Source organism: Stenotrophomonas sp. Bg11-02, from assembly GCF_002836635.1.
Classification (GTDB): domain Bacteria; phylum Pseudomonadota; class Gammaproteobacteria; order Xanthomonadales; family Xanthomonadaceae; genus Stenotrophomonas; species Stenotrophomonas lacuserhaii.
The window spans coordinates 1-56566 of record NZ_PJAY01000058.1; the positions used below are offsets into that span (position 1 = coordinate 1).

The following is a 56566-nucleotide window of genomic DNA, read 5'->3' on the forward strand; positions in this document are numbered from 1 at the left end:
TCGTGGGCTCGGAAATGTGTATAGGAGACAGCGATATATCGGTATCGGGTTGCGAAACGATATATCGATAGGGGGTTGGGTGCAAGGGGTGGGGCTGTGACGACCAACGGTCGTCACCCACCGGAGTGGGGGGTCGTCACCCACCGGAGTGGGGGGTCGTCATCCACCGGAGTGGGGGGTCGTCATCCACCGGAGTGTGGGGTCGTCACCCACCGGGGGCGGTCGTCACTATCGGGTGTGCCGGCTTACAGTTCGCCGTTGGCTACTTTGTGCTGGATCACGGACAGGTAGTTGTCCAGTTCCTCCTGGGAGGCGAAGACTTCTTCCACCGGGACGGCTTTGACCAGCTCGAAGACCTTGCGCACGCCCGGGCGGGGCTGCATCACCAGTACGCGGCCGGCGTGCGGGTGCAGGGCCTTGCGGGCGCGGAAGATGGATCGCAGCCCGGCGCTGGATATGTACTCCAGCCCGGCCAGGTTGAGTTCCAGGATGTGGGTGCCATCGTGCAGCAGCGGCGCCAGTGCGGCGTCCAGTTCGGCATGGGTGCTGCCATCGAGCCAGCCGGCCACGAACACGCGCTGGTACGGGCTGTCACCGGGATCGATTCGCAGGGTCAGGCGGGACATGGGCAACTACTCCGTACGCGCTGCCGGTGGCAGCAGCAGAAGATGGACGTGATTGCTGCCATCGCGACGGCAGTACTCGATGTGGTCGCTCAGCGAGCGCACCAGGTGCAGGCCCCAGCCCCCGATGGCGCGGCGTTCCATCGCCTCGTCCAGGTCTGGCACGGGCGCAACGGTGGGGTCGAATGCCTGCCCGTCATCGCGCACGTCCAGTGCGAGGCCATCCTCATCCAGGGTCGCGAGGACGTCGAGAGTCACATCCGACACAACGCGCTGATACGCCATGGCATTGGTACCCAGCTCTTCCACGATCAGCCGCGCCACGCTGATGCGCGTGCTGTCCAGGTGCATCCCGTGCAATCCCGCCACCAGCCGCTGCAGCAGGTAGGCCAGCCCATCGGGGGTAGCCGCCGCGCGCAGCCGCAGCGGTGCCGCCAGCGCCTGCCGCCCCACGCTGACCAGCGCCAGGTCGTCCGGGTTGCCGGCGCCTTCGCAGAACTCGTGCAGGGCATCCACCACGCGGGCGCAGACGCGGCGGTCGTCGGGTTCGGCCGCCAGTACCTCGCGCAGCCGCTCCAGCCCGAACCAGCGCTCGCGCGGACACTGCGCCTCGCTGATGCCATCGGTGTAGGCCAGCAGGTAATCGCCCGGTGCCAGCAGCCCGCGCGCACACGGGTAGGAGGCATCAGCGCTGATGCCCAGCGCCGGGCCGCTGTGCATCGCCTGCACCCGCACGCGGCCATCGGCCTGGCGCAGCAGCGGCGATTCATGCCCGGCACTGGCCAGTTCGAAGCGGCCACTGGCTACATCCACCACCCCGCACAACACCGTGGCGAACATGCAGGCCTGGTTGCGCTCGGCGATATGGCGCCCGGCTTCGGCCAGGATGGTCGGCGGATGGCGATGGCGCAGCATCGAAGCTTCCAGCACGGTCAGTACGCGGGTCATGAACAACGCCGCCGGCACGCCGTTGCCGGACACATCGCCGATGACGAAGCACAGCGTGGTGCGGTCCAGCTGGGCGATGTGCTGGAAATCCCCGCCGACCTCACGCGCGGGCACCAGCAGCGCCGCACTGCGCAGCTGGAAGCCATCGGCCTGCAGGCGCGGCGGTGGCGCCAGCATGCCCTGCTGGATGCCATGGGCGATGCGCATTTCGCTTTCGGTGCGTTCGCGCGCGCTGGCCATCCGCGCGATGGTGTCCATCTGCTGCAGGATGGAACGGCGCGCGCTTTCGAACGAACGGGCCATCTCGCCAACCTCATCATCGTGGCGTGGTACCGGCAGCGGTTCGTGGAACTGGCCGGCACTGAAACGGCGCGCGGCGGCGGTGAGCGCTTCCATCGGCTGCAGCAGCCGCAGCGCATGGCGGCGCACCAGCAGCAGCCACACCACCACGCCCAGCAAGCCCAGCCCGATTGCCCAATGCGCCACGCGGCGCAGGTCGGCCAGCAACAGCGCACGGTCCGCCGACAGCACCACCTGCCAGCCGGGCTGCTGCAACGGGGCGACCCGGCTGAGGAAGCGCGTGCCGTCGCTGCCGCGGTGTTCCAGCCCGCGCTCCGGCTGGAGCAGGGGGCGGCGCAGGTCGAACAGCGGCGCCAGGTCCGGACGCAGCTGCAGGTACTGCTGCAAGGACATGCCCGGCTCGATTTCCGGCACCGAACTGAGCACCACGCGGTGGTCCGGGCCGAGCAGGGTGGCGCGCAGGCCGACGCTGCGCGGCAGCTCGCCCAGATCCTGCTGCAGCCGTGCCAGTGGCACGTCCACGCTGACCAGCCCGGCCGGCAGCAGCTCGCCAGCCAGCCGCAGCGGATTGCTGTAAGTGATGAACAGGCGCCCCTCGGCCTGCGGGTTGGTGTACGGCGCCGACCACCACGGGCCACTGGCGCGCAGCGCATCGCGGTACCAACTGCGCTGGTGCGTATCAAAGCCCAGCTGGCCGCTGCAGGACTGGTGCACGCTGCCATCGTGCAGCATGTCATTGCACGCGTAACCATCGGGCAGGCCGGCCACGCGGTCCGGTTCGATGATCACCGTGGCCCCGTCCACGTTGGGGTCGGCCACCACCGCCGCGCGCAGCAGGCCATCCAGCTGGATGGCATCGAAGGCTTGGCGGCCCAGCGGGGACAGCAGCATATCGCCGGTGATTTCCGCTGAACGCAGCGAATTGCCCAGGCTGCGGGCGGTCTGGTCGGCCAGCGAACGCAGCTGTTCGGTGGCCTGCTGGTGCACCAGCGTTCGCGCACCCAGATAGAACAGTGTCACCAGCAGCAGCAACAATGCGGCCTGCACGAGGCTTGACCACAGCATCAGCCGCGTGCGCAGGCTGCGGCCAGCGGGTCGGGTGGGGGCAAGCGGCGTAGGGCGACCAACCATGGCGTGATCCTTGGTTTTCCTTCCCGGATCAATGGCATGGCCGGGGCCGGCCGGGCAAGGAACAGGTTCCGCCGCGCGCGTAACACCTTGGAAACATTGGCCGGGACAACTTCGGACAGTCCGCAGGGACACAGGCCATTTACGACCATACGCAGGCGTAGCCAAGTGATGGAAGCCACTGGTGCGCTACACTTTGCGGTCTAGAAATCAATAACAGTCGCGCGCGTGCGTGCGGTAATGGGAGCGCTAATGAACTGGTTGAACGAGCTGCTGAACAACGACCCGAACCCGGTGGAAAGCCAGGAGTGGATCGAGTCGTTGAAGGCCGTGATTGATGTCGAGGGCCCCGAGCGCGCGCATCAACTGTTGGAAGGCATGGTGGAGCTGACCCGTCGTTCGGGTGCGTACCTGCCGTTCTCTCCCACCACCGAATATGTGAACACCATCGCGCCGAACCTGGAGGCCAAGAGCCCGGGCGACGCCGACCTGGAATGGCGCATCCGTTCGATCATCCGCTGGAATGCGATGGCCACCGTGGTGCGCGCCAACCGCAAGCCGGGCGACCTGGGCGGCCACATCGCCAGCTTCGCATCGGGCGCCACGCTGTATGACGTCGGCTTCAACCACTTCTGGCGCGCGCCGAGCGACAACCATCCCGGGGACCTGCTGTTCATCCAGGGCCACAGCGCCCCGGGCATCTATGCGCGTTCCTACCTGGAAGGCCGCATCGACGAAGCGCAGCTGGACAAGTTCCGCATGGAAGTCGACGGCGGTGGCCTTTCCAGCTACCCGCACCCCTGGCTGATGCCGGATTACTGGCAGACCCCGACCGTTTCCATGGGCCTGGGCCCGCTCGCCGCGATCTACCAGGCGCAGTTCCTGCGTTACCTGGAAAACCGTGGCCTGATCGAAAAGTCCGACCGCAAGGTGTGGTGCTTCATCGGCGATGGCGAAAGCGACGAGCCGGAAACCCTGGGCGCCATCGCGCTGGCCGGCCGCGAAGGCCTGGACAACCTGATCTTCGTGGTGAACTGCAACCTGCAGCGCCTTGATGGCCCGGTGCGCGGCAACGGCAAGATCATCCAGGAACTGGAAGGCGTGTTCCGTGGCGGCGGCTGGAACGTGATCAAGCTGCTGTGGGGCGGTTACTGGGATGCCCTGCTGGCCAAGGACACCGATGGCGTCCTGAAGAAGCTGATGATGGAAACCGTCGACGGCGAATACCAGAACTGCAAGGCCTTCGGCGGCGCGTATACCCGCGAGCATTTCTTCGGCAAGTACCCGGAGACCGCTGCGATGGTTTCGGGTCTTTCCGACGACGACATCTGGCGCCTGAACCGTGGTGGCCATGACCCGCACAAGGTGTTCGCCGCCTACCACCAGGCCGTGAACACCAAGGGCATGCCGACCGTGATCCTGGCCAAGACGGTCAAGGGCTACGGCATGGGCAGCGCCGGCGAGGCACTGAACCCGACCCACCAGACCAAGAAGCTGGACGACGAAGCGGTGCGCCACTTCCGCGACCGTTTCAACATCCCGGTGACCGACGAGCAGCTGAAGGACGGCCAGGTGCCGTTCTACCACCCCGGCCCGGATTCGCCGGAAGTGAAGTACCTGCAGGAGCGTCGCGCCGCGCTGGGTGGCTACCTGCCGCAGCGTCGCCGCAAGGCCAGCAAGAGCTTCAACGCACCGAAGCTGGAAACCTACGAGCGCCTGCTGAAGAGCAGCGGCGAACGTTCGTACTCCACCACGATGGCCTTCGTGCAGAGCCTGAACATCACCCTGCGTGACAAGGAACTGGGCCCGCACATCGTGCCGATCGTGGCCGACGAGGCGCGTACCTTCGGCATGGAAGGCCTGTTCCGGCAGATCGGCATCTACGCCCCGTTCGGCCAGAAGTACAAGCCGGTGGATGCGGACCAGCTGATGTTCTACCGCGAAGACCAGAGCGGCCAGGTGCTGCAGCAGGGCATCAGCGAGCCGGGTGCGATTGCATCGTGGATGGCCGCCGGTACCAGCTACTCGGTTTCCAACGTGCCGATGCTGCCGTTCTACATCTATTACTCGATGTTCGGCTTCCAGCGCGTGGGCGACATCGCCTGGCAGGCCGCCGACATGCGTACCCGCGGCTTCCTGCTGGGTGGCACCGCCGGCCGCACCACGCTGAACGGTGAAGGCCTGCAGCACGAAGATGGCCACAGCCATCTGGCCGCCGGTGGCATCCCGAACGTGCGCAGCTATGACCCGACCTTCGGCTTCGAAGTGACGGTGATCCTGCAGCACGGCACCAAGGCGATGATGGAAGACCAGGTGGATGAGTACTACTACATCACCCTGATGAACGAAAACTACACCCACCCGGAAATGCCGGAAGGTGCGGCCGAAGGCATCGTCAAGGGCATGTACCTGCTGACCGACGCCGGCAAGCCGAAGAAGAACGAGCTGCGCGTGCAGCTGCTGGGTTCGGGCACGATCCTGCGCGAAGCGATTGCCGCGGCCGAGCTGCTGGACAAGGACTTCGGCGTGACCGCCGATATCTGGAGCTGCCCGAGCTTCAACGAACTGCGTCGCGATGGTTTCGATGCCGAGCGTTACAACCGCATGCACCCGGAAGGCGAACAGCGCAAGGCGTACGTGTCCGAGCTGCTGGAAGGCCGCCAGGGTCCTGTGATTGCAGCGACCGACTATGTGCGGGCGTATGCGGACCAGATCCGTGCGTTCATCCCGGGGCACTACACGGTGCTGGGTACGGATGGTTTTGGCCGTTCGGATACGCGTGCGAACCTGCGTCGTTTCTTCGAGGTTGATCGGTACTACATCGCGCATGCCGCGATTGCGGCGCTGGCGAAGGAAGGGAAGATGACGGGCAAGGATGTGGCCCGGGCGATCAAGCAGTACAAGATTGATGTGGAGAAGTCGAACCCTGTTGGGGTTTGATTGATTGATCCGATGGAGGCGCGGAGTGAGCTCCGCGTCTCCGTTGGTGAGACCTGGGAAGGCTAGACTCGCCCTTATGACAGGAACACTCACCATGTCCGACCCGAACCATGACGCTGCGTTTTACGCCGTTCTGGAAGAGTTCGAGCAACTGGTTGCGCATGAGCTGCGGGGGCGACAGGCCACCCAGCGCCCGGATGGATCCCTGAAGGTTGACCCGACGAAGGTGTATATCGATGCGGGAGAGGCGACACGGTCTCTGGAAAACCTCCGCCGATTCTCTGCCGTAAGGAAGTAAGCCGCGATGGGACCCGGTGGCTCGGCGATCGTACTGATGTCGTTGCTCACCAGTGGTTATCTCTTCAATTTCATCTTCCACCCGTTCCGGTTCTTTACCCGGCGCGCTGAAGGGCAGCGATTGTTCTTCATGTCGGCCGGTTCCGGGATAGCGTTGGCAGCACTGGTATTTCCGGCCGCGGCATTTCTGAAACATCTCCTGCCAGCCGACAGCTGGCCGATGCTGCTCGCACACGCCTTCGCTTCTGCAGTGCCAGTCCCGCATGCCAACAAGCTTTTCCTGACGCTTGCCGTAGCCGCGCTGCTGGCCTACGTGCTGAACCTTGCTTAGGTCCGCATGGTTCGCGGCAAGCATGCCAGCCACCTGCTCAGTTCAGGGGGCAAGGCAAAGTCATCCGCCCAGTGCGTGTACGACACGTTGACCGAGCGGCACGGAACGCCAATGGCGCAGCTGCTTCGCAGAGCGGCAGACCAGCAGAAGCTGGTCATGCTGACGCTGAAGTCGCGCAAGATCTACTGCGGCCGGATCTTTGAAGTGTCGCCGGATATCGACTCGGCTGAGGCGTGCCTGGAGATCCTGCCATCCTTCTCCGCCTATCGGGACAAGGACACCCTGAAGATGGGGGACGAGCGCACCGAGTACCCGATCATCGATCTTTGGGTGGCCACGCAGCGCGTGTACTCCTTGAAGGAAAAACTGGGGCTGTTCCGCGGAACGTTTGCGCAATTTGTGTTACGCAAGGCAGGTTCGATGATTGAGGAGCATATGGCGGCTGTCCGCAAGTACGAGAGCGGCCTGAAGGACGAGATCAACGAGCTCGAAGCCCAGATCGAGGGCATGCTCAACGGACGCGACTTCGACGTCCAGGACTGGGTGAAGGTCATCCCGCTGAAAGAGGTTGAGTCGGCCTCGTTCCATGATGCTGGCGCTTACAGTGCTTGGTTTGCCGCGGCAGAGAACGGGGCGCTTCGGGTCCAGTGATCGGCTTGGATGTTACTTCTCCTTCTGTCTACGCCCCCCAGATTGAGTAGCGCACCTGCAGGCCGACGCCGGCAAGCCGGAGAAGAACGAGCCGCACGTGCAGCTGCTGGGTTCGGACGGGCTCTGCGCGAAGCGATTGCCGCGGCCGAGGTGCTGGACAAGGACTTCGGCGTGACCGGCGATATCTGGAGATGCCCAAGCTTCACGAACTGCGTCGCGATGGTTTCGATGCGGAGCGTTACAACTGCAAGCCCCGTAAGGCCAACAGCGCAAGGCTTACGTGACCGCGCTGCTGAAAGGACGCCAGTACCCCTTGTTTGCGGCGACAGACTATGTGCGTGCGTATGCGGACCAGATCCGTGCGTTCATCTCGGCGCACTACACGGTGCTGCGTACGGATAGCTTCGGTCGTTCGGATACGCGTGAGAACCTGCGTCGGTTCTTCGTAGCTGACCAGCGCTACATCGCGCATGTCGATGCAGGTGATTTGGCTCTGGAGCGTCTCTTAGACCCGTACGTTAGGCTTTATGCCTCGGGCCAGTCTGACGTTAGGCGCTCAGACTCAACCCCGCGCCGAAAGAAGAGGCGTTAGTAGCTGCTTAAGTTTTAATCGACGACGCTAAAGTCGAGTGTTTCGGAGCTCTTGTGATAGTGCCTGTCTTTGCCTTTTGCTACCCCGTAACGTTGTAGCTAAGTCGTTAACGGTTCCTAGACATGATCGGCCCGGGGAACGGCTTTCACGCGATTTCGGTAAAGGAACGGCGCGAACCACAAGAAGCTAATGCAGGCACCGGCAATGCTTGCTGAGGGTCCACTGACGGAAGGGCATGGCACAGCTTCAGCTAACTCTATGGTACGCCCGGTTGCATCCCACGCGCAGCACTCGCAGGACAAAAGCGTCTCGCATTAGCGCAATCGACCATTGCTGCAATAGACTTCCTCAATCGGAAGCTAGGGATGGCAATGGCAATGGCAAAGCTCGACGCAGAAATCGAACTCAGTGGCTTTGAGGTTGGAGCCGAGTACACGCGCCAAGAGATAGCAAAGTTGGGCGGGTTACCGGTACCGGAGAGCATCCGGACCAGCCAGTGGGGGACGGGGGTGCTCGAACTGCAGAACGCTGTCCTGTTGTTCGTCACCCTGCAGAAGAGTAGTGAAGATGACTACCTCGATGAATTCGACGGTGACATCTTCTACTGGGAAAGCCAGCGCAGTCAGCGTCAACAGAGTCCGGTGATCCAAAAGATGGGCGCCGGAGAGCTTGTTCCGCATCTATTCGCCCGCGTCCGTGACCGACAGCCCTTTGTGTACTGCGGACGGCTTGGCGTTCCCCTGATGGAGGGGGAGAAGCCCGTAACGTGTCTGTTTGAGCAATTGGACTTCCAAGAGTCGCCCACGGGTCAGCTTGCGGAACTCTACGAATGGAGACCTTCGCATGAGCCGCAGGCTTTTGTGGCAAGACGAGGGCGACTGAGTGCTGCTAAGAGCAGCGGCACCTCTGTCAATCGGAGGAGTGCAAAGTATTGGCACGTGGCCGATGCAGTTGATGAGCTCGGCACGCCCACCATTGCCGAAATAGGGGGCTGGCTGTCTTCGCGTTATCCAGAAGACATGCAAACTGATTTGAGGGAGAACCTCGCGCATCTGACAGTCAATTCTCCCAGCCGAGTCCACTATGACCGAGTTCGGCGAGACTGGCGGAGCGATGCCGTACCCAGGCATCCACGGGACCGCATAGTCAGATTGGAAGGAAGTCCTATTCGATACCAGAGCTTCGATCCAGCTCTACACGGCCATTACGATCTGAGGCAGGGCGAGGATAAGAGCTGGTACGCAGTGGCTTTGAGCAAGGACGTACTTGGTGCGGCCGAGGCACAGGGAGCCTCGGAGATCGAGCGGCATCCATCGCCGCTCACCGATGAGGATGATGCGCGTCTCTGGATCATGAAGGCTGTGGCCATGCGAAAGGGGCAGGGTGCCTTTCGGAAGGAACTGCTTACTGCGTATAAAGGAAGGTGCGCAATTTCAGATTGTGCCACCGAGTCAGTCCTCGAGGCTGCTCACATTTCGCCCTACAAAGGCGAGCATACCAACCGTGCTGACAATGGCCTACTTCTCCGTTCGGACCTTCATACATTATTCGACCTTGGCTACCTGTGGATAGACGCGGACTTCCACGTGAGGTTCGCTTTGCCCCTCCAGGGCGGAGATTACTGCGCTTTTGAAGGGAAGGAACTACGCCTTCCTGAAAGTGCCGAACAGCGGCCGGGGGCGGCTGGACTAGCGAGGCATGCTGCTTACGCATTAGCGCGCATTGGTGGCCTCGGCAACCCCTAGCTCGCCTGAGATAGCGCTGCGCAGCGCTTTCGCGTTCTGGTCCTGATCAATCAGAAAATTGGACGCTGGGGAGGGCGTTGAGAAAGATCAGGCCGATTGATCCCTAGCGTCGCGCCGCGACAGTGGGCGCAGCATTAACTTTGTTCCAGGCAGGTCTCTGAATCTTGGCTGCCATGCTCGGCGTGTTCAACGCGACAGTATAGGCTAAAGTCGTCTCCGTAAGCTAAACTAAATTTGGTCAGGTTGTATGGCCGGAGGATGGCTTGGGAAAACTGGCGTGCCAGGAGATAGATTAACTTCCACTCTTCCGCGTCGATGTGCATGGAGTGAGTGCTAAAACCTGAAGTTCTGGAATTAGATAGACGCTTCCTTCGGCCGCGCCATATTTTCTCACCAAGTAAATTCCATCTACCTTCGCTAGCACCCTTAAGTCGCTCGTGTGGCGTTCAGAGGTTGGGGCCTCCAGCAGTAGTTGAGCGAAGCTCGTGTCAGGTGACAGAAAAAGTCGCGCGCAGGAGTTTCCTCGGTGGCGCTCGAGCCGAGGACCGCGCCGGCCAGCCAAGCTCCTGTCGGCGGAAAAATGCACACAAACGTCACAATCCCCATGGCTGCCAAGAATGCTTGACGCGCAGGCCCCGCGTATCTGCTCGTCAACTGTATAGCCATCACGCACCCTACCTGCAGAAGGGCGAGTAGGATCATAGCGCAGATGACTATCAATAAAATTCTTGAGGGGCTGTCGTCACGCAACGCGCTCAGAATTGACTGCATTACGAAAACGCTGATAAGCATCTGCGCGACACCAGCGAACGTTGTTCTAAGTGTCGACTCTGAAAATACAACCCCTCGATCAGCACTACGTATGAACGCGCCGCAGATTCCGTAGAGTAGAGCTGTGAGACAAATAATTGGAAGGTACATCCAATCGCTTACGGCATCACTCAGGGCCGAAACTATTATAGTGCCTGCGATGACTGCGGCTGGCATCAGGAGCAGAGCGATCCACTGCAAAGCCGATCTTTTGCGCGCATTCCTTTCCAGTGGGAAAATTACGAGCTCGCCCTTCTCATCACGTGGCGCGCCCTCAATTAGGACGAGGACGGGCGCTACCATCAGAACGCTGCAGCATACTGACAACAGCGCGATAGCTGCCAACAATGTTGGTAACGAGGAAATTACATCAGTTGAGGCCAGGTTCAGCGGTGCTTGTCCGAAGATCGAATAATGGAACAAAGCGGCACTCGGAAGAAATATTCCCAGCGTAGCCAAGAGCACCGGGTGTGCCTGTATCCATGCTTGTATAGATCGCAGCTCGTTAGTCCAGTCATGACTGTGAGCTTCGGACACGGAGCCCGGATCCTTCATCTTCAATTCCTTGTGAAAATACTTGAGTTAAGGACACTCATCGTCGGGATTGAGTGCGGAGGGGCTGCCATCTGATGGTGATGCCTAATCGAGCTTTTCTCAATGGCTGCGAGATCAACCCTTAGGAACGCTCATAACATATCTAAGCGAAAATTTAGGGTGGTGCCGGCCGCTAATCGGCAAGCTTGACGTCCGTCAGATCAAGTTGAAGGACCTCCATCCAGCTGACATTCGATGATGCGGAAGGCTTGGGCCAGCGAACGAGAACGCGCCGCGAGCTGTTCCTCAACGAGATGGATCAGGTGGTGCCATGGCAGCGACTGTTGGCGCTGATCGAGCCGCACTACCTGATTGCAGGCCGGTCGAGGCCGTCATGGTCATCTCCCAGCGGAAGGAGTGAAGATGGTCGCGGCAGGTCTCAGAAGATGTTGCCGGGCAGGGGGTCGACTCTGGCGCACGGCACCGCTCTCTCGTTAAGCTCCCCCCGCAGATATCAGGAGTCACCGTCATGGACGACCTGCTCAATCGATCCGCGCTGCTCAGCCAGGCGCTCCTCTCCACGGTGGATCATCCTCCTGCGGATGACTCCCCTAGGCTACTGGCCTCTGCGGATGCAGCGTTGCTCAGCCTCGAACACGCAGACGCCCTTCGCACGCTGATGGCGGGAGGCATGGCGTCCTCCTCTGTGGCATTGATGCGCTGCCAGTACGAGGCCTTCGCGCGGTCCATCTGGATTCTGCACTGTGCAACCGAGGAGCAGGTCGAGTTGCTGTCCTGTCCGCCGGAAGTCGGAACGAGCGAGAAAAGACTGCCGATGCTGTCGAAGATGCTGGAGGCACTCGCGCAGGCCCCTTTTCTGGCCAACCTGCTGCCACACCTCATCGAACTGAAGGCGCATGCTTGGTCATCACTGAACTCCTTCGTGCACGCGGGTGTACACGCATTGAGCCGGAGCCGAGATGGTTTCCCGACGCCCTTGGCGATCAATGTCGTCCGCATGAGCAACAATATGTCGATGATGGCGGGGCAGCACCTCGCCATCCTCACCGGCATCCCGGATCTGCAGAAGGAGGTGCTGCGGCTCAACGAGACGTATGCCGGGTGTCTTTTGTTGGACGAAGAAAAACGTCGCGCCATCGAGGTGGCTTCATTGTCAGGGCAGTCGATCTAGTGGTGGCAACTATTTAGATCGACGGCTAAGAAGCACGCTGCTGTTGGTCCTGCGTGCGCTGCACTTCTGCCGCCTGCTCGTGCGCTTGGCGCTGCCCAATTGCCTCCACCTGGCTCAGACTCTCCTGTACCGGGCGCTGGGCTGCGTCCGCCGCTGCCATATGCGTACGCAGTGCGGCGGGGTCGGACATGTCACCCTGAACCACGAAGATGTTCTGCGCTGCAGGCGAATTTGCAGTTTGCTTGCTCAGCACCACATGGTCTGCGCGGGTGATGCCCGCATCCTTGGCACTGGCCAGCAGGCTGGCCGACATACGCTCGCTGGTTTCGTCGAAGGTGCGGCCGTTGGCCTTGTCAAGAATTTCGACCTTGCTGCGGATCTCGTCAAGTAATGTTTGATCGCTTGGGCTCAGTCCTGATGCCGTGGGGGGCGCGTCGCCCACGGCACGGTCTGACTTGTCCCGCGGCTTCTGCGTGAGATCGGCAGTGTTGTTCAGCTCGATTCGACCGTACCCTTCCTTGCCGAGATCGATGATGGGAAACACCCTGGCGTTGCCGAGGTCCAATCCATTGCGTTCAAGCTGGCGAGGGTCCAAGCCCAGCTCGTGCAGGTCCACCCGGATCTCCGCAGGGGGCCTGCCGCGCCAGAGCCCTTCGTAGCCTTGTGCGATAGAGGAAATTGGTGAGGTACCGTAGTAGTTCCGGTAATCCGAATCGCCGTTGCGGCCCAGCGTCCCCGAGCCATCGTAGAAGCATCTTTCTACTGCGGGCGTCAGTCTTGGGCCATCTTGGTAGGGTCCCGTCGTCAGATCTTCGTAACCAATTCCCGCTGCCAGTTGAGGGGCGTGACCAGATCGGTCGATGCATCGCGAGGTGGAGTCCTGGGCAAGCAGCCGTTCGAGTTCGGCCTCTGATGCATCAGGCGATAGGTTCCTGTTGCGACTGTTGAGAGCTCGCAGGCCGCTGATCTCAGCCAAAGCCTCTTCTCTGCGCCCGCCATCGAGGTACTTTCGTACCGGCTCGGTCAAGTCAACACGCTCGTCATAGTCCCGGTAGGCCTGCGTCATTGCCTTGCCGTAGGCAAGGTTGAAGTCAGCCAGCGCATCCTGCCGGAAAGAGGTCAGCACACCATGCATGCCTTCGTGGCCCAGCACTTCCGTAATCAGGCCAAGGCGCGCGTTCCCGCTCCACTCGGTGAAGTTGGTGGCGCTGACGTACACAGTGCCTGGCTGGCCGTTCTGACCGGCTTCGAAGTGCCCGCCGTTATGTTCGCCATAGGAGACTCCGATCGCACCAATCTGCTTTTCAGAGGCAGCGTTGCCCAGAAGTGCATGCAGATACGGAGATTCCGCTATGGCCTGCCGAATAACGTGCTCAGCGCCCTTGGGAAGTCGAGGGTCTTGGGGCAGTTGAGAAAGCAGCGCCTCTACACGCGCATCCATGTCCTTCATGGTACATCTCCTGAAAATCGCACCTCGTAAACGCAGACTTTCGGCGACGGGGCGCCCGTGGTGTAGGTCAGCAGGTCGGCGTAGAACACTGTGCTGCCATCGGAAGAGGTGCGGCGGTACCGCTGCAGGCGGCCTCTCTGGTAAGCACGCTCGCCGCCTTGCTCATATCCGCTCGCTGCCAGGGCCTCTCCTGCAGTCGATGCAGCCCAGAAGCAGGGAGCTTGCGGGTCCTCCGTGAGCGCCTTCTTGCCGGGCCTGTAAATGGAAACGCCATGGTAGGGCGCCTTCATGCCTCGCGTAGGGCTCCCGTAGCTGGCATAGAACGCGTAGCCATCCGCCATGGGCTGATCCTTGGCTTCCCCGCCAGCCCTTCCTTCTTCGACTGGTGTCAGAGTGATCTCCATGGCTCGGGAAAACTTTCCTTCCGAGGCATCAGAGGGCTCATGCAAGGAGGCCGCGTAGGCGACAAGACGTTGCTGCAAGTTGCTTGCACTGAGCGTGCGCACAGCTGCCGGGCCGTTTGATGGCGCGCCCGCCTCTGGCTGAGGCGGTGCGCTGATGGCAATCACGTCGGACGCTGGAGCACATGCGGGCAGCACCGCGAGCAGGGACGACAATCCTACGGCCATTAGGGCGTGAGCTGATCGCGGCGCTATGCGGTGGGCCATCTACGTGAGCCGCGCGAAGAGCAGGGTAGGCAGGGCATTAGCCCAAAAACGTCCAAGGTACACAAGTGCGTCCATTTCGATGGCCACTCCTTCATCAATGTCCATTGGGGTCAGTCTGCTCATCGTTCATCTTTGAAGTTCGATTGCGGCTTGAACGCATAACAGCGCATCCGCTCATAGCTGGGTTAATGAACCTTGTAACGGGAAAGTACGTTCAGCGCCGCATCTTCGATGGATTTCCAGTCCTTCAGCAGGACGCTGGGATAAAAAAGGGTCACCGATAGGCTGTCAGCCTGGTCCACAAGATAGTGGGAACAACTGGCAACTATGTCTGCACCATCGGATACCAGCGCTGCGCCTTTGATCTCCAGACCTTGGCGACCGTTATGGGGCTGGTCACACTTGATGAAAGTGGACAGTGTGTCGTCACTGGAGCGGGCGATGTACCAATCATCCTCGGTCCTGACGTTACGGACAGGTGGACTTCCTCGCTGGTCCAAGTAATTCTTGGAATAGGCTGCCATCCGCTCCTCATCGATGACGTACGGGGTAAGCCCGAACTGCTCAGGCGAAGGCCTACGCATGTCCAGTCGATTACGTGGGTCTTGCCGCTCGATTGAGCCATCTTCGGTCTTGGATTCGGTACTGGTTATCCGTTGCAGTAAATTGCCGATGGGTACTGCATCTACGTGGTCGATGGACATACTGATCGCACGGTGATGATCGGACATTGAGCGCGTCGAGCGCGTCCCAGGAGGCGCAGCATCAAGGTCCGGCCACATCAACGTCAACCCCACCCCACCGCCTATAGCAGGGCCGATCTGGTCATCGTAATAGTTGGCTGGAAACGCGAACCGGTGCGGGCCGATCTTCGCTGCAACGGGCTTGGTGGTGTAGGTGTACCCGTCAACGTTGCGGCTCTCGGCCGGATCTTCAGTCAGGACAGCGTCCTTTTCCGCTGTGTCAAACGATGGTCGCTGGGCACACGCCGTTGTGCTGAGAGCTGCGACCAGTGCCAAGGCAAGGCATCGACTGGGTGACAGGAAACTCATGGGGCCAATCCTTTTTGGATCATCGGCGGAATTGTAGGGGCCGCAGTGTCAATGACGCGGTAAGCGATCACGGTTTGTATCGTAAGGGCCATCGGCATCCACGCCGCGTCAACTCACCTTGTAGCGTGCCAACACGGCGCGCACGTCGCTCTCCATTCGCTTCCAATCAGCCAGCACGGCCCTGCTGTAGTTCATCCGGACGGCAAGGCTGTCCGGCACATCCACGAAATAATGAGTGCACGCGGCGACTCTGCCGGTCTGCTGCGAGACCAACCGATTACCCTCAATAGTGAGTCCATCGTCAATGCGCTTTCTGCTGTCGCATTTGATGAACGTCTCAACGGGGCCGCCTGCCGTTTGTGAGATGTACCAGTCGTCGGAGTTCAGCGAATCGCCTTTGTAAGGCATCCCCGTCTCCTGCTCGAAGGCCGCGGCGAAGGTCGGGATCTTTGCTTCATCAATCAGGTACGGTGTAAGGCCCATGGTCGGCTCACCTGCCACTCGTTGATCCAATCGACGCAGCGGATCCCGTTGCGAAAGGGAGCCCTCAGCGGTCGTGGGGTCCGTGGTCGTCAACCGCTCAAGCAACTCTCCGATGGGAGTCTTATCGACATGATCGATCGATCGATACGACGACGCTGCGATACTGATCCTCCATAGAGCGATCAGTGCGCGATCCCGGCTGCGCGGCCTCCATTGATGGCCACAGGAAGGTCAGTCCGACGCCGCCCCCAACCGCGGGGCCGATCTGGTCATCGTAGTAGTTCGCAGGAAACGCGAATCGGTGCGGGCCAATGCGCGTCTCTACGGGATGTGTCGTGTAGGTGTATCCGTCAACGGTACGGCTCTCAGCGGAATTTTCGGTCATGGCAGCTTCCTTTTCAGCCTTGTCAGACGACGGTCCCTGGGCGCACGCCGTATTGAGGGCCGCGGCCAATGCCAGGGCAATGCACCGACTGGGTGACAGGACACTCATAGGACCAATCCTTTGTGGCTCATCGGCCGGATTGTAGAGCCCGCTCCGTCAACGATTCGGTAAGCGGTCACGCTTCGCACCTCACGCTCGAGGGGCAGCTCACGTCAGCGCTTGGCAACTTCAGAAATGTTTGTCTTCGTTATCGTTATCGTCGCCAACCGCATTATGGACTGACTGAATCAGCGAACTATGTATCTAACCAAGACCACCCGCACAGCATCCTCAATGGCCTTCCAATCCTTGAGCAGCACGCGCGGATAGCGGATCGTCATCGAGAGTCTGTCAGGGGCATCGACCACGTTGTGCGTGCAGCTGGCGACCTCTGGCGCATCGTCGGGAACCAGCAGTTCACCTTTAATAACCAGGCCGTTCAGACCGTTCAGCGGTTGGTCGCACCGGATGAACGTGGTCAGCTCCTCATCCCCGGAGCGGGCGACATACCACTCCTTTTCCGTCCGCGGATTTCGCGCTGGCGCCTCACCACGTTGCTTCGAATATGCCTGGGCGTAGGCGTCCATTTTCGTCTCATCAATAGCGTATGGGATGAGGCCGAACTGCGGAGTACCGGGAGTCCGTAGATCCAGCCGCCGTCGGGGTCTGTCCGCTCGATCGCGCCGTCTTCAGTCGTCGCCTCGTTACTGGCCATGCGCTGCAGCAGCCCAGATATCGGAACCTTGCGCACGTAGTCGATCGAAACGCTGATAGCGCGGTAGTGATCCGCCATGGAGCGGGTAGGGCGCGTGCCCGGTGGTGCCGCCTGCAGGCTTGGCCACATGAGGGTAAGTCCAACGCCACCGCCGATGGCAGGGCCGATCTGGTCATCGTAATAATTCGCGGGGAACGCGAACCGGTGCGGTCCAATGCGTGCCTCCACGGGCTTGGTTGTATACGTGTAACCATCCAAGGTGCGGCTTTCGGCAGTGTTCTCTGATATGGCAGCTTCGTTTTCACCCTTCCCAGTGGTGGGGGCCTTGGCGCAGGCCGTAGCGCTGAGGGCCGCGGTCATTGCCAAGGCGAGGCATCGGCTCGGTGGCATGACGCACATGAAGCCATTCCCGTGCATTTGATCGGCCCAACTATAAGAGCAGGTCCGTCAACATTCCGGTAAGCGGTCACGCTTCTACGCCAAGCGCCCGACCAAGGAGCTCCCGCAAAGCCTCCGCGACATCCCCAATTAAACAACGGTCTCACTCAATCGTGGAGTACAGACTCGCAGACTGGGCTTGGACGCGGCACCCAACAGACTCCTCGGTATCCATTGGGCTAGTGCAGACGCGTGAGGAACCGGCAGATGGTCCATGGCCGCTTGTGCGGAGTGGAGCTTGATCCGACGCTGCACCGAATCGGCAAGTGACCTGGTTGCCTATTGGAAAAGAACTGGGTTAAAACAAGCAAGACTCGTTAGGTCTGGCCACAGGAAAGGACATCCATGAATGACAAAGATGAAACTTACGCACTGTTCGATTCTCAGCTGATCATCGGTCCGACCATCGTTGCTGGGAGTCCGCTGCTTCGCCACCTGCATGCGGCGGGCGAATTTGACATCGACGACCAAGAAAATGTGCTCTACCTGCCCATCGACCGGGCCTTTGCAGACAAACTAGGTTGCTCACGCTATACAAAGGAACCGATTGGTCCTTACACGGAGGGCATGCTCCAGCAATTGTCTGCTTTGGAGGCTTCGCCAGACGGGCAGGGAGCGCTTGCAGGCGACCTGGGTTCTACTGTTCGGACCGTGAATGCCATAAGGCGGCTGCGTGATACGGTAAAAGTGGCGTTGATCAATGGAGATCTGGTCGTGGCCTATAGGGAGTGAGACCGATGCACGTCCAGTTGACGATAGCCAGCCACGTCGTAAATGGCGCGTTGCTGAGGCCTCGAAGGATCACCCTGCAGGGGCTCACCTGATCACCAGCTCAGCCAATATCGGGGCGTCACCGCCGGTCCAGATGCTTGCTACGGAACTCCTTCAGATAGTCTTGGCGGTACGAGGCCATCTCCAGCAGCCCTGTGATTGGAACTCCGTCCACTTAGTCGATCAGCACGCCGATCCTCGCGATAATGATTGGCCATGGAGCGGGTAGGGCGGGTGCTGCGCGGCGCCCCGAGAACTGCCCAAGACGAAGGATGGCGTGGGCGATTGCTGGACACTGCCACTCCTTTGCAGGGAGGGGGCTGCAGTTACGGGCGCTCGCGCGGCGCTGGAGAGGTGTCCCATGAGCGAAAATCGGCTCTATGATCAGGGCATGACGACACTTCAACGTGCACGGAAAGGTGAGTATTTCATTCTTGCCCCAGACATGCGGCGCCCTGGCAAGGGGCATGGGGTTGTCTTCGAAAACCTGGACCGGTTGCTCAGTTCTCCAAGGCGTGTCCTAAGGCCTGTCACGGGTGGATTCCCTGAGCTGAGAGAGAAGCCGAAGCTCTACCACGACCCGGCCGTGGGCGATCCGCCTCAGGATCTTGAAGGTGGACTCAGCGGCTATTGGTTGGTTTCAGAACGACTGAAGGACGCGTTCGAGCAAGTAGATGCCAGTGCGTTCGCCTTCGCTGAATGTGACTACAGACTTCAAGACGGTAGCCCAGGGCCGCGATTCATCCTGTGCGATGTTGTGCGCGTTTTGGATGCGTTGGATGAGCAAAAATCGAAGTTCCTGATCGAAGTGAGCGATGACTTCGTGGGTGGAAAATATTACAACTTCGCAGGCGGAATCAGTCTGGTGTTCCGCACCGACGTCGTCGGAGACGCGCATGTGTTTCGCACACCTTATTCCGGTAATTACGTGATCTGCGACAGTGTGATGCGCTCTGCCGTGGAGGCCGCTGGAATTGCTCGTGAAGACGATTCTGCGGGACTTTGGTTTGAAGACGCAGCTGATTACTGAGCGCGCGCTCCGAGACAAGGAGAGGTCGCACGCGGCGCAATGGTCCTTTGTTTCAAGAGCATCATGGGATAAAGCAACGGGCTTTCCGGGATACTCTCCATCCGCCTCCGTGCGCTGATCGATTGCTCACTTGATACATTGGGTCAAGGCCGGTAGTGCACGACTCAGCCAAGGAGATGATGGTGACCTTGCTAAACGGATACACCGATGTGCCTTTGCGGGGCGCCCGCCAAAGGCCGCTACTGGCGGGGAAGTGGAGAAGGGCGACGCTCTCTATATGCCTGGCTCTGACGGCATGCACTGGGGCGGCTCAGGATACCAAGAGGCTTGATATTCTCGCCGATACAAAGGCCATGTCGCCTGCCCCGGAAGGACACGTGGCTCCTCTGGTCCGTCCCCTCCAGCTCGTAGAAATGGAGGCGCCGCTTGTCGTCGATTTCGAACTGCGCCCGCCGGGGCCAAGCGCAACTGGCACGTTGTTTCTCGGTCTTCGCGTGAATGCAGAGAGCGCCATCCAGTCGGCTGAGGTCGCCGAAAAAGTCATCGCGGCGGGGCTGGAGGCGGATGTGAGTCTCGTACGAATCGATAACACAGCGCCGGTGGACGTACCGCTGGTTCGCGTCATTTCAAGCGGAAACGCCCCTGCCACGCTTGTCCCCGTAGGACCCGAAGGCCATGTGCGTGGTGTGCGGCGAGATGATGTGGACGATATTTCGATCGAGCAAGTGGGTCGTGCCAGTACCGCTGGGCACTCGAGATACCTTTCCTTTGCATCGGCACAGGACCTTGCGCCAGGCAGATACAGAATCAGCGTACGCATCGGCGAGGCATCTGCTGACTTTTCGGACGTGAATTCAGAGCTGCTGGTGGCCTACAGGCACAGGTCGAAGTAGGAGCGCCTATGGACGGCAGGTACACCCTCTCCGTTTACGTGGCAGCTCCGGGTACACCTCTGCTGGATGGCGGAACCTCAGCTGCTGGCCATGTCTACTACGACATAACACGCGAAACAGACCGCAAGAGCTTCGGCTTTGCGCCCGTAGAGCACGGCATCATCGCCGGGCCCGGCAAGACCCAAGACTCCGATGCAGAGCAGTCCCAGAAGCCCCTCTATAAACGCACGATGGATATCAGCAAGAACTGGTGACACGGGATGCGGCAAATATGCGAACGAGCTGAGCGCGGTTGCCTGTCTCCACCCACAATCCCCGCAATGGATCCGCACAAGAATGCACCTGATGTCTTACTGCCGCCTGCTGGCATGTGCACTCGCCGTCGCACTGAGCGCGGGCGCCTGTGCCCGGCCGCCGTCCACCGAAAACAGTAAGAATCCCGCCATGTCGGACGCCCCCCAGACCGGTCGCACCATCAACGGCCACACCTACACTGATGCTCCCGTGGACGTGAAGCTGGGCCCGAACACCTTCCGTATTCCGGCCAACTACCTCGACAGCCAGATTGCACCTTGGCCGGGCGAGGGCGTGTCGCTGGTGATCGAGTGGCCGGACATGAAGCCGACGGCTCCAGGTGCCCGGGTGAATCCGCGGACCAATGCTTTCCGGGAGGAGATTTCGGTGCTCATCAACTACGTTGATCGGGCGCCCATTGAGCGCATGCTGGAACGATATTCCTCCAACGATTCCATCACCGAAGACGGCTCCGTAGAAGAACAGGATCCCCGGGATCGCCTCGATCTGCGCAGGGCGGGTGCTGAGGTGATGGGACTCATCCCGTACGCCATCGACGAATCAAAGATGGCCGCCTACGCCAGAAAGTATGAGGACGCGTACGGTAAGACGCCGGTCCGCAACCCGGCCTTTGAGGGCGACTGGTACGTGTCTCGGCTCACTGATGGAGAATAGACAATGAACCAGGCTCAGCCGCAACGCGGGCAATTCTTCCTGTTGCAACCTGACACGACCCGTGGTGGTCGCGGTCACGGAGTAGTCTTCGAGAACGTCAAGACGCTGCGGACACTACCGCGAATGATCCTACGCCCGGCCAGCGGCGGCTTCCCGACATTGAGCGAAGCACCGCGACTCGTGCACTCGCCAGAACAGGGTGACCCGCCGCAAGACCTTGAGGGTGGGATCAGCGGCTACTGGATGGTTTCGGAAAGACTCCAGCGGGTCCTCTCGCAGGTAGATCCAGATGGCTTCGCGTTCGTTGCGGCTGACTATCGCCTCAGTGACGGTAAGAAGGGGCCGCCCTACTACTTGTGTGACGTCATCCGCGAGCTTGATGCGCTGGATGAAGCGTCTTCGAAGCTGACTATAGAACTGAGCGACAAGTTCCCTGCTGGCAAGTTTTATGACCTGACCGGCGGCAGCAGTCTGATATTTCGGAGAGATGCCGTGGGCGCGGCACATGTGTTCAGGACCCCGTACTCGGGTCGCCTCGTCTTCTGTGATCGCCATCTGCGCGATGCCATCATGGACGCAGGCATGGGGACAGAAAAGGAAACATGTGGCGTATGGTTTACCGATGCGGCAGATATTTGAAGTCGCAGAGTCCAGGCTGTAGCAAGGTCCATACGCCAGTAGAGGAGACCGACCGCATGAAGCGAAAAGGCACGCACCCGTTTGCTGAAGGCGTGTTCTTCATGTTCGGGCCAGAATCAGAAAGCAACAGACGCTTTCGCGGTGCGCTCCTTGAGAACATCGAGCAACTTCAGACAGCCCCACGACTGATCCTACGGCCAGATGCGGGGGGATTTTCGCCACTCAGCGAAGTGCCGCGTGTGGTATTCGATCCGTCTGAAGGGCCTGTGCCTCGAGACATGGAAGGCGGCTTCAGTGGTTACTGGCTGGTGTCTGAGCGGCTCCAGCGGGCGATGTCAGCAATAGATTCTGAAGCGTTCGCTTTCGTTGAATGCGAAGTCCGTCTGGCCGACGGATCAGCCGGACCGCGTCGTTTTTTGTGCGATGTCGTGCGGGAGGTGGACGCGCTCGACGAAGAGGCTTCCCACCTCAGGATCAAGGTCGATGATGACTACGTCCGGGGCAAGTTCTACTCCTTGGGAGGCGGGGCGAGGCTCGTGTTCAAGCGCGACATCCTGGCCGGCGCGCATGTGTTCTTGACGCCGTTCAACCCTTCCGCGTTCTGCGACAGAACCTTCCGAAGTGCTGTCCAAGCTGCTGGTATCTCGTTGGACGCAGGAGTGAGTGGCATCTCCTTCGTGGATGTGACTGATATCTGACTCACCAACACGGTCGGAAGCAGACCGCCACCTGGAGAAGCCATGCAACCCTTCTGCTGGGTACGTGACTGCAGCGTCGATGTCCCGTGTCCATCCAACGGGGACCAGTCCGCGGAAGGCTGCGGACAATGGTGCTGCGTCATTCTGATCGCGGCCCAGCGGTGTCTGGCCGAGGTCAGTCGGTGCTTCCGGGGATCAGCAGATCTGCCAGTATCGGCGCGTCACCGCCGGGCAATAGGGCTTGATCGGCAGGCGATATGCCGATCTCGGTGAGCGCTGCCTGAGAGGTAAAGATGATCTCTCGCGTGTCTTCATCGCTGCGGGACCTTTCGGTGACCGCGTGCAGCACGGCCAGCGAGAACCTGCGCAGGAACGAGAGATCGTCTTCGTCGCTACGGAGATCCTTCTTGAAGGTGAGTATGCGCTTCAGCCTCGCCGGATGAGACATGTCGATCGTATAGACCCACTCGCGCTTGTCGTTCTCCCGCACAAGCCAGTTTGAGCCGCCGCTCAATCCCATGCAGCCGAACTCGTCCTCTCCGCGGTAAAGAAGAAATTCGTACTGGGCAGGATCACTTCCGTCCGGCAGCGGAGCCTGGACCCTCATCAGAAGAATGCGGATACTTCGATCATCAGCGGGCTCGCGCAGGCAACGGGGTTGGAAGTACGTCGGCATGGATTTCTGGCGGAGTGGACTGCCCGGATGATCTCATCAACGTAGTTTGAACGTCACGAGGGCCGAGGTAACGAAGGGGGCGACCCACTGTCCGCTGGTAGAACAGAGCACCAGCGTTGCATCAAAACGCAGCCAGACACGCCGGCTGCGTGGTCGCTGTAGCAGCCACTCAAACCACCTCTATCCGCAACCGGATACCCAGCGCCCGCATGGCGCCCAACACACTGTCGAAGTAGAGCGGGCGGGTACCGCTCAGCTGCCGGCGCATGGCGTCGCTGCTCAGTCCGCACTCGTACGCGACGTGACTCATTCCATACAGCTCGGACGCCAGCAGGAGCGATCGCGCGAAAGTCGATTCATCGTAGTTGATCATATGCAGACGGCCATCCAGGTACTCGGCCATCTCCGCTGCACGCAGGTTGGTGACGCGCGCGTTGGCGAATCTGTTGTCCCGCCCGTTCATGGCTGGCCCCACATGGCATCTGCCGGGGTGCTGACCAGCTCTCTTCCGGAGACGATCAGCTCTTCGATCAGGAAGCGGCCAAGCCCGTTATCCTGCTGACCGTCCTGCTGCTTCATATGCACCGAGTGCAGCACTTCAAAGATGGAGGCGAGTGCCTGCAGCGTGCGGATGGCCACGGCTACATCAGCCTTCCGCTGAGGCTCCTCAGCGCAGCCGCAGGCGGTCAGCGGCACATCAGATTCGGTGTCCCGCACCACGCGCAGGTGCATCACGCGGTGCGCGTTGGTGCGTGACGTCTCGAACTCCTCGAGTCTGCGCTCCAGGTGCTCGATGAAATGCGGCGGGAAGTCGATCATCCGGTCGCCCATCAAGGCATACAGACGCTTTGCGCTGAGGGGGTAGTGTGGATCCATCGGCGTACCTCACAAGGCTTGAGGCCACCTGCGCTAGGGCGCTAGGTGGCGGGCGATGCGGGTTGCCATACCGGGCTACAGAACCAAAAAACCGGCGGATCAGGGATCCCCCACATCGCCCGCCATAAAGCCGGCACACGATGCAGTGCATTCTCCGCCGTGCCCAAAGGGCAAAACAGAGCAAACGGTTCGAGTAGCTACAGGATGGCAATCCCGGCTGACGCTCTTCGTCGCCAGCGCGTCCATACCATCAGCCATAGGCCATTGCGTACATGGGCGAATCTGCAAAAGTGACAGGGCATGGTTCTTCTCAGGCAACGCAAGCGTGTTCCCGGCCCATGGGCACCCGGGGCTCACCGCAACGGCCTATTGCGAACGTGGCGGCGGCCCTTCGCGACACGCGGCCTCACATTATTTTTGCAACTCATCCCCCGGCCGTTGATAAGTTCGCCCCATAGCCACCCAAGGAACCTGCGATGACCCGGACGTCCCCTGTTGCCCTGCTCGCCCTCTGCCTCAGCCCCGCCCTGGCCTTCGCCCAGGCTGATCGCGAGGTCGCCGCAAACATGGTCACCCGCGCCGCCAACGTCTGCCCCGGCCACAGCGCCGAGCGCACCACGCCGACAGTGAACAAGGTGCCGGTTGGCGCACTGCGCGTGATGATCGACCGCGGCCTGGTGATGTGCCCGGACCGCCGCCTGGATGCCTCCGCCCCGGCCGTGTTCTATGGCCGCGTGGGCGTGTTCGCCTGGAACCCGGAAGCCGCTGACGCAGCGACAGTGATCGTCAGCAAGATCGGTGAGATGACGCGTAAGGACGACTACCCGGTCGAGACGCTGGTATGGGATGCCAGGGGTAATGCATTGACCCAGCAGACCGTGCCGGCGTTCGAAGCGCGCCCGGGCGCGGCGGTGCTTTACAGGCTGCGCTGAGGTGGGGAAAGTTGGGGTGCCGCTCTGAGTGGCATGGCTCAACGCGTTCAACGCTATTCAAGGAGGAAGCATGCCCTTAGATTTTCAAGCGCGCTCCAGCTCCTCGTATAACCGTGTCAGCGGAATAACTGCCTTGGTATCGCGGATTCTGCCAGCTGAGCTTGCTGACGGTACCCAGGGGACGGAGTATCACTATGCCTTCTATCAGAACGGCAAACGGATAGGAACGCTTGGTTTTCTCGGGACTGACAGAGTCTTCGAGTCCGATGGTTGGCGTGAACACGTCTTCTTCTTCGACCTTGGACATGATTGGTTGGTCCAGGATTTGCTGGCACTCAAGAAGCGTATTGCCAACTTGGATGACGATTTCATATTTCTCCAACAGTTCTCCAACGGACTGGTTCTCGCTAACGTAGGGGAGGCTTACAAAAGGGAAAACCTGCGTTACGTCGCTAGCACCACGATGGCTGCGCTGGCGAATTCCGCAGTTGTCTTTCCGGCGGAAATTTCCGCCTCACGAGGAGGCGAGATAGTGCTCGCTGAAGTTTCCATTCGTGCGCACCTGCCAGGGAGCAGTCATGCGGGTTGATTTCGTTCCCAGAGAACGCTCCGCATTCGATGAGGGAACTGGAATCTCAATCTTGCAGCCCAGGATCCTTCCTTGCGAGCAGGTGGACAGCGCTGAATCCATCGAATATCAATATACATTTGTTCGACAGGGAGAGCGGGTCGGCGCGCTTGGACTGTTCGGCCATCAAGAGGTAGACCGCACGTCCGCGCGTCCGGTGTGGACGTACACCTTGAATCTTGCGCCGTCATGGGTGTTGCGCGACATCCTTCGGATGAAGTCAATCTTCGGAAGCTTCGAGCCGGATTTCGATTTCCTACAGAGCATCGCGCGTGGACTTGTGAAGTCTTTCGCCGGCCAGACCACGAATTCAGTGGACCTCAGGTACGTCGCGCTCACAAGCCGTGGAACACTTATCAGCAATGGGCTGAGTGATCGCTTGGTCCCTGATGCATGCGAGGTAGATGAGATCGTACTAGCGGAAGTGCGCATCCCTTCGCATTTTGCTTAAGGCAGAGAATGGAAGTCCGACATGACCCCTGATTTTCAGGTTCGATCCCATTCTTCATTCGATCTCGTGAGTGGCATCTCAATCAATCGTCCGCGGATACTCCCGGCAACCCTGGGGGCCGGGAAAGAAGGCACCGAGTATCAATACGCCTTCCTAAGAGATGGTAAGCGGCTCGACGGCCTGGGCTTCTTGGGGTCCAACATGGTTGTCGAGAAGGACGGGCGGCGGGAGTGGGTCTTTACGTTCCATCTTGCTGGAGAGAAGCTTCTAAGGGCCATGCTCGAGTTCAAGGCCATTTTTGAAGCGGACGCTGATGATTTCGAGTTCCTTTGCAAGCTGGCTCAAGGTTTGGTGTTGGCTCATGCCGGCCGTACGGACAATGTTGATGCCCTTCGTTACGTTGCTGCTACGACGTTGGACGCCCTCTCCGCAGCGGGCGTTTCCATCTCTGGCGAGACTCAAGTTCTGGATGAAGGAATAGTTATCCTCGCAGAAGTTCTCGTTCCCCAACATGCGGGTTGAGGTGGGCTTGTGAGCATTTTTACTATCGATGATCTCGCGCGTACGACGCTTGGTGGCGCGAGAAGCATCGCAGACCAGACCCGTCCGACTAGCCAGCAAACGGAGTCGATATTTAACTATCTTAAGTCAGCACCATTGCGGCGGCCTCTGCTGGATGATGCAGGCAATGACAGTGCTCGCGGGTGAAGCGTCATCGAGGACGGAGGAAGTTTGAACTTGCCTCAAAATGTTCGCTAGCAATAACAGAAAAGGAAGCCGATATGCCGATCTCCTTTCAGGCGCTGTCAAATTCTTCGTACGATCCAATCAGCCGGATATCAATACCGCGGCCACGCGTCCTTCCTGCCGACCTCGAAGACGGTCGGCCGGGCATCGAGTATCAATACTCTCTCATTCGGGATGGAGAGTTCCTTGATGGGCTGGGTTGTCATGGCTCTGAGACGATGATTGGTGAAGGAGCAGATCGCGAATGGGCATACACAATCGATTTGGGGTATGAACACCTGATCAAAACGGTTGTCGGATTCAAAAATCTGTTTATCGGCGCAGATGACGATGACTACGTCTTCTTGTGTGAATTTACGTGTGGGTTGGTGCTCGCTTACGCTGGCCGAACAGATAGCGACCAAGGCATAAAGTACACCGCAACGACGACAGCCGCAGCTCTGGCAAACGCAGGCGTCCTCATTTCTGATGAAAAGGTGATAGCCGCCGATGGCACGTTGGTTCTTGCGGAAGTGTTCATTCCAGCGCACGTGCCTGAGGAATAAGCGCCATGGGCGGTTCGGGCTTCGACGATTACATACTCACGGCGTTAGGCGGTGCAAGGAACTCTGCGGACGGCAGTCCTCTGTCGCTGCGACAGAAGAGTGACGTGGGCGCCTACGTGTGCCCTCCGGGTTCGGGGCCAGACGCTATAATCAGCTTCGAGGTCTATTTATCCAGGACGATGCGAGCCGCGCCTCCTGAACTCTCCGTAGGTACTGAGTATCTTGGCTTTTCAGGTAAGGATAGCTCTGGGCACTGGAGACGTTCGTTCGGACAACGCGGCATGCCGCACAGGCGCTCAATTGGAGGACGGTAGATGCGGCTGAACTTTGAGTCGCGCGGAGGATCCGCTTACGACGCGATGACGGGGATCTCGATTCCTCTGCCCCGCATGCTTCCCGCTACGTTGGGTGACGGTCGGACCATGATCGAGTTCGAATATGCCTTCCTTCGTGGCGGCGAGCGCCTTGGCGGGCTTGGTATCCTCGGCCATGAGGTGCTGCGTGAGGAGGCTGGTGGCCGGGAGTGGTTGTATACAATTGAGTTTGTGCAGGACAGTAACTTCAAATCGCTGCGTCACTTCAAACATGCTATCGGGGATGCTGGTGAAGAGTTCTGCATCCTTCAGGCTGTGGCCCAGGGGCTGGTAAATGTTTTTCCAGGACGGCTCACCCAGTCTGAGTCACAGCGCAATCGGGTAGTGACCACGGTGGATGCCGTGACACGCAACGGCATTTCAATATGTGCCGATGCCGTCCTGCTTTCGGATGGCTGGGTTCTACTCGCAGAGTGTCGCGTTCCCGCAAATGATGGTGGTTGACGACGTGGTTCAGGCGATGGCATACGAATCAGTTGGAGGGTGGTAATGCCGTTCAACTTTCAGCCTTTTTCACACTCAGCTGTCGACCCCATCAACAATGTTTCCGTGCTGCGTCCACGGATGCTTCCGGCAACGCTTTCAAATGGCGAAGAGGGAACGGAGTATCAATACTCGTTCTATAGGGGCGGCGAGCGCATTGGCGGTCTGGGCATGGAGGGCCACGATGAAATTGTCGACCGTGGGGGATACATGGAGCACGTCTTTTGGCTGGACCTGGGTCGTGTGCCATTCATCAAGATCTTGATCGACTATAAGCCGGACTTCGGTGCCACGGGCGATGACTTCGTATACGTGCGAGGAATTGCTCAAGGGCTGGTAATGGCGTTCGCTGGACGCACTGACAACGATGAAAACCTGCGCTACGTCGCTGTCACGAGGGCTGATGCATTGACCGCTGCGGGTGTGCTCATCTCCGACGGGACACCCATACCTGAAGACGGCACTGTTCTGCTCGCGGAGATTGCAATTCCTGCCAGCCGTCGCTGACGGCGTGCGCAGTGACATGCCGAAGCTGATGAAGCAGTAAACCTGCCAGCTTTGGCCATGTCGCCGCCTTTTTCCTTCTTCATCCAGCTCATTCCTGCCAGATCAGAGCGACTCCACCACGCCTTCCACCCGATCGAATCGTCTCTCCGCCAGGTCGCTGCGGCGGATCCAGAACGTCGCTTGCCCGCAGTCGCCCAGCTTGAGATCAATCCCGTCGTCGTTGGCCAGCTGCAGCAGGCACACCGGATCCTCCTCGATCATCGCGCCGGTATTCTGCAGCAGCACTGCATGCCCCAGCATCTGGTGAATCACGGCCCGGCTTCGTGAGCCATAGCCTGCGGCGCAATGGCGGGAATCCTCTTCGAAGGGCAGGTGATTCGATTCCATTGCCTGGTAAAGCTCTCGCGGAATCCGCTGGGCAAGGACGCTTGATCCGCCTGCGAGTGCCACGATCGACAGCGCGCCCCGGGTGAATGCAGACGCCATGATATCGCCCGTCACGGGCCCCTCGCCGTGCTCCCCAACCAGGCCCACGATCCATTCGCGGAACGCCAGCGCGTCGTCGGCAGGGCAAGCCTGGTCCGGTCCTATCTGCCTGCCGCGTTGCACCCATTGCAGGGCATCGCGCATCAGCGCCTCGCTATCCTCCAGACGCGCGCAGCGACACGCCAGCGTGCGGGCGATGTCTTCCATCATGATCCCCGCGTACGGGAAATCCTTCTGCATGCGAAGCCACGCCACGGGAAAGTTCCACGGCATGGGCGCGGGGCGTTCCCACGGCTTGGCGGACTGAGCGCCGGGTACCTGGCCGATTGCCGCAGCAGCGGCACCGAGCCGGAGCGCGCTGACCCTGCGACTGTACGCGTCATAGTCCGGTTCGGCGTCGCCTTCAGGAATCATGTCCCACTCCGGCCACGTGTCCAGCCGATGCGCGATGAGGGGCCATTCGGTATGCAGGCGCGGTCCGTCCTCGCCTGCCAGTTGCGGCCGGGGAAAGGTCGAAGAGCGGTCGCTCGCTACGGCTGAAAGGATGGGCTGCAGCGCTGCTGGGGGATCCGTGGGCGGCGTATCGGCCGGCACGTCTTCGGCATAGAGCACGCGCACGCGGGTGCCAGGTTCGTCGTCGTCCCAGATCTGCTCCTCTGCGTTGACGGCGAAGAAGAACAGCATCCCACTGTCCGGCATTGCATCATCCACGCGCGGCAGTTCAGAGCAGTCGATCTGCGCAAGGAAATGCATGGGCGTTTCCTCGCCATAATGCATGCCCAATGGCCAGTCCAGCGTTGCCGGCAACTGTGGCTTCCCGCCCAAACGGCTTCGCACGTTGGGGAAAGCGCTGGGAGGGTAGGGGCGCTGCAGCAGGATGCCGGGAGCGCGGTGGCTGGCGAGCAGGGTATCCAGCGCTTCTTCACCGGGGAAGTCGCGTGTGTCTGCGTCAAAGGGTGAGGGTGGAATAGTTGTCATTGAACAGCCTCCTGGCCATCTGCGTGCATACGGTTGGCGTGATCTACAGCTGCCCCGCGTGTGCCGGCGGGACGTCGTTTACTCAACCGTTATCCGGGTGGAAATCCTGACCGCGCGGAATGCCCAGCAGGCCCCGCAGCACCCAGCCCAGGCTGAATACAAACGCCCAGAATACAGCCAGGTACGACACCAGCTTGAGGCCTTGGCGCTTCATCGCTGTCATGCGAGCTTCTTCATAAATTCTGTCGATCTTCGCACCGTCGGCGGCGGGCAGCTTGAAGTCCGCGCGGATGGCCTTCTTGTAGGCGCTGATCTCTTCGCGGAAGTTGGTCGCGCCATGCACGCGTCCATCCGCGTCGCGTTTGAACGGCACCACGGCCTCCACGTTGCCGTTCGCATTGACGATGTTGACCGGAATCAGACAGACATGGACATGCGTAGTGCGGCCTTTGGGAGTCTGCGTGCTGAAGTAGGTGGACGCGGCGTCCTTGATCGGGCAGCCCGCTGTGGTGCGTACGAAGGGCTCGCCGGGGCCGGTGAGGCGGTAGTGGGTGGCCACGTAAGGCTTGCTGGACAGCACGTTTCCCACTGCAATCATGACGGCTACTGCCGTGACCAGCAGTGCGATGCGCCGTCCGCCTTCGAACAGGTTGAACTTCATGCCAATCCTTGGATGAGGAGCTGCAGGCATCCTAACATTGGGGGCTTTATGGTGTGCCTTGTGCCGCCGAGAGTCAGGTCGCAGGTGGTGGGTCCGGCCCCGGAGTTGTAAGGGTTCAGACGTTCATCACTCGGTGCTGAGCCGCTTCCCTTATGCTCCCCGACGTAAGGAAATCAGACCGTCCGCCAGTCCGTGCGGGCACGCCTAGAACAGGGATGCATCATGCTGAACACGACATCAGGGCGTCTTCGAAATGCGGCGTTGTCTGTGGCATTGGCACTGCTTGCTGGCTGTAGTGGTTCGGCGCCTTCGCCGCCTCCAGTGACGCCTCCTGATGCCGCGCAGGCCGCTGCGCGCACGCAGGTGCCGCTGACGCGGCCTGTCGCGCTGGATAAGCCGGGTGTGATTGCGGATCTGGAGTTTGATCTGCCGCCGCCTGGGGAGTTGGCGTGGTCGTCGTTGATCATCGGGGTGCGCATTGAGGAGAAGGACGCGAGGTCAATGATCGCGCTGTCTGACCTGATCGTCCGCGGTGGTCTGCCCGCCAAGGTCCATCTGCAGCGCATCGATGGCGCAGAGTCTGCGGAGATACCGTTGATACGAATCGGCCCGGACGCCAAAGAGCGCATCTCCATCCCGGCGGATGGAACAACACCTGGAGCCAGGGCCGCAGGGCTCGATGGAACGATGCTTGCTGAGGCGGGGTTGGAGAGGGAGGGTGTTCTGACGAAGGTCCTCTCGTTTGCGCAGGCCAGCGCGCCGCCGCCCGGCCGCTATCACCTGCGCATTGAACTACTGGAATCCCGCCCGCTATTGCAGGGACGTCCGGTGGAATTGATTCTTGGATACAACGCAAGAGCGAAATGAGTATGGACCAGTCTGATCGCTACACCGTGACAATCTACGCTGCCGCACCCGGCACGCCGTTGATCAATCCAAATCAGCCCGATGCGCCGCGCGAGACGTCGCTGACCGGTCATTTGTATCTGCAGGTTGCACGCGGCAATGAGACAGAGAGCATTGGCTGGCAGCCCGACCAGCGTGTCGGGGACGTCTACATGGGCAAGGTGACTCCATATGACGTGGCAAGCTACGTCGATCCCTATTATGCGCGCACCATCGAGGTGACGCGGGAGCAGTACGACAAGATTCGTGAGTTCGGCGCCGAGCCCACCAGCTTCGGCTTCGACCCAAAGTACGACGCCTTCTCCAATGGCTGCACCGACTTCACCTGGGGCGCATTGAACCACGCCGGACTACACATGCAGGTCGGGCCCATCCCGATCGAGCGGCACGAGGGAGCAATGAAGCCCTTGAACAACATCCCCGCCATCGAAAGCATCAAGGCGCCTTTCCCGGACAGCGATCTGAACAAGGTCGAACGCAACCCCATGCCGGAACGCGATTGGAAGCAATTCCTGCTGTCCGACAACGACCGCGCGATGATGGACCAGGTGAACCGCGGTGTGGCCTCGCTCGACGCCTCCCACGGCCGTACCCCGGACGAAGCCAGCGAACGCATGTGCGGCAGCCTGTTCTGCCTGGCCAAGGAAAACGGCCTGTCCCACGTGGACCACGTACTGCTCAGCCAGGCCAATGAGCAGGGTCACGCAGGCACCAATGTGTTCGTTGTCCAAGGTGATCCATCAGACCCCGCCCACCTGCGCGCCAGCATGCCCACCGCCGTCGCCGCGCAGACGCCCGTACATGAATCGATGGAACAGGCGCAGCACATCAACCAGTCACAGCAGCAGGTGGCCGTGCAGGAGCAGAGCCAAGTGCAGGAACAGCAGGCTGCCGTGCAGCGGATGGGGTGAGGTTCGTCTACCGAAATCGGCGCATGTAGAGCCGACTTCAGTCGGCTGCTTTTTGTTTCTGCAAGCAGTGCCGGCTAAGGTCGGTACTACGCGTCACAGACGCCACCTCGACGATCAAGCTGTTGGCGTCTTCCACCATAAGCAGAACCACGAAAATCGCGGCACATTGGGATCAATGCGCTTTTTCTGGCACGGCTCACTGAAACAGATACCGGCCTTCCATCGCGGTTGGTGAAGTGACCTATGCACAGACCGTGCAAGCACACCAATCCGGATCGTTGACTCAGGCAGGGCCACACGCGCGCGCCATCTTGAAGCCCGGCGTGAGGAGCAGGCCGGCTGACACCGTGTCGTCGAAGACAATCCCAGCTGTTGTAGATGATTCGATCTTTCTACCGGAGGAGGTTCAAGGTCCAGGCATCGCAACGCGCTGCTGATCAAAGGCTTGTTGTTGATCGCGTGATTGATCCTGGGCGAGATTGTCAGCCCTCACTCGATTCACAGCCTCCAGTGCCTCCGTGCTCTGCTGCAGGGATTGCTGGGCCGCCAGCGCAGTAGGCATCGATGCGCGAAGTGAAGCAGGATCAGCTGGATCGCCCTGCACGAGGAAGATGTTATGGGCGGCCGGCAGTTCGATCGTGGGCTTACTTAGCACTACATGATCTACCTGTTGCAGGCCGTTCTGTCTGGCAACAACAAGAAGGCTGGCGGACAACCGTTCGCTGGTCTCATCAAAGGTTCGACCGTTGGAGGCATCGAGCTCGGCGACCTTGTGCCTTATCTGCGCATGCAGATTCTCGTCACCTCGGCTGAGAGCTGCAGGAGGCCCGGAAGGGTGTGTCTGCGTAATATTGTCGTTGCTGATACGAAGCCGCTCGTGCTCTTGCGCCGTTATTGGGATGTGCGTATGTGTGGAATGCGTGTGGTCGAAGTAATGCAGGGAGGGCGGCGTGGTGCTGGTGTCGAAGTAGGCCTGAGGCGATGGGGCGTCGGGACCCAGCCAGATTCCGTTCTGTTCCATGATGCTCTCCTGCAGTCCCAGGCGATTCATGTCAAGCTTCATCTGAGGCGGCTCGCCCTCAACTGCACGGGAGGCCTCGACGCGACTGGCGACGCCGACTGCGTAGGCGCCGTAGTAGTTCGCGTAGTCTGAGTTTCCTTGATGTCCGAGCGCAGACCGCTGTGGCGGCTTATCGAAGTAGATTCGGCCCATGGCCTCGATGTTGGCGCTCGAAGCACTTAGCGTATTGTCGGTGGCAAACGTGAGCTGCGGCCGCTGCACGGCTGCGCCAGTCCCAGGGTCCAACGTCAGAAAATCACGTGTCCTTGGGCTGGCGTCGAAGACATCCCGGAGGCTGGCGTCAGGATTTTCAGTACTGGCCATCCCGACAAGTGCATTCCAGCCTGCCAGCTGTGCGGACGCCTCATCTCTTCTGTTGGCAGAGATAAGGTTGCCGATTGCATCGGTGTAATCATGGTTACCGGTGGCAGCACCCCGGACTTCCTCATCGAACAGCGTGTAAGCGGCCGATGTCGCCGCATGGTTGAATCCATGCTGTATCTCATGCCCAAGGACGAAGGTCAGTTCGGCAGCACCGTAGGATCCTGAGCCGCTGGCCGGCGAGAGAATGCGTGCTGGGAGGTTGATGGTCTTCTCGATCCCGTCGTAGGTTCCCCCGGCGTTCGTACCAGCAGGTAGCAATGAAACGCGCTGCACGTGCCCGGCTGCAACTGCAGCATTGAACTGATCTGACAGCGCTGGAGAACCGATGATGACGCGACGGAGCGTCAAAACCTGGTCAGGCGTAACATCCGGCTGTTGGCCGAAGCGGTCCAGCACGTTGCGCGATTGTGGTGAGAGGTCAGCCATTGCCTCCCTCCCTTATTGTGCTGTCAGTATCTGGATGCAGCGGTGTTTGACCTTGTCCGGTGGCGTTCCAGCCTCGCCGATGGTTGAGATGGTCACGGCAATGTCCGGGCGGTGAAATTGCTCGTAGACAACCTGGCCATGTTCGCCATGATTCGTTTCTTGACGGTAGCCAGCTTGTTTAAGCTCGGCGGCCACGTGTTCGAAGTCAATCTCGCACAAGTCAGTAGCCGGTGCAGATTCACCATCTGACGTGTTTATGAAATTCAGGTCAAATCGCCTATCTTTCCCGCCAATACTCCGCACATCGAGAACGTAGGACCAGTCACGGCTGAGCGGTTCGCGGTAGCCGAAGTGTCCATCAGCGAAGGTGCTGGCGGTCTTGCCGATCGCGTCTGAAACGGCTCCGATGTCGAACTCCCGGACCGAGTGCTTGCGCGTCAAAAGCTCCAGGACGCCCGATAGCACTTTGCCGGCGTGTGTCTGCGGAACTATTGGCGTATTGGAGGTAGCATCAGGCATTGTGGGTGACTCCTGCAGATTGGACGGCCGCGCGGCGCCAGGGGCGCAGCTGCTCAGCAGAGCGGCATATGCAACTGTGAAGATCAAGGGGGCTGCGCTATGTCGCCGCATTTCCATTCCTTACGTTGACCAGGTAGCGTGCCCGTGCGCCGAGTTGGACGACCTGCTTCGGCCACTATAGCGTCTACAGCTGGGTCTGGAATGAAGACTTGTGTTGCCGCCACGCCTTGGTGTCGAACGCCCGACGGTTGCCGTCAGGCAAGGCCCGTGACGCTCATCACTTTCCGCTGAGCCGCTTCCCTTATCCTCGGCAGGGCAAGGAAAACCAGACCGTCCGCCAGTCCGTGCGGACACGCCTAGAACAGGGATGCATCATGCTGAGTCCGACACCAGGACGTCTTCGAAGTGCCGCGCTGGCTGTCGCATTGGCACTGCTTGCCGCCTGCAATGGTCCGACCCCTGCGCCGCCGCCCGTGGCGCCGCTTGATGCCGCACAGGCGGCCGCGCGCACGCAGGTTCCGCTGACGCGGCCTGTGGCGCTGGACAAGCCGGGTATGATTGCGGATATGGAGTTTGATCTGCCGCCGCCAGGGGTGATGGCAGGCTCTTCGTTGGTTATCGGTATTCGTATCGCTGAGGAGACACCGAAGGCGATCGTTGCGCGGTCGAGCCTGATCGTGCGGGAGGGGCTGCCTGCACGCGTGCGTCTCCAGAAGCTTGACGGGGAGTCGCGGATTGATGAGCCCCTTATGAGAATAGCGCCCGAGTTGAAGAAGCGCGTCGCGCTTGGCGCTGATGGCTTCACTACGTCCGTCTCGCCGCATAGTGTGAGCACCGGGATGATGCGGGAGGCTGGCCTGCTGAGGGCGGGGCTCATGTATGACGAGCTCGCCTTTGCGTACGCGGGCGCGCCTGCGCCTGGCCGATATCACGTGGTGATCGAGTTGCTGGAGGATCGCCCGGCGCTCAAGGACAGTCCGGCCGAATTGATCATCGCCTATGACGGTAAGTCGAAGTGACCATGGATAAGAATGACGCATACACCCTGACCGTCTACGTAGCTGCGCCCGGTACGCCGCTGGTAAATCCTGCGCAGCCGAACGAGTCTCGGGGGACATCGCTTACAGGACATATGTACCTGGAGACATCCCATGGCGCCGATGTGCGCAGCGCAGGTTGGCAGCCTGGGGATCGCCTGCCCGGCGGCGGGTATCTTGGCGATCCCGTAACTACCGACACCTCGACATACATCGCACCATACTACGCGCGCACTATCGAGATCAGCGAAGAACAGTTCAACAGGATCCGCGAGTACTCGGCCGACCCGGTGAGGTACGGCTTGGATTCGAAGTACGACGCCTTCAGTAACAGTTGCACGGATTTCACCTGGGGCGCGCTCAACCACGCGGGTCTCCACGCCAAAGCGGTCGGCATCGAGTTCAAGAACTTCGAAGGCGTGATCCAGCCTGCGAGGAACGTTCCGCATATCCAGAGCATTGAGGCGCCGTTTCCGGATAGCCCGCTCAACAAGGAAGAGCGAAACCCGTTGCCGAAGCAGACGTTCGAGCAGTGGCTGTATACCAGCAATGACCAGGCCTTGGGCGGGCAGATATCGCGGGGTGTTGCGGCACTCGACGCCTCCCACGGCCGCGCCCCGGACGAAGCCAGCGAACGCATGTGCGGCAGCCTGTTCTGCCTGGCAAAGGAAAACGGCCTGTCCCGCGTGGACCACGTGCTGCTCAGCCAAGCCAACGAGCAGGGTCACGCAGGCACCAACGTGTTCGTTTTCCAGGGCGATCCATCAGACCCCGCCCACCTGCGCGCCAGCATGCCCACCGCAGTCGCGGCGCAGACGCCCGTACATGAATCGATGGAGCAGGCGCAGCACATCAGCCAGTCGCAGCAGCAGGTGGCCATGCAGGAACAGAGCCAGGTGCAGGAACAGCAGGCCGCCGTGCAGCGGATGGGATGAGCGGGCCGCGCCGTTTTCGGCTGCCGCAAACTGCTGTTCCCAGCCTGTGCCGACCAAGGTCGGCACTACCGGCCGTCCATCACGCCGAAGATGTATTTTATCCGGAGTACTCTGGAATGCCGACGCGATCAATCAAGCTTGTCCTTTCAACACTGATGCTCTTTTGCTCGGTCGCCATGCTGGTTGCTTGCCAGCCAGCACAGGCGCCGGATACTTCGGCCCGAACCGGGCCTGTAGCCCCCCGCGAGGGCGTCGTGCCGCTGGTCAGGCCGTTTCCACTGACCGCGATGGCCGAGCCGTTGGTCTTGGAGTTCGAGCTTCCGCCGCCCGGGCCCAACTCAAGCAGCACCCTGATGATTGGGCTTCGCCTTACGGGTGCAGACGAAGCTGCCGCGGCTGCAGTAGCGCGCATGGTTGCTGAGTCAGGTTTGCAAGCCGAGTTGGAACTCACTCACACGGAGTCTGGCAAACCGATCGCGGTCCCGTTGGTGCGAAGGGAATCCCGAGGTCACGGCCCATCAGAGCTTGTTCAAGTAGGTGCAGATGGCCGGGTGCCGCGTGCCGTACAGACTACGGTCGACCAGATAGCGGTTGAACAGGCCGGGATCTCAAGTGCAGCGTCGAGCAGTAGGTCCCTGGCCTTTGCATGGGCGCGTGATGCCAGGCCTGGGAGTTACGCGCTCCGGTTGAAGCTGCTCAATCCGCAGCCAGACCTTGCTTCAATAGATGCCGAGCTTCTGTTGGCGTACCAATACAGAGCAAAGTGAGGACAGCACGTGGACAACAGGTACACAGTTTCCATCTATGTGGCGGCCCCGGGAACACCTATAGACGGAGCGGAAAGTTCGGCGGCCGGGCATGTCTATTACGAAACGTCTGACGGAATCAACACCTCCAGCTATGGGTTCGCGCCCATTGCACATGGCGTCGTATCTGGTCCGGGCGAAGTGAAGAGGGACGATGTCCAGAAGTACGAAAAGCCTTTCTACACGCGCACGATGGAGGTCGGCAAAGCGCAATACGAGAAGCTGATTGAATTCGGGGAAAACCCCGAAGCACATGGTTTCAATAAGCAGTACAACGGCGCGTCCAACAGTTGCATCGACTTCACATGGGGCGCGCTGAACCACGCGGGCCTGCATCGCACAAACCTGGTCTTCATGCAGGATCGCGACTTCGAGGGCTCCCTCAAGCCGCTCAGCAACCAGCAGTACATCCGCAGCATCCGGGCGCCATATCCGGACAGTGAACTGAACAAGGAGGAGCGCAACCTGATGCCGGCGCGCACCTTCCTGCAGCGCTTCATCAGCGAGCAGGATCTACCTGCCGGTGATCGTGAAATGCTCGAATCCATCCGCGGAAAAGTCGCCGTAATCGATGAACAGCACGGCCGTACCCCTGACGAAACCAGCGAACGCATGTGCGGCAGCCTGTTCTGCCTGGCAAAGGAAAACGGCCTGTCCCGCGTGGACCACGTACTGCTCAGCCAAGCCAATGAGCAGGGTCACGCAGGCACCAACGTGTTCGTTGTCCAAGGCGAGCCGTCAGACCCGGCGCACCTGCGTGCCAGCATGCCCACTGCGGTCGCCGCGCAGACGCCCGTGCATGAATCTAAGGAGCAGGTGCAGCACATCAGCCAGTCGCAGCAGCAGCTGGCCATGCAGGAACAGAGCCAGGTGCAGGAACAGCAGGCTGCCGTGCAGCGGATGGGGTGACGCTGTAGCGGCGACTTCAGCCGGCTGGATTGAGGTTCTTCAAGCTGTGCCGACCAAGGTCGGCACTACAGGTGCTGCCGATGCTCACACCTCATGCGCGACGGCTCATTCGGGTCATCGTTCCATCCCAGTGCCGCGACGCGCTTGGATGAGATCCATTGGCAGACGGGGAACCAGACCAGCGTGAGGATCAGCGAAAGGCCTGACAGCGAAGAGGGAAGCATCCAGGACAGCATCCCCCCGCCAAGGAAAATTGCGAAAAAGAACAGATGGATGATCGCCTTCCGCCTGCCATGAGTGGTCATCGGTGGTTTGCCTTGAACGTATCCACGATGCTGCGCCGCGAGAGATCCATCTTGCTCTCACCCAGAGCCTGAACCAGCCATTGAGATTCGATTGACTCAGGCATGCACGTTCCTTCGTAGCAGCGGTTGACCTTGCTGATCGTCAGGGGCGCCTGGCTTGGTGTCAACTATTTCACTTGGGCGCTATCAATCTGCGCACGTACGCCATCCTCCATCTGTTTCCAGTCCTTCAACCAAGTGCGCTGGTAGCTCATCTGGATGAACAGGTTTCGCTTGGCATCGGTGAAGTAGTGGATGCAGCCGGCGAGCTGCGCGGGATCCATTGCGGCGATGGTGGGGTCGTTGCGCCCGCTGAACGAGGGCTGCAGGGCCTTTGGGGGATCGCATGAGATGAAGGTGCCCAACCTGCCATCGGCGGACTTGGCGATGTACCAGTCCGATTCATGCCCGGGCGTGCGCGTCAGGGCTTTTTTGTAGCGGGCCTGATAATCGCGGGCGTAGGCCGCCATCAGCTGTTCGTCGATCGCGTAGGGTTCCAGTCCCCACTGCGGTGGCTGTTGCAGGCGCAGCTCCAAGCGCTCGCGTGGATCGCGCCGCTCCAGGGAGCCTGCTGCGCTGCTGCCGTCATTGACCAGCTTGCGTTCCAGCATCGCCGTCGCCGATAGGCCTTCAGGGGATTCGATGGTGATCGGCACCTCGGCCAGCATTGCCTGCACCGCAGCCGCGCCCCGCAGGTTCGAGTCGGTGACGCGTGGGGCCATGGTCGGCGCGATGAGCGTGAGCTCCACCGGGCCCCGCGCGGGCGGCGCTTCGTCACCTGCCAACTCGCTCAATCGCCAACGGTAGGCCTGCGTGCCCAACACCACCACAGCACTCCCGGGCGCATTGGCCGCGTGCGCGCAGGAGAGTGATCCGGCAAGAAGGATCGGAACCAGCAGCGCCCTGGAGTTTACTGATGCACGTGCCATGGAAAATCTCCACTCAGGTTGGTCCGATGGACTATGGAGATCGCTTGATGGACGAAAACCTGCTGGTCATCGATAAGGGCAACAGGTGCGTGCCACGCGCCGTGGAAGACACCGTCCACGCGTGATTGGCAGTGCGATTCCCGCGCTACCCCGCTGCAACGGGTGCGCTGTTCACAGGAGCCGCGGGCCGTGCATGTGCCGAGGACCGACTAAAGTCGGCCGCCGCCGGGGAGGTCGAGTCCACGCAGCTGGGTTACCATGTCGTCCTCAGCCAGCCTGCCCACGCACTCGTCGTGTGGCCGGCCGCTTCGGTGTTTCTGCACTGCATACGCGGCCGCGCGAGCCAAGGATCTTTCCTGACTCACACAAGGACGCTGCAATGAATTCGATCTCCCCCAAGACCCCGGGCATGGCCCGTCGCTGCACCGTTGCTGCCCTGGCCGTGGCGATTGCCATCGGCATGGGCCCACCCGCAGCCTACGCGGCCACGCCGGCCGTCAGCAGCGCTGCCGCCGTGCAGCGCAGTGCCGTGGCGCAGGGCCTGTACGAGCTGGCCTACAGCGCCAGGCAGAACGCGGTGTACGTGGCCTCTTCGGGCGGCTTCGGCGATGGCGCCGGTCCGGCCCGGGTGCTGAAGCTGGACCCGGCCACGTTGGCCGTGCAGGCCACCATCCCGCTGGAGCGCAAGGGCTTCGGCGTGGTGCTGGACGATGCCAATGACCGCCTGTACGTGGGCAATACCGTGGACACCTCGGTAACGGTGGTCGACACGGCGCAGGGCAAGGCGCTCGGCATCGTGCAGCTGATGGAAAAGAAGGTGGGCAAGGATGGCAAGGCCAGCTACACCCACGACCTGCGCGAGCTGGTGGTGGACGGCGCCAACCACCGCCTGTACGTCACCGGGCACTCTGGCCAGGGCAGCGTGCTGTTCGTGGTGGACACGCAGTCGCTGAAGCTGCTGGACACCATCCCCGGCCTGGGCAACGCAAAGGCACCTGGCCTGGCATTGGATGCCGCCAACAAGCGCGTGTACACCAGCAACCTGCTGGGCGAAGTGGTGGTGGTAGGTACCGATACCGGCAAGGTGGAGCAGCGCTACAAGGTCACTGCCGAGCAGCCGATGAACATCGCGCTGGACCCGGCCGGCCCGCGTCTTTTCATCACCGACCAGGGCTCGGAGATGATCCGCAAGTACCAGGGCAGCAGCATCGAAGGCTTCGCGTCCACGCACCCCGGCAAGCGCGTGCTGGTACTGGACCGCACCACCGGCAAGGAACTGGCCAGCATCCCGGCCGACGCCGGCACCCTGGGCATCCTGCTGGACGCACCGCGCAAGCGCCTGTACGTGACCAACCGCGAAGCGGGCACGGTGACCGGCTATGACAGCGACAGCTACCAGAAGACCGGCGAGTGGTCGGTGCCCACGCACCCGAACAGCCTGGCACTGGATGCCAGGAACAACGTGCTGTACGTGAGCATCAAGAATGGCGACGAGGAAGCGAAGGGCGCACAGGAAAGCGTAGCGCGCATCGCCCTGTAACCCGGTATCAACGGGCCAGAAGGGGGGGGGTGACGACCGTTGGTCGTCACCGATCCTCCCGGCGCCGGTGCTTTGGTAGGTGCGGACTTCAGTCCGCACGCTTTTCTTGCGCGAAGCATCATGCGCAAAGCAGCCACCTACGGGATAGTCGTCGACCGACAGCTCCGGTGACATCTCGGCCACGCGCCTCATGTCACCAGTGGCAAGCGTGAAGCCGCTGGACCTGAGCAGGCACCGGATGCCAGGTACGCAAAGAGACCGAGACGGTTTCATCAGGCTGCATCGGCGCTCCTTGACTGCCGCCGCGGGCGTGTCGTAATCAAGATCATGAGTCTGGTAGTGACGGCTGCTGGCCGTCAAACGCGTCCTGTTCGATGCCTGAAATCTATCGGCACGCAAGAGGGCGCACATCTGCTTGATACGAGGAAATCAGTCACAGCATCAGCGCGGCCAGGTAGCAAACAATCGACTCCCAATCTGAGAGGTTTCCTGGCATGTTGACGGCAATTTTAATGACAGCGGTAGCGATTGGTCCCCACTCTGGTACCCATTATCACGACGTTGTAGCGCAACAGGATGGTTCGGGTCAGTACATCATTCGCACTGCGCAGATGCCCGATTTTTCGGGCGGGTCAGTCACCGTGGAACAGCGCCTGCGTGTGTTGCCGGGTGGAGAATACGAAGTGGATTCCGACCAGCAATCAGCGGCCACAAAGGTTTACCACCAAGCGCTTTGCCTCGAAGAAGGAATGATCCCCAAGCCCGGTCGCAGCGTGTTGTCGGGTGATGCTGCTGTGGGAGCTTGGCTGTGCATGAGCGACGATTCCGATGTTGGCGAGGCGGAGTCTCTGTCCGATCTCACAGGTCCCACCGAAGAGATCGGCAGCCGAAGCACGGACTACGCAATCGCGGTCGCACCGTCAGGCGCTGCGCAGGTCAATCAGAACTTCTTCGCGCGCGGTAGCATCAGGGTGCAGAGCTCCGTTGCTGGTCAGATCTCGTACCACATAGGAGTTGATGGGGGCCGCTGCATAATCAGAGACATTCAGTTTTACTCGAAGCCTTTCACGCACACGGTCAATGGCGGCGTAAGTTGCATAGCGTATCGACAGGGATTTTTGTCAACGGAAGCGGCAGGCTGCGTTCCGAAGGCATGCTCGCGGAATGCGGGAACATACAGTATCCGCTGAGCGGGGGGCGACCCCTCGGCGAAGATCAACGGCGGAGGAGTCAGTGACGTCCACTGAGCGTCATACCCCGTAGGTGCGGACCTCGGTCCGCACGTTCCCAAGCGAAGGTTTATTCGTGCAAAAGCCCAGCCGACTGAAGTCGGGTCTACCCGGCGTTGGCTTCTACGCGGTCAGCCGCGGCTTGTGCTCGCAGCGCGGGTACCCGGAGCACGAATGGAAGTCACCGTACTTCCCGGTCTTCTTCACGATGACGCCGGTACCGCACGCGGGGCAGCGCTGTTCTTTCACCGGCCTTCCATCCAGCGTGGTGACCTGCAGCGCGCCGTCCCGTTCCAGCTCATCCAGGAATGCCGAGCGCTTGCCGGAAACAGTGAACATCGCCACCGAGCGCCGTGCCCGCGTCAACGCCACATAGAACAGCCGCCGTTCTTCGCCCAGCGGATACGTATCACCACTGGGCATCGCCAGCGACAGCACATCATCGTCCGCGCGCAGGTTGGGGAAGGCGCGGTCCAGCAGCGCCGGCAGGATCACCACGTCCGCTTCCATGCCCTTGCTGCGGTGGGCGGTAAGGAAGCTGACCTCCAGCGTGGCGCCGAAACGTGAGCGCCAGTTGCCGGGCAGGTAGGCACGGTCGGCGTTGTAGCGGCCCAGCACGAAGACGCTGAGCTTGCCGTCGCGGCCCGCTGGCATCGCACCGCTCAGGCACGCGTCGTGCAGCTGCTGCAGGTACTGGCCCACGGCATCGCTGAGCTGATCACGCGCGGCAACCTGAAACGCCTGCAACACCGGCCCATGGCTCGGCGTGCTTGACCATACGTGCTTGCGGATCTGCGCCGGGTTGGCGCTGATGAAGCGGCTGGACACATCGCACAGGGCCTGCGGGCAGCGGAAGGTCTGCTCCAGTCGCAGCACCTGCGCGTGGCCGAACCATTCGCTGAAGCGGGTCATCACCGAGACGTCGGCACCGGCGAAGCGGTTGATCGACTGCCAGTCATCGCCCACCGCGAAGAAGTACGTGCCCGGCTGCTGCACCAAGGCACGGCACAGGCGTGCGCGGGCGCGCGATGCATCCTGGAATTCGTCCGCCATCACCAGCGTATACGGCGATGCATGACGGCCTTGTTCCAGGTGCTCGGCGGCCTGGTTGAGCATGTCCTCGAAGTCGATGGCGTGCTCTGCATCCAGCGCATCGCCCCACGCCTGCAGCACCGGTCCGGCGATCTCCAGGAAGCGACGGTAGCGCTCCTTGAACTGGTCGTCGGGCATCTCGCGCAGTCGCGCGGCCATGTCGTCCAGGCCGAGGCAGTTGCTCTTGGCATGGCTGATGAAGGTGCGCATCAGACCGATCAGCTCGGCGTCGGGCATCGGTTTCTGGCCGTCGTCCGGGATATCGCGGTCGGGGTTGGGATCGACCGTCACGCCCCCTGTGGCCAGTGCGTGGCCCAGATCGTCGAAGGCCCAGCCCATGCGCAGGTCGTGCGAGCTGGTGTCCAGATGAGGGCCTTCTGTGTGCGGCAGCGGATCGGTGTCCGCGCCGCCATGCCGGTGATGCAGCCCGGCATCGGGGTAATAGAACTGCGTGGGCTGTGCATGGAAGGCCTCCTCGCCTGCGTCGAAGCGCTGGCTGCGGTCGTACGCATAACGCACGCCGTTGTAGAACAGCCAGTCGGCCAGGATGCAGTCTTCCACGCTGCGCACGCGCTCGCCCTGCAGGGTGCGCACGTAGCCGCTGCCGTCCTTGTCCCAGCCGTCGGCATCCATCGCACCGCCCTGCGCCGGCAGATCGCGGCCGAACACCAGCCGGAACATGTCCCAGCGGGTGCGGAAGGCGTGCGAGCGGTCCTTCAGCTGGTCGATGAGGTCGGCCAATCGATGGAAGCCGAGCGTGGCATCCACCGCCCAGTCGGGCACCTCCGGCCGGCGTCCGGTGACACTGGCGATGATCGCCAGGCCGAGTGCGTGGAAGGTGCGCGCCTGCACCACGCTGTCGCCCATGCCGAGGCGGGCGAACGCGCGATCGGTGCGTTGCTGCAGTTCGCCGGCGGCCTCCTTGTTGAAGGCCAGCATGACGATCTGGCGCGGCTCGGCGTAACCGCGCTGGATGGCATAGGCGGCCTTGGCGACCATGGTGGAGGTCTTGCCGGAACCGGCGGCGGCCACCACCTGCACGCGGTTGTCGAAGCAGATCACCGCGTGCGCCTGTTCGTCGGTGAGCGGGCGGCCTTCAACGCGGTCCAGCAGGGAGCGCGCTGCGTTGCGTTCGGTGGCGAGGATCTGCGCGTTGACGGCTTCGCAGGCCGCGCTCCAATCCTGTTCCCACAGCTCCAGTTCGATCAGCGCCGATTCGCGTTCGTCCTCATCCAGCGGCAGGTCAGCATCATGGAACAGCGCGTGCAGCGCGGTGGGTGAGAGACCCATCGCGGGGCGCGCAGCCAGCAGGGCCTGCTGGTCGTCGTGGCTGATCCAGCGCCGTTGCGCGCGGCGCTCGGTCAGCAGTTCCTCCGCTTCACCGTTCCACTGGCGCATCAGGTCGAGGCTATGCAGGAACGCCGGGCCACGTTCACGCAGGTCCTGTGCGTGTTCGGCAGCATCAAGGGCCGTGGCGAGGGTGCTGGCGTCCGCGTGCGAGAGGCCGTCGAGGGTGATTGTCGGGCCGTCGCGGCGCTGTACCACGACGCTGGCCCACAACAGGCCGCGCTTAACGGATAGGCGCGCATCGAAGCCGAGGGTGTGCCGGTGGATGGCATCGCCGAGGTGGATCACCACGTCTTCGCCTTCGAGGTGCAGTTCCCACGCGGCAGAGCGGGGCAGGGCGAGGGCCAGGCGCGAAGGTTTCCAGTGCTGCGTCATGCGTACTGCGGTCCTGCGGGATCGGTGTTTCAACGGTGTCGTCATGATAGGGCAGCGTGGAGGTGTGCGCGCGGCGGACATGCTTTGGTAGCGCCGAGCCGTGCTCGGCGGGATGCCTGCACCGCGCGGTGCGCTCGCCGACCATGGGTCGGCGCTACCAGATCAGGTTCGCGCGATGTGCAGGCGATCACGCGGCAGGTTCGCGGGGTGCAGGTGGTTCGGCGGGGAACGTGGACGGCAGACTGGTAGCGCCGAGCCGTGCTCGGCGGGATGCCTGCACCGCGCGGTGCGCTCGCCGACCATGGGTCGGCGCTACCAAAGCAGGTTCGCGCGATGTGCAGGCGATCACGCGGCGGGGTTCGCGGGGTGCAGGTGGTTCGGCGGGGAACGTGGACGGCAGACTGGTAGCGCCGAAGCAGCGGCAGGAGCCGCTGCCAACGTCGCCTGCGACGGCCCGCAGGGTGGCGGTCAGGATGACCGGCATAGCCATGCTCGGCGGGCTGCCTGCACCGCGCGGTGCGCTCGCCGACCATGGGTCGGCGCTACCAAAGCAGGTTCGCGCGATGTGCAGGCGATCACGCGGCGGGATCGCCCGGCGCAGGCGATGCAGCCCCGCCCCGTGCAGGCCATGTCACGACGTCGCCACGATCTTTCACGACGGCCCAAGCCCCGCCCCCTTAGCGTGGGGAACTTGTTCCCCTTGCATGGAGTTGCCATGACTGCTTCCCGCGTCCGTCTGCACGTTGAAGACTCCGGTGGGACAGGCCGCCCGGTCGTCCTGATCCATGGTTGGCCGCTGTCGGCTGATTCCTGGAAGGCCCAGGTGCCGGTCCTGCGCGATGCCGGCTACCGGGTGATCGCCTATGATCGCCGTGGCTTCGGGCGTTCGGACAAGCCGGCCGAGGGCTATGACTACGACACGCTGGCGGCCGACCTGGCCGGCCTCATCGAAGACCTGGACCTGAAAGATGCGTCACTGGTTGGCTTTTCCATGGGCGGCGGCGAAGTGGCGCGCTACATCGCCAACCACGGCCAGGATCGCCTGCACAGCGTGGTGTTCGCCGCGGCGGTGCCGCCGTATCTGCTCAAGGGCAGCGACAATCCGGAAGGGCCGTTGAGCAAGGAAGCCGCCGATGAAATGGCCGGCGCGTTGGCCAAGGACCGTGAGGCCTTCTTCGACGACTTCACCAGGAAGTTCTTCAGTGCCAACGGCAAGTTGAAGGTCACTGAAGCACAGCGGCTTGAAGCGGTGGCGCTGGCCCACCAGTCCGACCAGGTGGCCGCACTGGGCTGCCAGAAGGCCTTCGGTACAACGGACTTCCGCGAGGACCTGAAGAAGGTCACCGTGCCCACCCTGATCATCCATGGCGACAGCGATGGCACGGTGCCGTACGAGGGCTCGGGCAAGCGTACCCACCAGGCTGTCGCAGGCAGCGAAGTGGCGCTGCTGGAAGATGCGCCGCACGGCTGCAACACCAGCCACGCCGATGATTTCAACCTGGCCCTGCTGAACTTCCTCAAGAAGTAAGCGTTGCCACTTGCCTTCAATGACGCCCGGCCGCCACGCCGGGCGTCATTGCATCCACGCCACGGGAACCCGTCATGCGCAAGTCGACCACGCCGCCCTGGAAGAAGCCCAATCCCAAGGGGCAGGCATCGCGTCCGCTGACGGATGCGCAGAAGGCTGCCGCACGGCAGCGGGCGGAGGAGAACGGGCGACCGTATCCGAACCTGGTGGACAACATGTGGGCGGCCAAACAGCGGTAGAGTCAGGGGCTGCCCGACTACCCGCCCGCCGTGGCCCGGTTACCACCATGACATCCCGTTTATTCGCGTTGCTGTTGCTTGCCATCGCAGGCGTAGGCCACGCGGCCGAGATCGACCGCCGTATCGCGGTCACCATCGACGACCTGCCGTGGGCGCGACTGGACGAGATCCAGCCGCCGGACCTGCAGGCACGCCATCAGGCGTTGCTGGACCAGTTGAAGCAGGCGAACGTGCCGGTGGTCGGCTTCGTCAACGAGAACAAGCTGGAAGTGGGCGGCGTGGTGCAGCCGCAGCGCGTGCAGATGCTGCGCGACTGGCTGGATGCGGGCTATCAACTGGGCAACCATACGTGGTCGCACATGGATCTGAACGCGGAAGGCGTGGAGGCGTTCCAGCAGGATTTCCTGCGCGGCGAGCGGGTGCTGCGTCCGCTGCTGGCCGAGCGTGGACAGGTGCCGGTGTGGATGCGCCACCCGCACCTGCGCGCAGGCCGCACGGCGCAGGACCGTGCCCGCATGGACGGGTTCTTCGCCGAGCACGGCTACCGCATCGCGCCGGTCACGGTGGACAACGGGGAGTGGGTATGGGCCTTCGCCTATGCCAACGTGCTCAACGAACAGGCCGATACGCCGGCGCGCGAGGTGGTGCTGCGGCAGCTGCGGCGAGGCTACGTGCCGTACATGTTGAACAAGCTGGATTACTACGAAGCGCAGTCGGTGACGCTGCTTGGCTATGCGCTGCCACAGGTGTGGTTGATGCATGCCAACGAACTCAACGCGGCGACCTTCGCCGAGCTGGTGGCGGCGACGCAACGACGCGGGTATCGGTTTGTCAGCCTGGATGAGGCGATGCAGGACCCGGCGTATGCGCGTGGTACCACCGGGTATGACGGCCGCTACGGGCCGAGCTGGCTGCACCGCTGGGCAATGGCGGAGAAGCGCCCGAAGACCTTCTATGCAGGTGAGCCGGAAGTGCCGGCGTGGGTGAAGAAGTTGGCGAAGGTGGATTACGAATAGCCGCAGCGGTGGGGGGCACGGCTTCGGTAGCGCCGAGCCATGCTCGGCGAGCGCGAAGCGCGGCATGCACCAGACATCGCGTTGCCGGAAGGCAGAGCCGCCGAGCATGGCTATGCCGGTCGTCCTGACCGACACCCTGCGGGCCGTCGCAGGCGACGTTGGCAGCGGCTCCTGCCGCTGCCTTCGGCGCTACCAGGGGCAGCAACAGGCTCAGCCGCGATAGGTCGCCAGCACGCCATCCAGCGCGGGTTCGGCCTTGAAACCGGCCTTTTCCAACCGCTTGGCGACTTCGCGCGGCACATCGCGGCCGCTGGTCAGCTTGTTCGGGGCGCCGGTGTAATGGAACAGCTTGCCACCGCTGCGCATCACCCGTGCAAGCTGGTCATAGAACACTTGCGAATACAGTTCGCCGGCGATGCCGAAGCGCGGCGGGTCATGCAGGATGGCGTCCACGCTGTTGCTGGGCAACGCGGCGATTTCTTCGGATACATCGCCCTGCGCCAACTGCAGGCGGCCACCGGAACCGGCCGCGTCCGGATCCGGTGACCACGGGTTGAGCGTGCGCAGCCACAGCACGTCCGGATTCTTTTCGAACGAGCGGATCTGCACCACGCCGGCGTCCAGGCAGCAGGCAGCGAAGTAACCCAGTCCGCCGCAGGTATCGAGTACGGTCTTGCCCGCCGGGGCGATCAGTTCCACCTTGCGGCGCGCATCGTCGAACGGCGACAGCTTGGCGCTGGGCAGCATCTTGATGCCGTCGATTTCGAAGGTCGGCGCGCCCCATTCGGTGGGCACCAGCTTGATCAGCGATGCGCTGAAGCGTGAGATGGGCAGGAACTCCTCGCCGTCCCAGTAATACAGCGTGCGGTCCTTTACCTTGCCCGGCCACGGGTAGGACTGGCCACGGAAAATGAAGCCATCGGCAGACAGGCCGACGTCTTCTTCGCTGCGTCCCAGGTCCAGCGAACCGGCCCAGCTGGGCGCGCCGGCATCGGCCGCGCGCTGCAGGGCAGTGGCGGTTTCGCGGGTCAACAGGGGGCCGGAATAGTGGGGCACGGGGGCATTCGCGTGGCAATCAGGGGCCGCTAGTGTAGGACGCAGCGGGTGATCGCGTTACCGGTGCGGGGCTCAGTGCAGGATCATCGACACCAGGAACAGCGCCAGCGGCACCGCGGAAAAGGCTGCACCGCCCAGTGCCAGCCACGGCCAGCGCTCATCGCGCACGCGCGAGGCGAGCACCGCGCAGAACCCACACATGGCCGCAGCCAGCACGCCCACCGCGGTGGCGCTGTTGCCGCTGGCGCCCATCGCGCGGGCCGCCTGTTCGATCAGCACGCCGATCACCATGCCCAGCCAGCTGCACAGCCCGAACCAAGGCACCACGCCGCGTTTGAACGCACTTCCTCTTGCTGACATCGCCTGCGCTCCGTTGCCTGCACGGCCGGATGGCCGCCGCCTACAGTAACCGCTTGCTCAGCACTGGCGGTGACGGCGGCGCGCGTTCCACAGGTGGGTGGCGGCGATCAGCAGGCTGCCGATCACCGTGACCACCGTCTCGCTGTCGTGGCTGGGGAACTCCAGCGCGCCCGCCAGCAGCAGCGCCAGGCCGGCTGCTGCGGCCAACCAGGCCGGCGCCGGCAGCGGGTGCTGGCGATGGGCGCGCCACAGTGCGAAGCCGGTGACCGGCAGGGCAATGGCCACGAACACAGCGTGTACCCACTCCGCTTCGGCCCACGCACCGAACAGCGGAAGCGCGGCGGCCAGCAGCGGCAGGGCCAGGCAATGCAGCAGGCACAGGCTGGACAGGGCGACGGCGCTGGCGTCGAGCAGGGCGGCTTGGCTGGATTTCATCGGAGGCGGGGACAGGAACTGGGTGTTACATAGTAACACTGTGCCGCCGGACCTCCTGTCACCACGGCCGCAGGGTCCAGTCGGTTTCGTTCATCTGCAGCACGTGGGTGGGTTGCATGGACTGCAGCAGGGCGAGGTCGTGGCTTGCCATGACCAGCGTGCCGGTGAACTGGCCGAGCAGGGTTTCCAGTGCGTGCAGCGCCTCCAGGTCCAGCGCGTTGCCCGGTTCGTCCAGCAGCAGCAGGCCGGGGGCCGGATCGGCATACAGGGTGCACGCCATCGCCGCCTTCAGCCCCTCGCCGGCGCTCAGCGTGGCGCTGGTCCGTTCGATGCGCGCGGTATCCAGGCCCAGCAGGGCGAGCCGGGTGCGCAGTTCGGCTACCGGCGTCGCCGGGCAGGCCGCCTGTAGTGTCGCCAGGGCGCTGCTGCCCGCGTGCAGCGTGACCAGCGCCTGGTCCAGCAGGGCCGCCGGTACGCCGATATCACAGCTGCCGGCCCGCGGCGCCAGCTGGCCGGCCAGTACCCGCAGCAGGGTCGACTTGCCGCTGCCGTTGTCGCCCACCACGGCCAGCCGCTGGCCGCGCTGCAGGATCAGGTCCAGCGGTGCGCGGCAGCCGTGCGGCAGTTGCATGCCCTGCAGCCGTACGACCTGCTGGCTGGCGTGCGGGCTGGGCGGTGCGAAGGCCACCAGCTGCGTGCTCGGGCTGACTCCGGCGCTGGCTTCGCGCAGGCGGTCGGCACTGTCGGCAAGGCGCTGCGCCTGCAGCTGCGCATGCCGTCCGGCGCTGGCTTGTGCGCGCTGTTTCTGCAGTCCCAGCAGGATCGGTGCCTGGTTGGCCTCACGCGCGCTGCGTGCACCGCGCGACTGCCGCTGCTGGGCGCGTTCGTGCAGTGCGCGCGCATGCCGTTGCTGCTGCCGGTGCTGCTGTCGCGCATGGTCCAGCTGCGCCTGCGCGGCGGCTTCGTGCACCGCCTTGGCGTGAACGTAGTCCGTGTAGCCACCGCCGAAACGCTGCAGCCCGTGCGCATCCAGTTCGACGATGCAGGCCATCTGCCCCAGCAGTTCGCGATCATGGCTGATCACCAGCAGCCCGCCGCGCCAGCGCTGCAGTGCTTGGCGCAGCTGGGCACGCCGCCGTGCGTCCAGGTGGTTGCTGGGTTCGTCCAGGATCAACCAGTCTGCGCCACTGGCCCATGCGCCGGATAACGCCACCTGCATCGCCTGCCCGCCACTCAGGCGCGCGGCCGGATCCTCCGGCTGCAGGTCGGCGGGCAGTCCGCTGCGCTGCCACTGCAGGCGCAGTTGTTCGCGCAGGTCCCAGCGCTCCCCGACGCGGTTGAAGTCTTCGATGTCGACCTGCCCTGCGCCGATCCGGTCCAGCGCATCCAGCACATCGCCGACACCGGCCAGGTCGGCCACGCGGCCTTGGGGTGCACCACTCAGCGCGGGCAGCAGGAACACCCGCCCACCGCCATGGCAGCGGCCGGACGTGGGCGCCTGGCTGCCGGCGAGCACGCGGGCGAGCACGCTCTTGCCGACCCCATTGGCGCCGACCAGTCCGGTGGCGAGAGGATCGAAAGTGAAAGACAGATCGGTAAACAGTGCACGCCCATCGGGCAGGCGGCAGGTCACGCGTTCAAGCGTGAGCGGATGCGTGGTCATGCAGACCTCCAACAGATGCCATCGACTCCCCCTGCGTACAGGGGCGGGAGAAGAATCAGGCCGTCGATGAAGACGGCGGCATCAGTGGCGCATTGGCGTAAGCCTCAAGTGGATGGGCCGATTATAGGACGGCCGCATGAACCGTACGAAGACGGCTACTGTCCGGGCTGGCGCTGGGTGTTCTGCATGTCTTCGCGTGCCGCGCCATACAGTTCCTGGCGGCGCTTGTGGAAGGCGATGAATTCTTCGCGTGGCAGTGCCTTGGCGAACAGCCAACCCTGGGCGAATTCCACCTGCCGGCTGTGCAGGTAGGCCAGCTGGTCTTCGGTTTCCACCCCTTCGGCCACCACGAACAGGCCCAGCGTCTTGGCCATGTCGATGATGTGGCCGGTGACCGGGCTGGTGGCGCTGTCGGTGCCGATCGCATCGATGAACGATTTGTCGATCTTCAGCGCATCCAGTGGCAGCTGCTGCAGGTACTGCAGGTTGGAGTAGCCCACGCCGAAATCATCGATGGCTACCGCGTGCCCGGAATGTCGGGCCGCGGAGATCACCGCACGTGCCTTTTCGATGTCCATGAAGCCGCGCTCGGTGGCCTCCAGCCAGATCTGCTGGTTGGCGATGCCGGTGCCGGCCAGCTTGGCGGCGATCACCTTCAGCGCACGGCCGCTGATCATGTCTTCCGGTGCCAGATTGATGGCGATGTGCGCGCTGCGGTCGCCGACCAGCAGGTCGCGCATGTCCACGATCACCCGTTGGATCACCTCATCGGTGATCGCCCCGACCAGTCCGCTGGCTTCGGCCAACGGAATGAACAGGTCCGGCCGCACTTCGCTGCCATCGGCGCGACGCCAGCGCACCAGCGCTTCGGCGCCCACGCAGATGCCGGTTTCCAGCTCGATGATCGGCTGGTAGACCACGTACAGCTCATTGCGGCGGATGGCATGGCTCAGCTCGCCTTTCAGCGAATAACGCCGCCGCGACAGCGCGATGGTGCATGCGATCGCCGCTGCGCCCAGCAGCAGGCTGATCGGCACCAGCACCCAGGCTTGCTGCAGGAAAATCCCGGCCATCCCAGTGCGTGGCGTGGTCACGATGGCCAGCCATGCTTCGCTGCGTGCACTGGCGAACAGCAGCGTACCGGCATCGCCGGAGCGTGGTTCGCGCAGCAGGGACTGCAGCAGCGGCTGGTCCGGGAGTGACTGCTGGGCGATCAACCGTCCGTCAGGGGTGGCGATGGCGATGCGGATGTCGCGCGTATCGATCAGGTCGACGAAATGGTACGGATCCATCAACGCCTCGTAGTCGCCCAGCCGCAACGACAACATGCACCGTCCGTAGGGTGCGCGCGGTTGCTGGTCCAGCTGCAGTGTCGCGCCGTCGGCCGTGGTGTGGTCGGGCTGGCCGGGGGCAAGCGCGGCCACTGGACGGCCCCACGAGGTGCAGCGCACGCGGCCCTGCTGGAAATAGCTGATCTGGTCCACTGACGAGGTGGTGACCACCCGGGTCTGCATCAGCTGGATGTGCTCCGGGCTGCAGGGCGCCAACGGGCTGTGCTGCATGGCCTGCAGTGCAGTGAGCGCCTGCAGGTAGGAGCGGTCGGCGCGCTCCAGGGCGCGTTCGGCGGTTTCGCGCAGCTGGGCCTGGGCGGTGTTGGCGGCGTGGTGCCAGCTCAGCCAGGTCATCATCGCCAACGGCAGCGCAGCGGCGAGCAGGCCCACCAAGGCCATCAGCAGCTGCATGCGCATGCGGTTCATCGACGGCTCCGTGTCCGGGGGTAGGCGTTCGGCCAGGCACTGCCTGCAGGTGTGCCTTGCCCACCAGCGTAGCTGAACGCTGTGGTGGAGTGGGGGAGCGGTCGGCGCGGGCGCCGCCGGTGTGGGCTGCCTGCCTGGCAGGGCATCGGCCAAGGCGGCCAGAAACGTCAGCCGGCGTCTTCACTGGGGATTCCGCGCCCGCGGAACACCATGCCGCCGACCTCCCTGCCGATGCTCCTGCCGATGCGCGTGCCCGCCTGCTTCTGTGTGCTGTTGTTGGCCGTTGCCTGCGGGCCGGCGCAGGCGCGCACGGTGTACCGCTGCGTGCAGGGCAACACGGTCAGCATGGCAACCGCGCCGGAGCCGGGATCGCGCTGTACGGCCAGGGAGATCGATGACAGCGCCGTGCAGGCGCCCAACCTGTGGGGGAACATGGGGGTGTTCAGCGGCACCCTGTACGAACGCGAGCAGGACGGCAGGCTGGTCTACTCCACCCGCAACCTGCCCGGATCGCGGGTGTACCTGAAGTTCACCGTGGCCACCCCGCCTGGCGAGCCGGCGCATGCCGGGCTGGGGCGCGTCGGCGCGGCACAGCTGGCACCCCATGCGAAACAGTTCAAGGCGGCGGCCAAGGCCACCGGCGTGGAAGATGCGTGGCTGCGGGCGATCGCCCATGCAGAGAGCGGTTTCGATGCGGCCGCGGTGTCGCCGAAGGGCGCGCAGGGGGTGATGCAGCTGATGCCGGACACCGCCAGCGACTACGGCGTGCAGGACCCGCTTTCGGCCGCGCAATCGATTGATGGCGGCGCCCGCCACATGCGCGCGCTGCTACGGCGCTACAAGGGAGACCACGTGCTGGCGGCGGCTGCCTACAACGCGGGCGTCGGCGCGGTGAGCCGTTACAACGGTGTGCCGCCGTACGCCGAAACGCTGGCCTACGTGGAAAAAGTGATGGCGTTGTACGCGCGCTACCGCGAGGCGATGGGCATCCGCAGCGAAGTGCCTGCGCGCTGAGCGTGCCGCGCGGACGTGCTGCGGGAACGCGCGCGGCGGCACCGCCTTGGCACGCGTTGCGGCAGCAGCTATCGTCCTGCCTGCGAAAAAAACGAAGGGATGCAGATGGTGCGTGTGCGATGGATCATCGGGATTGCCGCGGTCACCGCACTCGCGGTTGCGGCGACCTTCCTGCCGCGAACCGTCACCGGCCCGGTGCCCGCAGGACCGGTACCGACCCCCCTGGGCTGGACCGCGCAGCTGCAGCCGTTGGCCGGCGATGGCGTGCCGGGCCTGCGCGACGGGGCGGCAATGCAGGCGCGCTTCTCCGATCCGTATGCGCTGCTTGCGCTCGACGATGGCAGCCTGCTGCTGGCCGACGCCGGCGACAACAACCGGATCCGTCGGGTGGCCGCCGATGGCAGTGTGTCCACGCTGGCCGGCAGCACCGAAGGGCTGGCTGATGGGCCGGCGCTGCAGGCACGTTTCCATACCCCTTCCGGGTTGGCGCGCGATGCGGCCGGCGTGGTGTACGTGGCGGATACCGGCAACCATGCGATCCGCCGCATAGGGCTTGATGGCCAGGTCACCACGCTGGCTGGTGGCATCCGCGGCTTCGCCGACGGGCCGGCGGCCCAGGCACGTTTCGATGGCCCGATGGGCGTGGCGGTGGATGGGCTCGGCAATGTCTACGTGGCCGATACCTGGAACGACCGCATCCGGGTGATCAGCCCGGATGGCAGGGTGCGTACCCTGGCCGGCGGCGGTGAGCCGGCGCACATCGATGGCTTCCCCGGCGTGGCCCGCTTCGATACCCCGGTGGCCCTGGCGTGGGACGGCGACGGTGCACTTCTGGTGGCCGATTTCCACAACAACGCGATCCGCCGGGTCGGCATGGACGGGCAGGTGGATACGCCGGTGCCGTCCTCCAACGTGATCAATGGTCCGCTGTCGCTGGCGCGCAGCCATGACGGCGTGCTGTACGTGGGCGACCGCAGCGGGCGCATCGTCCAGGTATCGGCGCAGGGCCACCAGATCGCACTGGTCGGCACCGGCCAGGTACCGCGCCTTGCCCGCCCCAGTGGCATGGCGGTGGCCGCTGATGGCAGCCTGCGGGTGGCCGATGCCGCGGCGTGGCGCCTGCACCGGGTGGCCGTGCTGGATCCGGGCCAGGCGCCTGCACCGGCACGGGTGGGACCGGCTGATGATGCGCCGTTGCCGCGCACCGAGGGCCGCTGGCCGCTGGCGCCGCAGCAGGGCGGGCACGAGGTGGTGGGCACGCTGGGCGAGGTGCGCGGCAACTTCAAGGGCGACAGTCGCCACCACCTGCACGATGGCTTCGACGTGCGCGGCGATGTCGGCCAGACCGTGCTGGCGATCGCCGATGGCAAGATCGACAGCCCGTTGTCCAGTTGGACCGTGGGTGGACAGGCCGAAGGGCTGGAGGTCGGGCCGCTGCGTTACCTGCACATGCGGGTGGGCCGCGATGCGCGCGGGGTGGCCTTCGACGAACGCTGGCAGCAGCTGTTCGATGCGGAGGGCAAGCTGGAGCGCATCCGCCTGCGCCGCGGCACGCGGATCCACGCCGGCGACCGTCTGGGCAGCATCAACAGCCAGGCACACGTGCACCTGAGCGTGGGCAGCAGTGGCTTCCAGCGCAATGCCGCGCTGCTCGGGTTCAACGGCTTCGTGGACAGCGTGGCGCCGCGCATCACCGATGTGGCGCTGCTGGACGACGCCGACCAGCCGCTGCGCGCCGATGCCCAGGGACGCGTGCCGGTGTCACGCAGGGGGCGCGGCGTGCAGATCGTGGTGGAGGCCTGGGACCAGGTGGACGGCAACCTGCCGCGCCGACGGCTGGGCCTGTACCAGGTGGGTTACCAGATACGGGATGCGGCCGGGCAGCCGCTGGCCGGCTACGAGCAGCCGCGCTGGAACATCGTGTTCAACCGCATGCCTCCGCAGCAGCAGGCGGTGCGCGTGGCGTATGCGCCGGACAGCGGCATCACCGTGCACGGCAGCGCGGTCACCCGCTTCCGTTACCTGGCGACCAACACCGTGCGCGATGGACTGATGGCGGCGGGACGCTGGCAGCCGGCGGCCTT

54 protein-coding genes and 3 pseudogenes (1 of these 57 cut by a window edge) are annotated in these 56566 nt (G+C 62.5%); 34 read left to right on the top strand and 23 right to left on the bottom strand.

The window, feature by feature from the left end; translation table 11 throughout:
- Positions 1-245: 245 nt before the first annotated feature.
- Positions 246-626 (bottom strand): STAS domain-containing protein, encoded by a 381-nt coding sequence (locus CXG43_RS09585; protein WP_101099763.1) that lies wholly within the window; start codon positions 624-626, stop codon positions 246-248.
- A gap of 6 nt (positions 627-632) precedes the next feature.
- Positions 633-3002 carry a SpoIIE family protein phosphatase gene (locus CXG43_RS09590; protein WP_101099764.1) on the bottom strand — a complete coding sequence of 790 codons (2370 nt, stop codon included), beginning with the start codon at positions 3000-3002 and terminating at the stop codon, positions 633-635.
- 249 nt (positions 3003-3251) lie between these two features.
- On the opposite strand from CXG43_RS09590, the gene aceE (CXG43_RS09595) reads away from it, so the two are divergent.
- From aceE (CXG43_RS09595) to CXG43_RS09640, 8 genes and pseudogenes are all read left to right on the top strand, one after another.
- A complete protein-coding gene (gene aceE, locus CXG43_RS09595; RefSeq protein ID WP_101099765.1) occupies positions 3252-5939 on the top strand; it encodes a pyruvate dehydrogenase (acetyl-transferring), homodimeric type in 2688 nt (895 codons plus the stop codon).
- Positions 5940-6033: 94 nt separating this feature from the next.
- Positions 6034-6237, top strand: coding sequence for a hypothetical protein (locus CXG43_RS09600; protein WP_101115958.1), 204 nt, complete (start codon positions 6034-6036; stop codon positions 6235-6237).
- A gap of 36 nt (positions 6238-6273) precedes the next feature.
- The gene (locus CXG43_RS09605) at positions 6274-6567 is read left to right on the top strand and encodes a hypothetical protein (protein WP_157825153.1); all 294 of its coding nucleotides are present in this window, start codon (positions 6274-6276) and stop codon (positions 6565-6567) included.
- Between the two features lie 111 nt (positions 6568-6678).
- Positions 6679-7218, top strand: a complete 540-nt coding sequence (locus CXG43_RS09610) for a hypothetical protein (protein ID WP_101116756.1) — start codon at positions 6679-6681, stop codon at positions 7216-7218.
- A 52-nt stretch (positions 7219-7270) separates the two neighbouring features.
- Positions 7271-7690 (top strand): annotated as a pseudogene (gene aceE / locus CXG43_RS09615) (pyruvate dehydrogenase (acetyl-transferring), homodimeric type); the annotation flags it as partial.
- Between the two features lie 497 nt (positions 7691-8187).
- The gene (locus CXG43_RS09620) at positions 8188-9555 is read left to right on the top strand and encodes an HNH endonuclease (protein WP_198551346.1); all 1368 of its coding nucleotides are present in this window, start codon (positions 8188-8190) and stop codon (positions 9553-9555) included.
- 1583 nt (positions 9556-11138) lie between these two features.
- Positions 11139-11267: pseudogene (locus tag CXG43_RS09635) on the top strand (IS5/IS1182 family transposase); the annotation flags it as partial.
- Between the two features lie 161 nt (positions 11268-11428).
- Entirely contained in the window at positions 11429-12091 is a 663-nt protein-coding gene (locus CXG43_RS09640; RefSeq protein WP_101099772.1) for a hypothetical protein, read from the top strand.
- A gap of 25 nt (positions 12092-12116) precedes the next feature.
- On the opposite strand, the gene CXG43_RS09645 is transcribed toward CXG43_RS09640, so the two are convergent.
- From CXG43_RS09645 to CXG43_RS19435, 6 genes are all read right to left on the bottom strand, one after another.
- Entirely contained in the window at positions 12117-13541 is a 1425-nt protein-coding gene (locus CXG43_RS09645; RefSeq protein WP_101099773.1) for an XVIPCD domain-containing protein, read from the bottom strand.
- Positions 13538-14158 carry a hypothetical protein gene (locus CXG43_RS09650; protein ID WP_157825154.1) on the bottom strand — a complete coding sequence of 207 codons (621 nt, stop codon included), beginning with the start codon at positions 14156-14158 and terminating at the stop codon, positions 13538-13540. The genes CXG43_RS09645 and CXG43_RS09650 overlap by 4 nt, the downstream gene beginning before the upstream one ends.
- A 236-nt stretch (positions 14159-14394) precedes the next feature.
- Entirely contained in the window at positions 14395-15261 is an 867-nt protein-coding gene (locus CXG43_RS09655; protein WP_101099775.1) for a hypothetical protein, read from the bottom strand.
- Between the two features lie 108 nt (positions 15262-15369).
- Positions 15370-15744, bottom strand: coding sequence for a hypothetical protein (locus CXG43_RS09660; RefSeq protein ID WP_101099776.1), 375 nt, complete (start codon positions 15742-15744; stop codon positions 15370-15372).
- A 121-nt stretch (positions 15745-15865) separates the two neighbouring features.
- Complete coding sequence (locus tag CXG43_RS19130) at positions 15866-16129, bottom strand: hypothetical protein (protein ID WP_157825156.1); 264 nt, start codon at positions 16127-16129, stop codon at positions 15866-15868.
- Between the two features lie 287 nt (positions 16130-16416).
- Positions 16417-16755 (bottom strand): hypothetical protein, encoded by a 339-nt coding sequence (locus CXG43_RS19435; protein WP_232767711.1) that lies wholly within the window; start codon positions 16753-16755, stop codon positions 16417-16419.
- Between the two features lie 911 nt (positions 16756-17666).
- On the opposite strand from CXG43_RS19435, the gene CXG43_RS09670 reads away from it, so the two are divergent.
- The 7 genes and pseudogenes from CXG43_RS09670 to CXG43_RS09700 all read left to right on the top strand — a co-directional run bounded on the left by CXG43_RS09670 (position 17667) and on the right by CXG43_RS09700 (position 22321).
- A complete protein-coding gene (locus CXG43_RS09670; protein ID WP_101099777.1) occupies positions 17667-18053 on the top strand; it encodes a hypothetical protein in 387 nt (128 codons plus the stop codon).
- Between the two features lie 400 nt (positions 18054-18453).
- Entirely contained in the window at positions 18454-19122 is a 669-nt protein-coding gene (locus tag CXG43_RS09675) for a DUF1629 domain-containing protein (RefSeq protein ID WP_232767712.1), read from the top strand.
- Between the two features lie 377 nt (positions 19123-19499).
- Entirely contained in the window at positions 19500-20015 is a 516-nt protein-coding gene (locus CXG43_RS09680; protein WP_157825157.1) for a hypothetical protein, read from the top strand.
- An 8-nt stretch (positions 20016-20023) separates the two neighbouring features.
- A complete protein-coding gene (locus CXG43_RS09685; RefSeq protein ID WP_101099780.1) occupies positions 20024-20269 on the top strand; it encodes a hypothetical protein in 246 nt (81 codons plus the stop codon).
- Between the two features lie 82 nt (positions 20270-20351).
- Positions 20352-20978, top strand: a pseudogene (locus tag CXG43_RS09690) (hypothetical protein); the annotation flags it as partial.
- A gap of 9 nt (positions 20979-20987) precedes the next feature.
- Positions 20988-21623, top strand: a complete 636-nt coding sequence (locus CXG43_RS09695) for a DUF1629 domain-containing protein (RefSeq protein WP_101099781.1) — start codon at positions 20988-20990, stop codon at positions 21621-21623.
- A 101-nt stretch (positions 21624-21724) separates the two neighbouring features.
- Positions 21725-22321 (top strand): DUF1629 domain-containing protein, encoded by a 597-nt coding sequence (locus CXG43_RS09700; RefSeq protein ID WP_101099819.1) that lies wholly within the window; start codon positions 21725-21727, stop codon positions 22319-22321.
- A 175-nt stretch (positions 22322-22496) separates the two neighbouring features.
- Here CXG43_RS09700 and CXG43_RS09705 read toward each other — a convergent pair whose 3' ends face one another.
- From CXG43_RS09705 to CXG43_RS09715, 3 genes are all read right to left on the bottom strand, one after another.
- Positions 22497-22997, bottom strand: a complete 501-nt coding sequence (locus tag CXG43_RS09705) for a hypothetical protein (RefSeq protein WP_101099782.1) — start codon at positions 22995-22997, stop codon at positions 22497-22499.
- A gap of 169 nt (positions 22998-23166) precedes the next feature.
- Positions 23167-23460 carry a hypothetical protein gene (locus tag CXG43_RS09710; protein WP_101099783.1) on the bottom strand — a complete coding sequence of 98 codons (294 nt, stop codon included), beginning with the start codon at positions 23458-23460 and terminating at the stop codon, positions 23167-23169.
- Positions 23457-23873 carry a hypothetical protein gene (locus CXG43_RS09715; protein WP_157825158.1) on the bottom strand — a complete coding sequence of 139 codons (417 nt, stop codon included), beginning with the start codon at positions 23871-23873 and terminating at the stop codon, positions 23457-23459. The genes CXG43_RS09710 and CXG43_RS09715 overlap by 4 nt, the downstream gene beginning before the upstream one ends.
- Before the next feature lie 476 nt (positions 23874-24349).
- Between CXG43_RS09715 and CXG43_RS09720 the strand changes: the two genes are divergently transcribed.
- The 7 genes from CXG43_RS09720 to CXG43_RS09750 all read left to right on the top strand — a co-directional run bounded on the left by CXG43_RS09720 (position 24350) and on the right by CXG43_RS09750 (position 28540).
- On the top strand, positions 24350-24805 hold the full coding sequence (locus CXG43_RS09720; RefSeq protein WP_101099785.1) for a hypothetical protein: 456 nt from the start codon (positions 24350-24352) through the stop codon (positions 24803-24805).
- Positions 24806-24875: 70 nt separating this feature from the next.
- Complete coding sequence (locus CXG43_RS09725) at positions 24876-25394, top strand: hypothetical protein (RefSeq protein ID WP_101099786.1); 519 nt, start codon at positions 24876-24878, stop codon at positions 25392-25394.
- Positions 25384-25884, top strand: coding sequence for a hypothetical protein (locus CXG43_RS09730; RefSeq protein WP_101099787.1), 501 nt, complete (start codon positions 25384-25386; stop codon positions 25882-25884). The genes CXG43_RS09725 and CXG43_RS09730 overlap by 11 nt, the downstream gene beginning before the upstream one ends.
- A gap of 21 nt (positions 25885-25905) precedes the next feature.
- Complete coding sequence (locus tag CXG43_RS09735; protein WP_101115964.1) at positions 25906-26406, top strand: hypothetical protein; 501 nt, start codon at positions 25906-25908, stop codon at positions 26404-26406.
- A gap of 260 nt (positions 26407-26666) precedes the next feature.
- Positions 26667-27176, top strand: coding sequence for a hypothetical protein (locus CXG43_RS19135; RefSeq protein ID WP_101115966.1), 510 nt, complete (start codon positions 26667-26669; stop codon positions 27174-27176).
- A gap of 422 nt (positions 27177-27598) precedes the next feature.
- Positions 27599-27994: a hypothetical protein gene (locus tag CXG43_RS09745; protein WP_157825159.1), complete on the top strand. Its 396-nt coding sequence runs from the start codon at positions 27599-27601 to the stop codon at positions 27992-27994.
- 45 nt (positions 27995-28039) lie between these two features.
- Positions 28040-28540: a hypothetical protein gene (locus CXG43_RS09750; RefSeq protein WP_157825160.1), complete on the top strand. Its 501-nt coding sequence runs from the start codon at positions 28040-28042 to the stop codon at positions 28538-28540.
- A gap of 102 nt (positions 28541-28642) precedes the next feature.
- On the opposite strand, the gene CXG43_RS09755 is transcribed toward CXG43_RS09750, so the two are convergent.
- Both CXG43_RS09755 and CXG43_RS09760 read right to left on the bottom strand, forming a co-directional pair.
- Positions 28643-30004, bottom strand: coding sequence for a DUF1963 domain-containing protein (locus CXG43_RS09755; protein ID WP_101099792.1), 1362 nt, complete (start codon positions 30002-30004; stop codon positions 28643-28645).
- 82 nt (positions 30005-30086) lie between these two features.
- A complete protein-coding gene (locus tag CXG43_RS09760; RefSeq protein ID WP_101099793.1) occupies positions 30087-30665 on the bottom strand; it encodes a hypothetical protein in 579 nt (192 codons plus the stop codon).
- Positions 30666-30887: 222 nt separating this feature from the next.
- Here CXG43_RS09760 and CXG43_RS09765 point away from each other — a divergent pair, with 222 nt between their 5' ends.
- Together CXG43_RS09765 and CXG43_RS09770 are read left to right on the top strand one after the other, a co-directional pair.
- Positions 30888-31532, top strand: coding sequence for a hypothetical protein (locus CXG43_RS09765; protein ID WP_157825161.1), 645 nt, complete (start codon positions 30888-30890; stop codon positions 31530-31532).
- A 2-nt stretch (positions 31533-31534) separates the two neighbouring features.
- Entirely contained in the window at positions 31535-32482 is a 948-nt protein-coding gene (locus CXG43_RS09770; RefSeq protein ID WP_101099795.1) for an XVIPCD domain-containing protein, read from the top strand.
- A 406-nt stretch (positions 32483-32888) separates the two neighbouring features.
- Here the strand turns inward: CXG43_RS09770 and CXG43_RS09775 are convergent, their stop codons facing one another.
- Together CXG43_RS09775 and CXG43_RS09780 are read right to left on the bottom strand one after the other, a co-directional pair.
- Positions 32889-34352 carry an XVIPCD domain-containing protein gene (locus CXG43_RS09775; RefSeq protein ID WP_101099796.1) on the bottom strand — a complete coding sequence of 488 codons (1464 nt, stop codon included), beginning with the start codon at positions 34350-34352 and terminating at the stop codon, positions 32889-32891.
- Positions 34353-34364: 12 nt separating this feature from the next.
- On the bottom strand, positions 34365-34871 hold the full coding sequence (locus CXG43_RS09780; RefSeq protein WP_101115970.1) for a hypothetical protein: 507 nt from the start codon (positions 34869-34871) through the stop codon (positions 34365-34367).
- A 425-nt stretch (positions 34872-35296) separates the two neighbouring features.
- Between CXG43_RS09780 and CXG43_RS09785 the strand changes: the two genes are divergently transcribed.
- From CXG43_RS09785 to CXG43_RS09800, 3 genes are all read left to right on the top strand, one after another.
- The gene (locus CXG43_RS09785) at positions 35297-35890 is read left to right on the top strand and encodes a hypothetical protein (protein WP_157825162.1); all 594 of its coding nucleotides are present in this window, start codon (positions 35297-35299) and stop codon (positions 35888-35890) included.
- A 2-nt stretch (positions 35891-35892) separates the two neighbouring features.
- A complete protein-coding gene (locus CXG43_RS09790; RefSeq protein ID WP_157825163.1) occupies positions 35893-36843 on the top strand; it encodes an XVIPCD domain-containing protein in 951 nt (316 codons plus the stop codon).
- A 776-nt stretch (positions 36844-37619) separates the two neighbouring features.
- Positions 37620-38558, top strand: a complete 939-nt coding sequence (locus CXG43_RS09800; RefSeq protein WP_101099801.1) for an XVIPCD domain-containing protein — start codon at positions 37620-37622, stop codon at positions 38556-38558.
- A 65-nt stretch (positions 38559-38623) separates the two neighbouring features.
- Here CXG43_RS09800 and CXG43_RS09805 read toward each other — a convergent pair whose 3' ends face one another.
- Together CXG43_RS09805 and CXG43_RS09810 are read right to left on the bottom strand one after the other, a co-directional pair.
- On the bottom strand, positions 38624-38863 hold the full coding sequence (locus CXG43_RS09805) for a hypothetical protein (protein ID WP_101099802.1): 240 nt from the start codon (positions 38861-38863) through the stop codon (positions 38624-38626).
- 167 nt (positions 38864-39030) lie between these two features.
- The gene (locus CXG43_RS09810; protein WP_157825164.1) at positions 39031-39831 is read right to left on the bottom strand and encodes a hypothetical protein; all 801 of its coding nucleotides are present in this window, start codon (positions 39829-39831) and stop codon (positions 39031-39033) included.
- 379 nt (positions 39832-40210) lie between these two features.
- Here CXG43_RS09810 and CXG43_RS09815 point away from each other — a divergent pair, with 379 nt between their 5' ends.
- Together CXG43_RS09815 and CXG43_RS09820 are read left to right on the top strand one after the other, a co-directional pair.
- A complete protein-coding gene (locus CXG43_RS09815) occupies positions 40211-41371 on the top strand; it encodes a YncE family protein (protein WP_232767713.1) in 1161 nt (386 codons plus the stop codon).
- Between the two features lie 494 nt (positions 41372-41865).
- Positions 41866-42561, top strand: coding sequence for a hypothetical protein (locus CXG43_RS09820; protein ID WP_101099804.1), 696 nt, complete (start codon positions 41866-41868; stop codon positions 42559-42561).
- 162 nt (positions 42562-42723) lie between these two features.
- Here the strand turns inward: CXG43_RS09820 and CXG43_RS09825 are convergent, their stop codons facing one another.
- Entirely contained in the window at positions 42724-45414 is a 2691-nt protein-coding gene (locus CXG43_RS09825; RefSeq protein WP_101099805.1) for a UvrD-helicase domain-containing protein, read from the bottom strand.
- A gap of 715 nt (positions 45415-46129) precedes the next feature.
- Here CXG43_RS09825 and CXG43_RS09830 point away from each other — a divergent pair.
- The 3 genes from CXG43_RS09830 (at position 46130) to CXG43_RS09835 (ending at position 48197) form a co-directional block, all read left to right on the top strand.
- Entirely contained in the window at positions 46130-46942 is an 813-nt protein-coding gene (locus CXG43_RS09830; RefSeq protein WP_101099806.1) for an alpha/beta hydrolase, read from the top strand.
- A 74-nt stretch (positions 46943-47016) separates the two neighbouring features.
- Positions 47017-47181: a hypothetical protein gene (locus CXG43_RS19280; protein WP_182657244.1), complete on the top strand. Its 165-nt coding sequence runs from the start codon at positions 47017-47019 to the stop codon at positions 47179-47181.
- A gap of 47 nt (positions 47182-47228) precedes the next feature.
- Entirely contained in the window at positions 47229-48197 is a 969-nt protein-coding gene (locus CXG43_RS09835; RefSeq protein ID WP_101099807.1) for a polysaccharide deacetylase family protein, read from the top strand.
- A 210-nt stretch (positions 48198-48407) separates the two neighbouring features.
- On the opposite strand, the gene CXG43_RS09840 is transcribed toward CXG43_RS09835, so the two are convergent.
- From CXG43_RS09840 to CXG43_RS09860, 5 genes are all read right to left on the bottom strand, one after another.
- Positions 48408-49253: an MnmC family methyltransferase gene (locus CXG43_RS09840; RefSeq protein ID WP_101099808.1), complete on the bottom strand. Its 846-nt coding sequence runs from the start codon at positions 49251-49253 to the stop codon at positions 48408-48410.
- A 72-nt stretch (positions 49254-49325) separates the two neighbouring features.
- The gene (locus tag CXG43_RS09845) at positions 49326-49613 is read right to left on the bottom strand and encodes a hypothetical protein (protein WP_101099809.1); all 288 of its coding nucleotides are present in this window, start codon (positions 49611-49613) and stop codon (positions 49326-49328) included.
- A 57-nt stretch (positions 49614-49670) separates the two neighbouring features.
- Positions 49671-50048, bottom strand: a complete 378-nt coding sequence (locus CXG43_RS09850) for a MerC domain-containing protein (RefSeq protein ID WP_101099810.1) — start codon at positions 50046-50048, stop codon at positions 49671-49673.
- A gap of 58 nt (positions 50049-50106) precedes the next feature.
- A complete protein-coding gene (locus tag CXG43_RS09855; protein ID WP_101099811.1) occupies positions 50107-51711 on the bottom strand; it encodes an ATP-binding cassette domain-containing protein in 1605 nt (534 codons plus the stop codon).
- A 155-nt stretch (positions 51712-51866) separates the two neighbouring features.
- On the bottom strand, positions 51867-53468 hold the full coding sequence (locus CXG43_RS09860) for an EAL domain-containing protein (protein WP_101099812.1): 1602 nt from the start codon (positions 53466-53468) through the stop codon (positions 51867-51869).
- A 243-nt stretch (positions 53469-53711) separates the two neighbouring features.
- On the opposite strand from CXG43_RS09860, the gene CXG43_RS09865 reads away from it, so the two are divergent.
- Together CXG43_RS09865 and CXG43_RS09870 are read left to right on the top strand one after the other, a co-directional pair.
- Positions 53712-54482 (top strand): lytic transglycosylase domain-containing protein, encoded by a 771-nt coding sequence (locus tag CXG43_RS09865; protein ID WP_101099821.1) that lies wholly within the window; start codon positions 53712-53714, stop codon positions 54480-54482.
- Positions 54483-54587: 105 nt separating this feature from the next.
- On the top strand, positions 54588-56566 hold the 5' portion of the coding sequence (locus CXG43_RS09870; protein ID WP_101099822.1) for a gluconolaconase. The gene runs 97 nt beyond the window's last position; only the first 1979 of its 2076 coding nucleotides appear in the window; it begins with the start codon at positions 54588-54590; its stop codon lies off the right edge, out of view.

Coding starts and splice junctions, on each gene's coding strand:
- CXG43_RS09585 (WP_101099763.1), bottom strand. CDS start 626: ATGTCCCGCCTGACCCTGCGAATCGATCCCGGTGACAGCCCGTACCAG.
- CXG43_RS09590 (WP_101099764.1), bottom strand. CDS start 3,002: ATGGTTGGTCGCCCTACGCCGCTTGCCCCCACCCGACCCGCTGGCCGC.
- aceE (WP_101099765.1), top strand. CDS start 3,252: ATGAACTGGTTGAACGAGCTGCTGAACAACGACCCGAACCCGGTGGAA.
- CXG43_RS09600 (WP_101115958.1), top strand. CDS start 6,034: ATGTCCGACCCGAACCATGACGCTGCGTTTTACGCCGTTCTGGAAGAG.
- CXG43_RS09605 (WP_157825153.1), top strand. CDS start 6,274: ATGTCGTTGCTCACCAGTGGTTATCTCTTCAATTTCATCTTCCACCCG.
- CXG43_RS09610 (WP_101116756.1), top strand. CDS start 6,679: ATGGCGCAGCTGCTTCGCAGAGCGGCAGACCAGCAGAAGCTGGTCATG.
- CXG43_RS09620 (WP_198551346.1), top strand. CDS start 8,188: ATGGCAAAGCTCGACGCAGAAATCGAACTCAGTGGCTTTGAGGTTGGA.
- CXG43_RS09640 (WP_101099772.1), top strand. CDS start 11,429: ATGGACGACCTGCTCAATCGATCCGCGCTGCTCAGCCAGGCGCTCCTC.
- CXG43_RS09645 (WP_101099773.1), bottom strand. CDS start 13,541: ATGAAGGACATGGATGCGCGTGTAGAGGCGCTGCTTTCTCAACTGCCC.
- CXG43_RS09655 (WP_101099775.1), bottom strand. CDS start 15,261: ATGAGTTTCCTGTCACCCAGTCGATGCCTTGCCTTGGCACTGGTCGCA.
- CXG43_RS09660 (WP_101099776.1), bottom strand. CDS start 15,744: ATGGGCCTTACACCGTACCTGATTGATGAAGCAAAGATCCCGACCTTC.
- CXG43_RS19130 (WP_157825156.1), bottom strand. CDS start 16,129: ATGACCGAAAATTCCGCTGAGAGCCGTACCGTTGACGGATACACCTAC.
- CXG43_RS19435 (WP_232767711.1), bottom strand. CDS start 16,755: ATGGACGCCTACGCCCAGGCATATTCGAAGCAACGTGGTGAGGCGCCA.
- CXG43_RS09670 (WP_101099777.1), top strand. CDS start 17,667: ATGAATGACAAAGATGAAACTTACGCACTGTTCGATTCTCAGCTGATC.
- CXG43_RS09675 (WP_232767712.1), top strand. CDS start 18,454: ATGAGCGAAAATCGGCTCTATGATCAGGGCATGACGACACTTCAACGT.
- CXG43_RS09685 (WP_101099780.1), top strand. CDS start 20,024: ATGGACGGCAGGTACACCCTCTCCGTTTACGTGGCAGCTCCGGGTACA.
- CXG43_RS09695 (WP_101099781.1), top strand. CDS start 20,988: ATGAACCAGGCTCAGCCGCAACGCGGGCAATTCTTCCTGTTGCAACCT.
- CXG43_RS09700 (WP_101099819.1), top strand. CDS start 21,725: ATGTTCGGGCCAGAATCAGAAAGCAACAGACGCTTTCGCGGTGCGCTC.
- CXG43_RS09705 (WP_101099782.1), bottom strand. CDS start 22,997: ATGCCGACGTACTTCCAACCCCGTTGCCTGCGCGAGCCCGCTGATGAT.
- CXG43_RS09710 (WP_101099783.1), bottom strand. CDS start 23,460: ATGAACGGGCGGGACAACAGATTCGCCAACGCGCGCGTCACCAACCTG.
- CXG43_RS09715 (WP_157825158.1), bottom strand. CDS start 23,873: ATGGATCCACACTACCCCCTCAGCGCAAAGCGTCTGTATGCCTTGATG.
- CXG43_RS09720 (WP_101099785.1), top strand. CDS start 24,350: ATGACCCGGACGTCCCCTGTTGCCCTGCTCGCCCTCTGCCTCAGCCCC.
- CXG43_RS09725 (WP_101099786.1), top strand. CDS start 24,876: ATGCCCTTAGATTTTCAAGCGCGCTCCAGCTCCTCGTATAACCGTGTC.
- CXG43_RS09730 (WP_101099787.1), top strand. CDS start 25,384: ATGCGGGTTGATTTCGTTCCCAGAGAACGCTCCGCATTCGATGAGGGA.
- CXG43_RS09735 (WP_101115964.1), top strand. CDS start 25,906: ATGACCCCTGATTTTCAGGTTCGATCCCATTCTTCATTCGATCTCGTG.
- CXG43_RS19135 (WP_101115966.1), top strand. CDS start 26,667: ATGCCGATCTCCTTTCAGGCGCTGTCAAATTCTTCGTACGATCCAATC.
- CXG43_RS09745 (WP_157825159.1), top strand. CDS start 27,599: ATGATCGAGTTCGAATATGCCTTCCTTCGTGGCGGCGAGCGCCTTGGC.
- CXG43_RS09750 (WP_157825160.1), top strand. CDS start 28,040: ATGCCGTTCAACTTTCAGCCTTTTTCACACTCAGCTGTCGACCCCATC.
- CXG43_RS09755 (WP_101099792.1), bottom strand. CDS start 30,004: ATGACAACTATTCCACCCTCACCCTTTGACGCAGACACACGCGACTTC.
- CXG43_RS09760 (WP_101099793.1), bottom strand. CDS start 30,665: ATGAAGTTCAACCTGTTCGAAGGCGGACGGCGCATCGCACTGCTGGTC.
- CXG43_RS09765 (WP_157825161.1), top strand. CDS start 30,888: ATGCTGAACACGACATCAGGGCGTCTTCGAAATGCGGCGTTGTCTGTG.
- CXG43_RS09770 (WP_101099795.1), top strand. CDS start 31,535: ATGGACCAGTCTGATCGCTACACCGTGACAATCTACGCTGCCGCACCC.
- CXG43_RS09775 (WP_101099796.1), bottom strand. CDS start 34,352: ATGGCTGACCTCTCACCACAATCGCGCAACGTGCTGGACCGCTTCGGC.
- CXG43_RS09780 (WP_101115970.1), bottom strand. CDS start 34,871: ATGCCTGATGCTACCTCCAATACGCCAATAGTTCCGCAGACACACGCC.
- CXG43_RS09790 (WP_157825163.1), top strand. CDS start 35,893: ATGGATAAGAATGACGCATACACCCTGACCGTCTACGTAGCTGCGCCC.
- CXG43_RS09805 (WP_101099802.1), bottom strand. CDS start 38,863: ATGACCACTCATGGCAGGCGGAAGGCGATCATCCATCTGTTCTTTTTC.
- CXG43_RS09810 (WP_157825164.1), bottom strand. CDS start 39,831: ATGGCACGTGCATCAGTAAACTCCAGGGCGCTGCTGGTTCCGATCCTT.
- CXG43_RS09815 (WP_232767713.1), top strand. CDS start 40,211: ATGAATTCGATCTCCCCCAAGACCCCGGGCATGGCCCGTCGCTGCACC.
- CXG43_RS09820 (WP_101099804.1), top strand. CDS start 41,866: ATGTTGACGGCAATTTTAATGACAGCGGTAGCGATTGGTCCCCACTCT.
- CXG43_RS09825 (WP_101099805.1), bottom strand. CDS start 45,414: ATGACGCAGCACTGGAAACCTTCGCGCCTGGCCCTCGCCCTGCCCCGC.
- CXG43_RS09830 (WP_101099806.1), top strand. CDS start 46,130: ATGACTGCTTCCCGCGTCCGTCTGCACGTTGAAGACTCCGGTGGGACA.
- CXG43_RS19280 (WP_182657244.1), top strand. CDS start 47,017: ATGCGCAAGTCGACCACGCCGCCCTGGAAGAAGCCCAATCCCAAGGGG.
- CXG43_RS09835 (WP_101099807.1), top strand. CDS start 47,229: ATGACATCCCGTTTATTCGCGTTGCTGTTGCTTGCCATCGCAGGCGTA.
- CXG43_RS09845 (WP_101099809.1), bottom strand. CDS start 49,613: ATGTCAGCAAGAGGAAGTGCGTTCAAACGCGGCGTGGTGCCTTGGTTC.
- CXG43_RS09850 (WP_101099810.1), bottom strand. CDS start 50,048: ATGAAATCCAGCCAAGCCGCCCTGCTCGACGCCAGCGCCGTCGCCCTG.
- CXG43_RS09855 (WP_101099811.1), bottom strand. CDS start 51,711: ATGACCACGCATCCGCTCACGCTTGAACGCGTGACCTGCCGCCTGCCC.
- CXG43_RS09860 (WP_101099812.1), bottom strand. CDS start 53,468: ATGAACCGCATGCGCATGCAGCTGCTGATGGCCTTGGTGGGCCTGCTC.
- CXG43_RS09865 (WP_101099821.1), top strand. CDS start 53,712: ATGCGCGTGCCCGCCTGCTTCTGTGTGCTGTTGTTGGCCGTTGCCTGC.